At 39.9% G+C, this 57,671-nt stretch carries 43 protein-coding genes, 2 tRNA genes and 1 other RNA gene (2 of these 46 cut by a window edge); 31 read left to right on the top strand and 15 right to left on the bottom strand.

Features of this window, described 5'->3' with window-relative positions:
- The 7 genes from IPO83_18420 to IPO83_18390 all read right to left on the bottom strand — a co-directional run.
- Positions 1-598, bottom strand: the start of a protein-coding gene (locus tag IPO83_18420; GenBank protein MBK9733231.1) for an NAD(P)(+) transhydrogenase (Re/Si-specific) subunit beta. 803 nt of this gene lie to the left of the window's left edge; 598 of the gene's 1,401 nt are visible here — the first part of the coding sequence; the start codon lies at positions 596-598; the stop codon falls past the left edge of the window.
- Between the two features lie 26 nt (positions 599-624).
- Positions 625-933 carry an NAD(P) transhydrogenase subunit alpha gene (locus tag IPO83_18415; protein ID MBK9733230.1) on the bottom strand — a complete coding sequence of 103 codons (309 nt, stop codon included), beginning with the start codon at positions 931-933 and terminating at the stop codon, positions 625-627.
- Positions 934-1,018: 85 nt separating this feature from the next.
- Positions 1,019-2,143 carry a Re/Si-specific NAD(P)(+) transhydrogenase subunit alpha gene (locus IPO83_18410; protein ID MBK9733229.1) on the bottom strand — a complete coding sequence of 375 codons (1,125 nt, stop codon included), beginning with the start codon at positions 2,141-2,143 and terminating at the stop codon, positions 1,019-1,021.
- Positions 2,144-2,410: 267 nt separating this feature from the next.
- Positions 2,411-2,881 carry a pantetheine-phosphate adenylyltransferase gene (gene coaD / locus IPO83_18405; protein ID MBK9733228.1) on the bottom strand — a complete coding sequence of 157 codons (471 nt, stop codon included), beginning with the start codon at positions 2,879-2,881 and terminating at the stop codon, positions 2,411-2,413.
- Positions 2,882-2,932: 51 nt separating this feature from the next.
- Positions 2,933-3,511 carry an RsmD family RNA methyltransferase gene (locus IPO83_18400; GenBank protein MBK9733227.1) on the bottom strand — a complete coding sequence of 193 codons (579 nt, stop codon included), beginning with the start codon at positions 3,509-3,511 and terminating at the stop codon, positions 2,933-2,935.
- A 3-nt stretch (positions 3,512-3,514) separates the two neighbouring features.
- Complete coding sequence (locus tag IPO83_18395) at positions 3,515-4,378, bottom strand: DUF3822 family protein (GenBank protein MBK9733226.1); 864 nt, start codon at positions 4,376-4,378, stop codon at positions 3,515-3,517.
- A gap of 87 nt (positions 4,379-4,465) precedes the next feature.
- Positions 4,466-4,999, bottom strand: a complete 534-nt coding sequence (locus tag IPO83_18390) for a DUF255 domain-containing protein (protein MBK9733225.1) — start codon at positions 4,997-4,999, stop codon at positions 4,466-4,468.
- A gap of 558 nt (positions 5,000-5,557) precedes the next feature.
- On the opposite strand from IPO83_18390, the gene IPO83_18385 reads away from it, so the two are divergent.
- Together IPO83_18385 and IPO83_18380 are read left to right on the top strand one after the other, a co-directional pair.
- Positions 5,558-6,121: a UbiX family flavin prenyltransferase gene (locus tag IPO83_18385; protein MBK9733224.1), complete on the top strand. Its 564-nt coding sequence runs from the start codon at positions 5,558-5,560 to the stop codon at positions 6,119-6,121.
- Positions 6,122-6,293: 172 nt separating this feature from the next.
- The gene (locus IPO83_18380) at positions 6,294-7,892 is read left to right on the top strand and encodes a T9SS type A sorting domain-containing protein (GenBank protein ID MBK9733223.1); all 1,599 of its coding nucleotides are present in this window, start codon (positions 6,294-6,296) and stop codon (positions 7,890-7,892) included.
- A gap of 113 nt (positions 7,893-8,005) precedes the next feature.
- Here the strand turns inward: IPO83_18380 and IPO83_18375 are convergent, their stop codons facing one another.
- On the bottom strand, positions 8,006-9,643 hold the full coding sequence (locus IPO83_18375) for an acyl-CoA carboxylase subunit beta (protein MBK9733222.1): 1,638 nt from the start codon (positions 9,641-9,643) through the stop codon (positions 8,006-8,008).
- 169 nt (positions 9,644-9,812) lie between these two features.
- Between IPO83_18375 and IPO83_18370 the strand changes: the two genes are divergently transcribed.
- The 4 genes from IPO83_18370 to IPO83_18355 all read left to right on the top strand — a co-directional run bounded on the left by IPO83_18370 (position 9,813) and on the right by IPO83_18355 (position 13,423).
- The gene (locus IPO83_18370; GenBank protein ID MBK9733221.1) at positions 9,813-10,520 is read left to right on the top strand and encodes a YebC/PmpR family DNA-binding transcriptional regulator; all 708 of its coding nucleotides are present in this window, start codon (positions 9,813-9,815) and stop codon (positions 10,518-10,520) included.
- Between the two features lie 92 nt (positions 10,521-10,612).
- A complete protein-coding gene (locus IPO83_18365) occupies positions 10,613-11,689 on the top strand; it encodes an aromatic ring-hydroxylating dioxygenase subunit alpha (protein MBK9733220.1) in 1,077 nt (358 codons plus the stop codon).
- A 203-nt stretch (positions 11,690-11,892) separates the two neighbouring features.
- Positions 11,893-12,069 carry a PspC domain-containing protein gene (locus IPO83_18360; protein MBK9733219.1) on the top strand — a complete coding sequence of 59 codons (177 nt, stop codon included), beginning with the start codon at positions 11,893-11,895 and terminating at the stop codon, positions 12,067-12,069.
- A gap of 181 nt (positions 12,070-12,250) precedes the next feature.
- A complete protein-coding gene (locus tag IPO83_18355; protein MBK9733218.1) occupies positions 12,251-13,423 on the top strand; it encodes a lamin tail domain-containing protein in 1,173 nt (390 codons plus the stop codon).
- A gap of 41 nt (positions 13,424-13,464) precedes the next feature.
- On the opposite strand, the gene IPO83_18350 is transcribed toward IPO83_18355, so the two are convergent.
- The 3 genes from IPO83_18350 to IPO83_18340 all read right to left on the bottom strand — a co-directional run bounded on the left by IPO83_18350 (position 13,465) and on the right by IPO83_18340 (position 16,361).
- The gene (locus tag IPO83_18350) at positions 13,465-14,754 is read right to left on the bottom strand and encodes an HlyC/CorC family transporter (GenBank protein ID MBK9733217.1); all 1,290 of its coding nucleotides are present in this window, start codon (positions 14,752-14,754) and stop codon (positions 13,465-13,467) included.
- 247 nt (positions 14,755-15,001) lie between these two features.
- A complete protein-coding gene (locus IPO83_18345) occupies positions 15,002-15,808 on the bottom strand; it encodes a hypothetical protein (GenBank protein MBK9733216.1) in 807 nt (268 codons plus the stop codon).
- A gap of 4 nt (positions 15,809-15,812) precedes the next feature.
- Positions 15,813-16,361, bottom strand: coding sequence for an RNA polymerase sigma factor (locus tag IPO83_18340; GenBank protein MBK9733215.1), 549 nt, complete (start codon positions 16,359-16,361; stop codon positions 15,813-15,815).
- A 485-nt stretch (positions 16,362-16,846) separates the two neighbouring features.
- On the opposite strand from IPO83_18340, the gene IPO83_18335 reads away from it, so the two are divergent.
- Positions 16,847-17,155 (top strand): hypothetical protein, encoded by a 309-nt coding sequence (locus IPO83_18335; GenBank protein MBK9733214.1) that lies wholly within the window; start codon positions 16,847-16,849, stop codon positions 17,153-17,155.
- A gap of 54 nt (positions 17,156-17,209) precedes the next feature.
- Here IPO83_18335 and IPO83_18330 read toward each other — a convergent pair whose 3' ends face one another.
- The 3 genes from IPO83_18330 to IPO83_18320 all read right to left on the bottom strand — a co-directional run bounded on the left by IPO83_18330 (position 17,210) and on the right by IPO83_18320 (position 18,130).
- The gene (locus IPO83_18330) at positions 17,210-17,629 is read right to left on the bottom strand and encodes a hypothetical protein (GenBank protein ID MBK9733213.1); all 420 of its coding nucleotides are present in this window, start codon (positions 17,627-17,629) and stop codon (positions 17,210-17,212) included.
- A 232-nt stretch (positions 17,630-17,861) separates the two neighbouring features.
- Positions 17,862-17,947 (bottom strand) — tRNA-Leu (locus tag IPO83_18325).
- A 110-nt stretch (positions 17,948-18,057) separates the two neighbouring features.
- A tRNA-Gly gene (locus tag IPO83_18320) sits at positions 18,058-18,130 on the bottom strand.
- A gap of 395 nt (positions 18,131-18,525) precedes the next feature.
- Between IPO83_18320 and IPO83_18315 the strand changes: the two genes are divergently transcribed.
- The 4 genes from IPO83_18315 to IPO83_18300 all read left to right on the top strand — a co-directional run bounded on the left by IPO83_18315 (position 18,526) and on the right by IPO83_18300 (position 23,724).
- Entirely contained in the window at positions 18,526-20,745 is a 2,220-nt protein-coding gene (locus IPO83_18315) for a T9SS type A sorting domain-containing protein (GenBank protein ID MBK9733212.1), read from the top strand.
- A 228-nt stretch (positions 20,746-20,973) separates the two neighbouring features.
- Positions 20,974-22,170, top strand: coding sequence for a pyridoxal phosphate-dependent aminotransferase (locus IPO83_18310; protein MBK9733211.1), 1,197 nt, complete (start codon positions 20,974-20,976; stop codon positions 22,168-22,170).
- A 134-nt stretch (positions 22,171-22,304) separates the two neighbouring features.
- Positions 22,305-22,715 (top strand): large-conductance mechanosensitive channel protein MscL, encoded by a 411-nt coding sequence (mscL, locus tag IPO83_18305; protein MBK9733210.1) that lies wholly within the window; start codon positions 22,305-22,307, stop codon positions 22,713-22,715.
- A 37-nt stretch (positions 22,716-22,752) separates the two neighbouring features.
- Entirely contained in the window at positions 22,753-23,724 is a 972-nt protein-coding gene (locus IPO83_18300) for a DUF3078 domain-containing protein (protein ID MBK9733209.1), read from the top strand.
- 355 nt (positions 23,725-24,079) lie between these two features.
- Here IPO83_18300 and IPO83_18295 read toward each other — a convergent pair whose 3' ends face one another.
- Positions 24,080-25,285 (bottom strand): alanine dehydrogenase, encoded by a 1,206-nt coding sequence (locus tag IPO83_18295; GenBank protein MBK9733208.1) that lies wholly within the window; start codon positions 25,283-25,285, stop codon positions 24,080-24,082.
- 642 nt (positions 25,286-25,927) lie between these two features.
- Here IPO83_18295 and IPO83_18290 point away from each other — a divergent pair.
- The 20 genes from IPO83_18290 to IPO83_18195 form a co-directional block, all read left to right on the top strand.
- Positions 25,928-26,497 carry a DUF1579 domain-containing protein gene (locus IPO83_18290; protein ID MBK9733207.1) on the top strand — a complete coding sequence of 190 codons (570 nt, stop codon included), beginning with the start codon at positions 25,928-25,930 and terminating at the stop codon, positions 26,495-26,497.
- Between the two features lie 291 nt (positions 26,498-26,788).
- Positions 26,789-27,159, top strand: a transfer-messenger RNA (tmRNA) gene (gene ssrA, locus IPO83_18285).
- 260 nt (positions 27,160-27,419) lie between these two features.
- On the top strand, positions 27,420-28,670 hold the full coding sequence (locus tag IPO83_18280) for a site-specific integrase (protein MBK9733206.1): 1,251 nt from the start codon (positions 27,420-27,422) through the stop codon (positions 28,668-28,670).
- Positions 28,671-28,751: 81 nt separating this feature from the next.
- Positions 28,752-29,897, top strand: a complete 1,146-nt coding sequence (locus IPO83_18275) for a hypothetical protein (protein MBK9733205.1) — start codon at positions 28,752-28,754, stop codon at positions 29,895-29,897.
- Positions 29,898-30,049: 152 nt separating this feature from the next.
- Positions 30,050-30,322 carry a helix-turn-helix domain-containing protein gene (locus IPO83_18270; GenBank protein ID MBK9733204.1) on the top strand — a complete coding sequence of 91 codons (273 nt, stop codon included), beginning with the start codon at positions 30,050-30,052 and terminating at the stop codon, positions 30,320-30,322.
- Entirely contained in the window at positions 30,319-31,059 is a 741-nt protein-coding gene (locus tag IPO83_18265) for a hypothetical protein (protein MBK9733203.1), read from the top strand. Before IPO83_18270 ends, IPO83_18265 begins: the two co-directional genes overlap by 4 nt.
- A gap of 1,360 nt (positions 31,060-32,419) precedes the next feature.
- Positions 32,420-32,812 (top strand): hypothetical protein, encoded by a 393-nt coding sequence (locus tag IPO83_18260; protein MBK9733202.1) that lies wholly within the window; start codon positions 32,420-32,422, stop codon positions 32,810-32,812.
- A gap of 172 nt (positions 32,813-32,984) precedes the next feature.
- The gene (locus IPO83_18255) at positions 32,985-38,177 is read left to right on the top strand and encodes a DEAD/DEAH box helicase (protein ID MBK9733201.1); all 5,193 of its coding nucleotides are present in this window, start codon (positions 32,985-32,987) and stop codon (positions 38,175-38,177) included.
- A 5-nt stretch (positions 38,178-38,182) separates the two neighbouring features.
- Positions 38,183-41,065: a DEAD/DEAH box helicase gene (locus IPO83_18250; protein MBK9733200.1), complete on the top strand. Its 2,883-nt coding sequence runs from the start codon at positions 38,183-38,185 to the stop codon at positions 41,063-41,065.
- Between the two features lie 2 nt (positions 41,066-41,067).
- Complete coding sequence (locus tag IPO83_18245) at positions 41,068-42,084, top strand: hypothetical protein (GenBank protein ID MBK9733199.1); 1,017 nt, start codon at positions 41,068-41,070, stop codon at positions 42,082-42,084.
- Between the two features lie 8 nt (positions 42,085-42,092).
- Positions 42,093-43,226 (top strand): hypothetical protein, encoded by a 1,134-nt coding sequence (locus IPO83_18240; protein ID MBK9733198.1) that lies wholly within the window; start codon positions 42,093-42,095, stop codon positions 43,224-43,226.
- On the top strand, positions 43,213-43,944 hold the full coding sequence (locus tag IPO83_18235) for a hypothetical protein (GenBank protein MBK9733197.1): 732 nt from the start codon (positions 43,213-43,215) through the stop codon (positions 43,942-43,944). Before IPO83_18240 ends, IPO83_18235 begins: the two co-directional genes overlap by 14 nt.
- A gap of 148 nt (positions 43,945-44,092) precedes the next feature.
- Entirely contained in the window at positions 44,093-46,132 is a 2,040-nt protein-coding gene (locus IPO83_18230) for a hypothetical protein (protein MBK9733196.1), read from the top strand.
- Positions 46,133-46,245: 113 nt separating this feature from the next.
- A complete protein-coding gene (locus IPO83_18225) occupies positions 46,246-46,536 on the top strand; it encodes a hypothetical protein (protein MBK9733195.1) in 291 nt (96 codons plus the stop codon).
- A 71-nt stretch (positions 46,537-46,607) separates the two neighbouring features.
- The gene (locus tag IPO83_18220; protein ID MBK9733194.1) at positions 46,608-51,104 is read left to right on the top strand and encodes an ATP-dependent DNA helicase RecQ; all 4,497 of its coding nucleotides are present in this window, start codon (positions 46,608-46,610) and stop codon (positions 51,102-51,104) included.
- A 4-nt stretch (positions 51,105-51,108) separates the two neighbouring features.
- Positions 51,109-51,774, top strand: a complete 666-nt coding sequence (locus tag IPO83_18215) for a hypothetical protein (GenBank protein ID MBK9733193.1) — start codon at positions 51,109-51,111, stop codon at positions 51,772-51,774.
- A 243-nt stretch (positions 51,775-52,017) separates the two neighbouring features.
- The gene (locus IPO83_18210; GenBank protein ID MBK9733192.1) at positions 52,018-52,299 is read left to right on the top strand and encodes a hypothetical protein; all 282 of its coding nucleotides are present in this window, start codon (positions 52,018-52,020) and stop codon (positions 52,297-52,299) included.
- Positions 52,300-52,319: 20 nt separating this feature from the next.
- On the top strand, positions 52,320-53,414 hold the full coding sequence (locus tag IPO83_18205; protein ID MBK9733191.1) for a hypothetical protein: 1,095 nt from the start codon (positions 52,320-52,322) through the stop codon (positions 53,412-53,414).
- The gene (locus IPO83_18200) at positions 53,414-55,255 is read left to right on the top strand and encodes a hypothetical protein (protein MBK9733190.1); all 1,842 of its coding nucleotides are present in this window, start codon (positions 53,414-53,416) and stop codon (positions 55,253-55,255) included. The genes IPO83_18205 and IPO83_18200 overlap by 1 nt, the downstream gene beginning before the upstream one ends.
- Positions 55,245-57,671: the 5' portion of a DEAD/DEAH box helicase family protein gene (locus tag IPO83_18195; GenBank protein MBK9733189.1), read on the top strand. It continues 1,164 nt past the right edge of the window; 2,427 of the gene's 3,591 nt are visible here — the first part of the coding sequence; its start codon is at positions 55,245-55,247; its stop codon lies beyond the right edge, outside the window. Before IPO83_18200 ends, IPO83_18195 begins: the two co-directional genes overlap by 11 nt.

Below are 57,671 nucleotides of genomic sequence, written 5' to 3'. Positions count from 1 at the left end.
AAATCAAACACATTACAATAAGCAGGGCCAATATCATCATGTTTTGTTCACCAATCGCAGTAAGGTAGATGCCAACACCAAGAGTTGCCGCCAACAATGCCATGTTCACAAAAGATTGTCCGGGGAAAATAGTGTCTTTGATATTTCCATTCAGTTTTCCAAAAGCCATCATGCTTCCTGCAAAGGATACTCCACCAATCAATAATCCCGTAAGTGTAACGGCTACGATATTCCATTCACCACCTGCAAAATGATGGTGTTGATATTCGACGATAGAGATGATTGCTGCGCAGGCGCCTCCCATTCCATTAAATAAGGAAACCATTTGTGGCATCGCCGTCATTTTAACACGCTTTGCAGCAAGTGTTCCAACAACTGAACCGATGATAATGCCGCCAAATATCCAGATGTAGTTATGAAGTCCGGCGCCTTCATCGTTATGGTATAAAAAGATTGTTCCAAAAATGGCCAACGTCATTCCCGCTGCGGCTACAAGATTGCCGCGACGGGCTGATTCAGGTTTGCCCAGCATTTTCAATCCAAGAATAAATGTTATTGAACCGATAAGGTAAGTTATCCAAAGAATAATGTTTTCCATGAATTCTGTTTTTTGCGCGAAGGCGTTTACTTTTTCTTTTTAAACATTTCCAGCATTCTGTCCGTTACCACGAATCCTCCAACCACATTCAATGTTCCCAATATCACAGCGAGAAAGCCCAATATAAGCGCCAGGTAATTATCCGCTTCAGCATTGCCCATTACGATGATAGCACCAATGATCACCACGCCATGAATTGCATTGGCACCCGACATTAGCGGTGTGTGCAAAACAGTGGGAACGTGAGATATTATTTCAATACCTAAAAAGACGGATAAGATGATGATGAAAACCATTTCGCGGTTTTCAAATAAGAATCCAAGTAATTGCTCCATAAAAATCTCTGGTTTATTAAATGAAGATTTTTGATTTATAACAATGATCAACGCACTTACTAATAAATACTCACTACTCAACTACTCACTTCATCGCTTCTTGCACTCTCGTACTAATAATTTCCTTTTGGTGTGTGATGCAAGTTCCTTTAACAATATCATCTTCAAAGTTGAGATTGATTTGACCGTCTTTCAAAATCAGTTTCAGGAAATTCATTACATTTTTGCCAAACATTTTGCTGGCATCAGACGGCATGGTTGCGGGAAGGTTTGAATCGCCGATGATCGTAACTCCATTATCGCTTCTCACTGTTTCATTGTTTTTACATAACTCGCAGTTACCACCCGTTGACGCCGCAAGATCTATAATTACCGCCCCTGACTTCATTGCATCCACCGTACTTTTCGGAATCAGCACCGGTGCTTTCCTGCCGGGAATTTGTGCAGTGCAGATGATTACATCAGCTTTGGCGGCGGATTCAAATATTTTTTGTTTTTGCTTGTCCAGGAATTCTTTTGATTGCTCTACTGCATATCCACCGGCCGCAGCAGATTCAGCAGCTCCTTCCACTTCTATAAACTTTGCACCCAGACTTTTTACTTCTTCCTTAACAGCGCTGCGTGTGTCGAATGCTTCCACTACTGCACCTAATCTGCGCGATGTAGCAATGGCTTGCAGGCCGGCAACACCTGCGCCTAATACCAGCACTTTAGCAGGAGTGATACTTCCCGCTGCTGTCATGAACATAGGGAAAAATTTAGGCAGATACATGGCGGCTGTAAGCACAGCTTTGTAACCTGCAACAGTTGCCTGAGAAGAAAGTATATCCATTGTTTGCGCGCGGGAAGTGCGCGGCACCATGTCCATACTGAAAGAGGTAATTCCTTTTTCCAGCAGTTGCAATACCAGATCCTTGTTGATCAATGGTTGAAAAACGGCGAGCAGCATTGCCCCTTCTTTCATTTTACCTAGCTCCACATCTGAAGGACGATTGATACATAATATCAGATCAGCTTTCGAAATAATTTCATCGCGGCTTGTTGATTTTGCTCCGACCTCCTGATAGGTGGTATCAGAAGCAAAAGCGGAGATGCCTGCTCCGGTTTCTATTTGCACTTCAAAATTCATTTTTACCAGTTGACCGGCAATTTCGGGAAGGGCAACAACACGTTTCTCATCTGTTGGTTCTTTCAGAATTCCTATAATCATAGTTGTGTTGGAATTAGCAGTCTCAAAGCAAGAACGAGACCTGATGGTTTGGTTGGCAAAAGTAGGTAAATCAGTCTAAAGAAATAAATGAGACTGACATAATGATGTTCCCAATCAACAGAGTGCTGTATGCTGCTTGCATGGAAATCAACTTTAGTGGGTTTTGCCACAGGAAATCAAAAATGATGCTTTGGAAGGTGTACCCGCAAAAGTTTACCTGACTAGCAATGATTCTTCAGGTAATCAGGCAGCTGCAATGGACGAAGATCAGGTCTGCACCAGGTTTTCAATTTCTTCAGGTATGAAAGGAGACGGGTCACCACCATTAACGATAACATCGCGCACAATGGAAGAAGAAACGGAAGCCAGAGAAGGATTCGCTAAAATGAAGATGGTTTCAATATTCCGGCTGAGTACGCGGTTGGTTTGAGAAACGGCACGTTCAAACTCAAAATCACCGGAACTGCGTATGCCACGCAAAATATAATGCGCCTGGTTCAACTCACAAAAACTTACCGTGAGACCGGCATAGCTTTGTACTACAATTTTCGGCTCAAATTCAAAGATCTTCTGAAGCCAGGCAATTCTTTTTTCCAGTGGAAACAGATATTTTTTTTGAGAATTAATGCCGATACCAATAATCATTTTATCAAAAAGGGGAAGACCGCGATTAATGATATCAATATGTCCAATGGTAACCGGATCAAATGAACCGGGAAAAACTGCAATTTTTTTCATGGTTGAATTTTGGCGTGCTGAAAATACTAATTCAATTTGTTATTACGCATTCTATACCTTGATACTTTGATTATTGTCAGCAATGCCAATAGCATGCGCAGGTGAGAAAATGTGAAAATGAGTCTGCCCATAGTTTCGAACCTGCATTAATTCAGGAAAATGCGCATACTTATGCCTGGGATCTGTTTCAAGGATGAACCAGCCACCTTTCTTCAGGATGTTTTTTCCAAGCACTTTTCCCGGAAGGTCATCAATGTTTTGCAATGGATAAGGAGGACCGGCAAAGATGATATCAAACTGTTCTTTGTTATAGGATAGAAATTTGAACACATCGTTTTTTTGCAGGTCAATTGTTTTGATATTCCATTCTTCTATCATTTTTTTTATAAATGCAACGGCACCACGATCCTGGTCGATGGAAACAATTCGCGGAGCGCCTCTGGAAGCAAATTCATAACTCAGACTTCCAGTGCCGCTGAAGAGATCGAGAAAGCTGACTGTAGTGAAATCGAAGTAATTATTCAGGATGTTAAATAATCCGGTCTTTGCAAAGTCGGTAGTGGGTCGCGTAGGAAGGTTATTGGGAGGATAGAATTTTCTGCCACCCAGAGTTCCGCTGATAACTCTCATATATTACAGACAGAAGAGGTTGAAGAAAAAATTAGGCGGTAATGGATAGTCATCACTGAAAAGAAAGCCGTTATTAGGTTTTGTGAATTGAATCTTGCGAATGTATTTTACCAGCAAGTTATATAAAGTGGATTCGGGCATCACTTCGCCCATTAAAGTAAGTGATATTAGTTCCGTATCCAGTTTCAGTTGCTTACACACAAACAAAAGGTGATACATAAAATCTTCGGGTGTCTGATAGCTGAAACTGTTGCAGAAGTGCAATGATTTGTTCCTGATAAGAATAACCTGCATAGAGGCGGATTGGACGTAGACGAACAATGCTTCATTTTCTGCTTCGTCGCATGTCTTTAAAAGATAATGGATAAGGCTTGTCAATGAGTGCTCTATAGTGCTGCCGGCATAAATAGTGCTTTGCTGAACGATGTCAGGAGAGAGTGCATACAACAAGCGGAACTCTTTACCGGCATTAGCATCAGAAAAAATAATGTCGTCTTCAGCTAAGTCACAATTTGCTTTCAGCAGGGTGCCTCTTAAATTTTCGCTATCGAAAGCAACCGGAACGATTGTAAAAGAGGAAGAGAAAACACCAATTTTTCTTTTGGCAACTATTCGATTGAGCCACGGGTCGGTACCAAAAACTGAATCGATGGATTTGTGCCATTCGCCGGCAGAAGTAATCCGCGAAAATTGATAAGGCTGCAGCATGATTACTTTTTTAGAAGTGATTTCTGCCACCATGTAAACCAATTGAGAAGGAGCAATCAATATATTCACAAGGCAGTCAGCTGAAGAAATTGTTGCTGCTTCCGCTGTTATATATTTTGCGCCGGCGAGTACTTTGTTGGGCGATAAAAGGTGATTCATGAGCGTCAAAAATACTCTTTATGAGAATTCTTAAAATAAAAAAACTCAATCCGGTGAAGATTGAGTCTTTAATGAGGTTTAAGATTGCTATTGTTTAGGTGCTGTGTTCACAGAACCGAGGTAGGTGTTCCAGTCAGTGTTCAGATAATGGTTCTCACCAAAATAAGTAAGTATATTATTCATCATATCAGCTTGCATATAGCCGGGCACTATTGAAATCACCTGCAGTTTTTCATCCAGAAAAGTAGTTGTCGGATAACCACCGGAAGAACTGAGGAAATTAACCGCTACGCCATTAATCCTTTTGGCAGGATCGAAAGTAAATTCCTGGTTTTGATAAGAGATGGTTTCCTTTGATTCAGCATTGAGCTTCACTGCATAGAACTTATCATTCAGATATTGTACGATCCTGGGATCTTTGTAAGTGGTGGCATCCAGTTTCTTACACCAGCCACACCAATCCGTATAGATGTCGATCAGAATTTTCCTGGGGTGTTGGGCATTGAGCTTTTCCGCTTCGGTGATAGACATCCACTTGATCCCTTCGGGTGGAGTCTGAGCAGAAAGTTGTAGTGTAAGGCCTATGACCAATACAATTAAAAGAAGAGTGCTTTTTTTCATTCAATTATTTTTTTGGAAGGAACAGAAGAAATTAAAAATTGGCTCCAATAAATTGCGGCTAAAGATACTAAACTTTGTATTAATCAAGCCAACTACCAAGCCCGCCGGTGAACAAAAGGAGATGGAAATAATTGTTCCCGCATGCTCAGCGATTAGTAAAATATAAGGACAGGCCGGATAGGTTGCTTTTAACTAAAATTCACTAATTCGTTGATAAAATTTTTAAAGAAGGTCGCTCGCTAAGGAGGTGAGTCTGCAAAGAAAACACAGGTTTTGCCTTTACGCGATGTGCGACTTTTCGGGAAAAGACAGAATTTATGGGGTTACTTTTTCACCTATTGCAGTAGTTTCAATAATTTCGATTCATTACATCGTAAATCTTTTGAGCGAGTCTTAAAGTAATACCGGTTTGGGTACCAACTTGTAAAACAACTACATTCACCCTGGTGGCCGACATTTTTTATGAAGAGCAGTTGTGCAAGAGAAAACTAAATTTAAAGGAAGCATGAATCATAGAAAAGCATTTGTACTAACATTAAAAATCAAATGGATATTGAAATGAAAAGGAAAATTGTAGTGGCAGTTACCGGAGCCAGCGGAAGCATTTATGCGAAAGTGCTGTTCGATAAGTTGCTCCTGCTGCAGGATCAGATTGATAAGATGGGAGTCGTAATGAGTGACAATGCAAAATTTGTCTGGAAGCATGAATTGGGCGAAGTCGCACTTCCTGAAAACCCGTTTGACTTATATAAGAAGCATGAATTTACGGCTCCCTTTGCAAGCGGTTCTGCCGGATATGATGCGATGATCGTCTGCCCGTGCTCCATGGGTACTATGGGAAGAATCGCCGCCGGGATTTCTGATGACCTCATAACGCGTGCAGCCGACGTGATGCTGAAGGAACGACGCAAATTGATCTTGGTAATAAGAGATACGCCCTATAATCTTATTCATATAAATAACATGAAAATTATTACTGAAGCCGGTGGAATTATTTGTCCGGCAACCCCTTCTTTTTACTCCATGCCTAAAAATTTTGAAGAACTGGCAGCCACTGTAGTTGACCGGGCTTTGCAACTGGCAGGTTTTGAAATTCCGACTTACAAGTGGGGGATTTCCTGACAATCGCAATCCTTTATACCATTGTATCTTAATGTGTGTTGGTAGTGTTTTACCTTCTTACATTTGCATCGGAAAATGATGGGATGAATCAAAATACAGTGTGGCAATCTTCTTGTTTCTGTTATAATTAAAATGGAAGTTTTTCATTTTCATGGATTTAAAATTTTTAAGGATGCTGAAATTTATTATGATTTTATTATTACTGATTTGTGCACAATTGTGCAATGCACAGATTCCTCCAATTACCTGGCAGAAGACCTACGGTACTACGGGCAATGAAGTCTTGCACAGCATTACGCCAACTGCTGATGGTAATTACCTGGTGATGGGCATTGCAGATGTGAATGGCAGTGAAGTATCATGCAACTTAAAAGGTCAACATGACGTGTGGGTTTTTAAAATGACGCCAGGCGGCAATATCTTGTGGCAGCAATGCTTTGGTGGAAGCAAAGAAGAAGCGAATCCATATAATAAAATAATAAGTACCAGCGATGGCGGGAGCCTTCTTGTTTCTGAATCCTGGTCGAAGGATTTTGATGCAACAGGTCATCACAAACTGAGTGATGTGCTCACGATAAAACTGGATGCATCAGGAAATATACAATGGAAACATTCTTTCGGAGGAAAGAACTGGGATGTGCCACGCAGCATTCTTGAGCTTCCGGGAAAGCGATATGTTATTGTATCACGATCCACTTCCGGAGATGGTGATGTGCCCGCGAATATTGATCCGCTGAAGTTTGATGCATGGGTTTTCATCCTGAATAAAAATGGAAATATCATTTCCAATCATATTTACGGTGGAACCGGTGATGACGACCTGCATAAAGTATTACTTGCTCCGGATGGAAACCTTGTGTTGTTTGGATTTACAAACTCAACCGATGGAAACCTTGCCGGACTGAATGTGGAAGGAACAGATGCCTGGTTGCTGAAAATTGACACATTGGGAAATGTGATCAACAGCAAAGTTTACGGACAGGCGAATGGCGAAGAGTTCTATGATGCAATAAAAATGAATAATGGCTACATGGTTTTCGGCACTACAGAAGATCCATTGATGGCTGTTGACAAGGGTAACTATCATGGTGATGATGATATCTGGGCGGTGAAACTTGACAATAGTTTAAATATGCAATGGCAGGGAGTTTATGGCGGTACTGAACGTGAAACGATGATGCAGGCTGTCCCTGCTCCCGGCAACAGTGGCTTTTATCTGGCTGGCGGCACTTACTCGGATGACGGAGATGTGGTGAAACCTGCGGCAAATGGTAATGATGAATATGTATTAAAGATCGGTTCGGATGGAACATTGCTTTGGATGTTCACGCATGGTGGAACAGAAAAGGATTATGCAAATGCAATAACATCAAATGGATTGGTGGTTGGAGTTGCCTATTCAACTGATGGTGATGTGTTAGATTCAGATGGAAACGGTGATGGATGGATCTATAAATTCAAAGACACTAACATGGGTATTGCAACTCAGAAGGATGGACAAATTAATAGTTCATCAAACGATGAGATGGTTGCTGTTTATCCAAATCCTGTTTCCGATAGGCTCACGCTTCGGTTTCAGGAAACAGATCCTGCACTTAGTATTGAATTATCGGATGTAACAGGAAGAATAGTTTATCAATTAACTGAAATTGACTTGCGAGAAAATCTATCCATTGAAATTCCTACCGGGAAATTGGAGGCAGGAATTTATATCCTGAAAATTACCGGTGAAGATTTAATGCAGACTTCAGAAATAATGGTGTCGCATTGATTGGTAAAAACGCAATAAATTAGAATGGATCGAAAAAAAGAGACGCAAATGCATTGCGTCTCTACGGCAACTGAATATTTTATAATTGCTGATTCTCAATTCTTAATTCTCAATCACGTCTGAATCACCCCAACATTAAACGCCTTTGTAACAGGTGAATGATTCGCTGCTTCAATGGTCATTGAAATTACTTTGCGTGTTTCCAACGGATCAATGATTGCATCAATCCATAATCGCGCTGCTGCATAATAAGGTGAAGTCTGTTTATCGTAACGTTGTTTTATTTCATCCAGCAATTTCTTTTCATCTTCCGGAGTAATGATTTCACCTTTTGCTTTTAGTGAAGCTACTTGTATCTGCAACAATACATTCGCGGCCTGTGCGCCACCCATCACTGCGATTTTCGCGGTGGGCCAGCCGACGATAATGCGTGGATCATAAGCTTTACCACACATCGCATAATTACCGGCGCCGTAACTGTTACCAATGATGATGGTGATTTTTGGCACCACACTGTTTGCCACTGCATTCACCATTTTTGCGCCATCTTTAATTATGCCTCCCTGTTCTGATTTTGAACCTACCATAAAGCCGGTAACATCCTGCAGAAAAACCAATGGAATTTTTTTCTGGTTACAGTTCATGATAAAGCGTGTGGCTTTGTCGGCAGAATCAGAGTAGATCACGCCTCCGAATTGCATTTCACCCTTTTTGTTCTTTACCACTTTGCGTTGATTGGCCACAATGCCCACAGCCCATCCATCCACACGAGCATAGCAACAGACAATTGATTTTCCATATCCTGCTTTGTATTCATCGTATTCAGAATTATCAACTAACCGCTCGATCAGTTCATGCGTGTCATATTGTTTTCCGCTGTCGGTTGGCAGTAATCCATACAAATCTTTTTCATTTTGCATTGGAGGTTTTGAAACACTCCGATTGAATCCTGCCTTTTCATAATCTCCTAATTTATCAACGATGCTTCTGATGCGATCGAGACATTCCTGATCGTTGGCGCACTTATAATCCGTAACACCTGAAACTTCAGAATGGGTAGTTGCTCCGCCCAATGTTTCCTGGTCAACGTCTTCACCAATGGCTGCTTTTACGAGAAACGGACCTGCCAAAAAAATGGATCCTGTTTTATCAACGATCATCGCTTCATCACTCATGATCGGAAGGTAAGCGCCACCTGCCACACAACTTCCCATCACTGCAGCAATCTGTGAAATGCCCATCGAACTCATTTGAGCATTGTTGCGGAAGATTCTTCCGAAGTGCTCCTTATCAGGAAAAATTTCATCCTGCATCGGGAGAAAAACGCCGGCACTGTCAACGAGGTAAATAATGGGCAACCGGTTCTCCATGGCAATTTCCTGCGCGCGTAAATTTTTCTTTGCCGTAACCGGAAACCATGCACCGGCTTTCACGGTAGCATCATTTGCAACTACAATGCACTGTTTTCCGGATACGTAACCCACCACCACAATAACACCACCTGCAGGACAACCACCTTGTTCTTCATACATTTCATAACCTGCAAAAGCACCAATCTCCATCGATGGTGTTTCCTTGTCGAGCAGGTATGCAATGCGTTCACGCGCAACTAATTTTCCTTTCTCATGTTGCTTCTCGATATTCTTTTTTCCGCCACCTGATTTAATCTTTTCCAGCCGCGTCCGCACCTCACTTAACAGCAACAGATTTTGATCTTCGTTTTTGTTGAATTGTAAATCGGTTTTTTCCATAGAACACAAAAATAGGAAAGGAATTTTCGTTGGGGAATAAATGATTTTTAACCAGTTAGCTAAATGGAATAGGACCGTGTGTTGTTAGTTCAATTCCTGCAAATCCGAAGGAATAAAACGTTTAATCTCGTTACTTTTGCAAATTCTACGTCGTAAAATCAATTAATACATGGGAAGAATATTTGAAACACGCAAGCATAAGATTTATGCCCGTATGGACAAGATGGCAAAGGCATTTACCAAGGTGGGAAAAGAAGTGGCAATAGCTGTGAAAGAAGGTGGTGCTGATCCGAATAACAATGCACGATTGCGCCTTGCTATTCAGAATGCGAAAGGGGTGAACATGCCGAAGGAAAGGGTGGATGCTGCCATTAAACGGGCAGTATCGAAAGACGCCAGCAACTACGAAGAAGTTACTTATGAAGGATACGGTCCGCATGGTGTTGCATTGATTGTAGATTGCGCAACCGACAATACCACGCGCACGGTGGCCAATGTGCGCATGCATTTTTCGAAAGGAAATGGCAGCATGGGCAGCAATGGTTCGGTGCAGTTTCTGTTTGACCGGAAAGGAGTATTTAAAATTTCCAAAGAAGGAATTAATATGGAAGAGTTGGAACTTGACCTGATTGATTATGGCGCTGAAGATATTGAAGCAGATGAAAATGAAATTTATATCTACACACGGTTTACTGATTTCGGTTCGATGCAGAAAGGATTGGAGTCGAAAGGCATTGTTCCGATCAGCAGCGAAAAGCAATGGATTCCATTAAGTCCAAAGGAAGTAACAGAAGCTGAAGCAGATGCGGTGGCCAGGTTGATTGGGATGCTTGAAGATGATGATGATGTGTTAGCGGTGTATCATTCGATGGCGTGAGGAATAAAGTCTTTAGTCTTTAGTCTTTAGTCCTTAGTCCTTAGTCCTTAGCCTGACTTTATTTTTTTTTGATTAGTAAAAAAACCTGATTTATGCTGCATATTGAAGATGACATCACACAGGCTTCTACATTGCCATCTTCATTCTATACCAGCAGGGAATATTTTGAGTGGTCGAAGGAAAAAATATTTGCACGCAGTTGGCAGTTAGCTGGCAGTTTGGAAGATGTGAAAACTCCCGGACAGACTTTTCCGTTCACTCTTTTACCGGGTTGTCTTGATGAACCGTTGTTACTCACCCGTGATACTGACGATCAGTTGCATTGCATGTCGAATGTGTGTACGCACCGCGGAAACATTATTTGTGAGCATGGTGGCATCGAAAAAAATCTTCGCTGCCGTTATCATGGAAGAAGATTCAACCTTGATGGTAAATTTACCGGCATGCCGGAGTTTGAAAACGTAAAGGATTTTCCTTCTGAAAAAGATAACCTTAGCGCTGTAGCTTTTGAAACCTGGGGCGGATTTGTTTTTGCTTCCTTGTTTCCGGCTTTTTCATTTCAGGATGTATTCGGTGAAATGATGAAAAGGGTTCCCTGGCTTGATCCAACAGATTATCGTTTCAGCTCTCATCATTCAAAAGATTATTTGGTGAATGCCAACTGGGCTTTGTATTGTGAAAATTACCTGGAAGGATTTCATATTCCGTTTGTGCATGCTTCCTTAAACCAGGTGCTGGACTACGGCACTTATGCATATGAAATTTATCAGTATGCGAATCTGCAGATCGGTTATGCAAGAGCAGGAGAGGAGACTTTTAAGATTCCTGAAAATTCGCCTGATCATGGAAAGCACATAGCTGCTTATTATTACTGGATGTTTCCAAACATGATGTTCAATTTCTATCCGTGGGGATTATCGGTGAATATTGTGAAGCCGCTTGCTCCCGCACAAACAAAAGTTTCCTTTCTTACGTACATCGCTGACCAGGAAAAATTTGAACGTGGTGTAGCTGCCATGACGGATCGGGTGGAACGTGAAGATGAAGCCATTGTGGAAAATGTGCAACGCGGCATTCGTTCGAGGTTATACGACAGTGGAAGATATTCTCCAACGAAGGAAAAGGGAACGCATCATTTCCATCAGTTGATTGCCAGGTTTATGCAATAGTATATGAATGGGTACAGCTATAATCAGCAGAGATGAAATTTAAAAGCAGACGAGCTGGTTTTATACCCGTTAGTTTTAAAACATTCATTGATTTCAAAACAACTAAAATGCTCCGACGCTATGCTGCGAAAATTTCATGGTCAAATATTTTGACCTGGACGATCATTTTCTATATTTGTGTTGTTTCCTAAACATACTTCATCATGCAAAAGCGATTGGTAAAAGGAGAGAAAAAACTTTTTGGTGTTTGCAGCGGCGTTGCAAACTACTTTGATATTGACCCAACCATTATAAGAGTGTTGTTCGTTTTCGGATTCCTTGCATTTGGAACAGGACTGCTTTTATACCTGATTTTGGCTATTGCCATGCCTGACAAATAGCTTTCAACTTTCTGTATTAATTACTGTTGCCGTAAAGTTTCTACTTTACTGATAGCAAGAGTTTCTGTTCATTTTGATTATTTCTTTTAAGGACCAGAAATAAAATCAGTAAGAAAGAATGCTGCATTACACCTTCATTGCCATTCTTTTTTGTCAACTTTGGCAGGTCAAAAAAATAACCATGAAACAAGCTCTTACATTCCTTTTCCTGATAAGTTTAAGTTGTTCAACTGCATTTTCGCAACCTTGCTCAGATCTGTTTATATCTGAATATGTTGAAGGAGGTTCGTTTAATAAAGCGATTGAGATTTACAATCCGACAACAGGTACAGTACAATTAGATGGTTACCAATTATTGCTTTATTCAAATGGGACTACAACTGCTTCTTTCAAATTCAAGTTACATGGCCCGCTTGCCAGTCATGATGTGTTTGTTATTGTGCATCCTCAGGCTGATGCAACTTTATTGACATTGGCTGACACAACAAATATTGTATGTAACTGGAATGGAAACGACGCTATTTTGCTGGTCAATAACAATGTGGGTGATACGATTGATGGAATTGGAGTAGTTGGTGAAGATCCGGGAGATGAATGGCCGGTTTCAGGTGGGTCAACAAAGGATCATTCACTGGTGCGCACTGTGGAAACGCAGGAGGGTACAATAGACTGGGCTATTGGAAGTCAGCAGTGGTACGCATATGCTCAGAATGATTTTTCTCAATTGGGATTTCATGATGTGAATATTTGCCCGGTGGCCAATCCTGAAATAGCGATCTCAGCCGATAGCAGCTCCATACCGGAAGGCATCGGAACCTTTTCCATCAAGATAAATATTCTGAATCCGAATGCAAGTGCTACTACAGCTCAGGTAAAAGTTACCGGAGGAACAGCAACACAAGGGACTGATTATTTTTTCACTGATCAAACGGTAACTTTCCCTGCAGGCAGTGGTGATCCTGTGATCTTAACTTTGACTGTGGTAAATGACGTAATTGCAGAGTCTGATGAAACCATTGAAATTTCTTTGCAGAATGCTACCAACAATGCCACAATAGGCGCTTCGCTTGTAACGCTGAAAATTATTGACGATGAAGGTTTAGGTATTGCTGTTGCAAAAAATATTGTTCTTACAACCTATCCGAATCCGTTTGATAATTTACTTCATGTTGAATCTCCTTTCAATATAGAAGAAGTATCACTTCATAATGTATTGGGTGAAAATATGCTTCAACGTTTCTCCCCTGATTCAAAACAAATTGATCTGGAGCTTGGTCAATTGCCTGCGGGAATTTACATTCTTAAGGTGATCAGTGACCATTCGATGTTTTTAAAAAGAGTGGTGAAGAATTGAACTGATTCGGTTTTGATTTGAAAACTGTGAAATAATGACGGTCAGTTTTCAGTTTTCCGCACCAATACTTTGTCAACACGTCTACCATCCATGTCTACTATTTCAAAAATGTAATTGCGGAAGGTGAAGCTATCTGCTTCTTTGGGAATCTTTCCAAGATGGTGCATCATAAACCCGCCCAGGGTATTATAGTTACCGGCTTCTTCTTCCGTGAGGTCATGAATGTGCAGCAATTCACTCCAGTCGTGGGTCTGCATCATGCCCTCCATCAACCACGAACCGTCCGTGCGTTTGACTGCTTCATCCTGTGTTTGCTGATTAGTGACACGGATGTTTCCGAATATGGATTCCACCACATCATGCAAGGTAACGATGCCTTCAAAGGAACCATATTCATTCAGCACCAGGCTCACATGATTTCCGGTGTTGCGAAAACTTTCCAGTAATTCCAAAGCAGGCATTGACTCCGGAACATATAAAGGTTGCTTGATCAGTGTAAGCAAATTCCAGGGCTGTTGCTTGCTTATTTGTATCAGTATGTCTTTGATGGAAGCAATGCCGATAATATGATCAAGGTTTTGTTTACAAACCGGAAAATTGGTGTGTACACTTTGTTCAATCAGTTTTCGGATGTCTTCAATGGAGGCCTCACTGTCGATCCAAATAATATCGTTCCGGTGTGTCATTAAAGTGCTGACGTTGCGATCGGCTGTCCGGAATATGCTACGCATCATGTCAGATTCCTGCTGTTCCAGCACGCCGTATTGCCGGCCTTGTTCAATCAGGTGCTTCAGTTCATCTTCTGTTACAGGCGGCTCATTTGATTTTTTATTCAAACGCAGCAGCTTAAGAATAAATTTGGTGGAAATACTGAGTAACCAGATAAAAGGAGAAGCAATGTAATACAGGAATTGCATGATGGGCGCTAATGCAATCGCAATCGATTCCGGCCTTGTCATTCCGATGGTTTTGGGAACCAATTCACCCAATACTAAGGTGAGAAAGGTGGTAGTAACAATGGTTACCACGAAACCAAGGATGTTTGCGTATTCTCCGAGCCATTCGATCTGTGAAAAGTCTGAGGATAACCTGTCTGCTACTTCTGTGCCGCCATAAGCGCCTGCAATAATGCTTACCGCAGTCATCCCTATTTGAACAGTGGGAAGAAACCGATGCGGATCCTTTGCCAGGTTGTAAGCCAGTTTCGCACGCCAGTTTCCCTGCTTTGCCAGTTTCTCTAACCTGATTTTTCTGGAAGAAATAAGAGCTACTTCTGCCATGGCAAATAAGCCATTAAATATGGTCAGAAATAAAATGATGAGGTATTCCATGCGGGAATTGAAAGGTTGAGTGCGAAGTACGAATTTTTTTAGGTGGAAAGGAGCTTTGGGAGGTGAAATTTCTGCGGGTTGAGATGCCGGGGAACTGCCCTTCGACAAGCTCAGGGACCTCCTTCGACAAGCTCAGGGACCTCCTTCGGCAAGCTCAGGGACCTCCTTCTGAGTTCTTCAATTGCACTCAGAACAAGCAGCGTTGAAGTGTCATTAATACAGTAAAAATATAAATGATGAATATGATTCAGTCATCAATCACTTTCGTGAGGGTACAACTGCTGCCGCCAACACTCAGTGAAATCTGTGATTTGCTGTTTAATGTTCTCTGCGTAGTTGCTGTATAGAGTTGATTGTATTTGCCAACCATTTGTTCATCGAGTGTTACGCCATTTACCCGGAAAGAAATTAAGGTAAGGGTAAAACTGAGCCCGACAGAATCTTTAATGATATGATCGCTTATCAGTGCTTTCAGAAATGCTTTGATCCAGGCATCTTCTCCATCAAAGGTGCAATAGTTGGAAGTGTAGGTTCGAACCCTTATGGGTGTTGTATCCTGTTCTTCCTTTTCAGGTAACACCATGTTATTGATGGTCTGATCAGGAATGGAATTGGAAGATTTAGAGAGGGCCGCAGGAGGATGCATTAAAGAAGCAGTCTTCTTTACATCTGTAAATAAAACGGGCTTGCCTTGTTCCGCTGTTTTCCTGAGAGGAGCAGGTTGTATTGTTTTTTTTATGGATGGAGGTGTTTCTTTTTGAGGAATAAATTCTTCGGCAGCACTTGTCTTTTGAACTGCATGATCAATTGAAGTTGTAACGGGTGAATTGACTTCAGACCTATTAAGTGTGAGCAACCCTGTAGCCATTATAGCGGACAAAGCAACTATCAGTATTGAAACATTCGTACGGTTAAACCACTTTTTTGAATCAGTTGCGGATTTGGCAGAGGGTGCAGGTTGTTGCAAAACAAACTGTTGAATACTTTCAAAATCAACTTCCATTGGCGCTTGCCTGATGGCAGCAAAGGTGGTATCAATATCCGGGTTTCTCATAGTGTTACAGGCAGATTGAAAAAAGCACTTGTGTTTTTGAAAAGGCAGTTGACTGCGGTAATTGTTCCGTAAGCAACTCTTTCAGCTTTTGACGGGCACGGCTTAATCTTGTTTTTGTAGCACCTTCTGATGCATGTTGCATTTCACTTATTTCCCGGATACTGAAGCCGTTCACTTCAAAAAGAATAACGGCTTCTTTGTCTTTCAATGGCATTTGATTCAAAGCCTTATACAAGTAATGAATGTCCAATGCCACTTCCGGATTTCCGATACGACCTTCTAACTTCAATGCAGCCTTTTCATCAAACGTGCCTTTGAATTTCTGGCGACGCAACAGGTTTTTTACAATGTTGTTTGCTACACCAATCATGTATGAAAGTAATTTCTGCTTGTCGTTAATGCGGTTAAAGTGCTGCAAGGTGGCTAAAATGGTTTCCTGCACCAGGTCTTCCGTTTCCATCAATCCGTATGCATTGCTGCTGCAATAGCGGGTCAACCGTTCGTGCAAGGGCTTGTACAGGGTTAGAAATTCCTGATGGGTTGTTGTGGTCATGTTTGATTCGTATCCGGATACTGTGTTATAGAAACACTGCTGGAAAAAAGGTTACAACGCAGGTGGATTAATTTTCTTGCCTGTTCAAAATCTACTTGTTCAGAGCACCAGGTTACAGAAACAATGAGAAGCAACTTTCCCTTATCATTCCATCAAAAACAAGATTGTTCTTATTCTTTTAGCGCAACTGGAATAATCGGGGAGTATTAAAATTCCCCCGCTGGCTCACAGCACAAATCCACTTGCGGAGACACGGTGGCGGAGTAGATTGAAGAAATGTAGCTCGAACCGGAATAATGAAAGATATCTGCCGAATCTTACTGGATTTAATCTGATGTAAATTCCAGGCTTTAGTGTCGAAATTCCCGTGTGTTTTTATTTGGAAAAAGTACAATTCACAAAATCGAGTGCAAGATTTTCGTTTGAATGCTTGCAAAAAGGGGGTTGGCCGAAGTATCTTGGTAGCTCAAAAACAAATAAAAGTTATGAATCAAATTGTTGAAGAAGTAAAGCTCCTTGATGGAACATCGATTAAGCTAATTTTTGAATTGTCTGAAAATTCAGATCAATTTTATGCGTCCTATACGATAGGCGAGACCTTTACTGGAACTTATGTTCCGGAAATCACTCTGAAATCTCTTGATTCGATGTCGTATCACCTTTCCTTTAGCGAGGATATTTCTGGTGTTACACGTGTTTACCAACATCCAAAGCCTGAGATAACTGAAGAGATTTCCACCTTGATTAAGAAAATAATTAAAAAGAGAATTCTAATTCGGTTCGATCTCCTTTGATTTCTGAAGTTTTTGATTTGTCTCGGTGTGTGATATCCACATCGAGGCCTTGGTTCAGGATTCTTTAAATATTACATCTTCATTGGTGTTTTCTTTCCACCAGTTTTGATATTCATGAACAAATTTCAAATGTGACCAGTCACTTGTTCCAGGATTTGCTTCATATCCTTCAGTCACTCTGAAAAACCTTGCATGGTTTCCGTTAGGCATTTCTTTTAATATTTCTGCGTTTCCGATAAAAGCTCCTGTCCTCCCTAGCCATATTTCGTCTAAAGGAATTCCCTGAACATCATAAGGAATCAATGAGCTTGTGTAAACGTCAAATAATTCAGGGGGATTAATCGCACCCCATATGACCTTAAAAGTATATTTAGAAGGTTTCGTGGTTCCTGAGGGAATGATTTCTTGCAACTGGCACATTCTTCCTTGATAATTAATGTAGTTGCCTTTCTGAGGTTTGGAATAACTATGCATTTACTATTTTCAAGTAAAGTTAGCGGTATTGCAAAAAACCTCTTCAAAATTATTTGCACACCACAATTTAATTACTCTTCTTAGCAATATGGAAAGTAATTATGCCTTCAAAGCAACAGAAAACCTAAAGTTGTTTCTATTAAACGAGTTTTCAAATTCTTCACCTAGGAAATTAGCGTCATTTTGTGGTACCCAAACGAAAAATATATTTCAAATAAAACGCTCAAACATGTGCCCCAGGCGGGAATCGAACCCGCACCGCCGTTGCGGGCGACAGGATTTTAAGTCCTGCGTGTCTACCAGTTCCACCACCAGGGCAAAGGAAAAAGGTTATTGGTCATTAGTCATTGCTTACCTTTTTGTCATTCTGACGAAGGAAAGAATCTATCCTTTTCAATAATTAACCAATAAATAATTACGCTCTAATGAGCGGGAGACGAGACTCGAACTCGCGACCCCGACCTTGGCAAGGTCGTGCTCTACCAACTGAGCTACTCCCGCTTGATAAGAAGTCTTTAGTCTTTAGTAGTTAATTCCTAATTCCTAATTCCTTCAACGGAGCGCAAATATAAACAAATCAAAAAGGGAAAAGCAAATTGTGCAAGCGGCTTTTATTAAATTCATGCGGATTTTGTTTTGGAATTTATGATTTAGGGATTGTAGGTGAGACCTTCAACATACTCCGAGAGCAACTCCTCAATATACTTTGACGCCCTTCGAGACTCTTCGGAACCCTTCGACACCCTTCGACACCCTTCGACAAGCTCAGGGCAGGAGCTCAGGGCAGGAGCTTAAGACAGGAGCTTAGGACAAGAACTGAGGGAAAGGTCAATAGTCTGTCTTCTTTGAATGATGTTTAATGATCGAATGATACTTTTACGATTCAATCAATTACCATGATGAAACTTTACCGCGTTGTTCTGAATGTTATTTTACTGACAGTTATAGCAATTGGATTATCTGCACACCATGTTCGTGCGCAATGCAGTGGATTGGTTTGCAATTCAGGAAATTGCATTAACGGTGATGATTGGTATCTCATTAGTGACAGCAATGTTATTATCGATGATTTTATTACCGGGTTCCCAACTGCTGCTTTCACTTCTGCTGCAAGCACCAACCTGATTACCATTAAAAATATTCCAATGGCTGTCTATGGGCCCGATAAAATGTACAACAGTACGTCGGAAAAGACCTTCTATATTGATCTTTATTTTCCTAAAAGCTTTTACAATGAGTCGAAGAAATACCCGGTGATCATTTATCTGAATGGCGGTGGATTTCTGAATACCAATAAAGAGAAACTGACTGAAACAGCCACACGCTTTGCTGCAAAAGGATTTGTGGTTGCTGCTATGAACTATCGAACGGGCAGGTTGAATGATTCGACAAATCTGTGTGGTGGCGATGCAATCGCAACACAGGCATTGTTCAGAGCGATACAGGATTGCAGGGTCGCCATGCGAACAGTGAAAGCGATATCTTCTAAATTCACGAATGTGAATGGTGATTATCATTACGATCAGGACGGTGCTGACAAGTTTCTTTATTTGCCTTTTATTGATGCCAATAAGATCATTATTGGCGGTGAGAGTGCAGGTTCGGTTACGGTACTTACAACAGCTTATTATGATGCATGCGATATTGATGAAGCTATAAACTATGACCATGCACTTAGCCCAACGGCATTCAAGTGCGGCAGCAGTTCTGCTTATACATGTAATAGTGTGTCCTCTAATTTTGATTTTACATTTGATGAAACAGAGAATGCCAGTCCAGAGTGCAAGGTTGATTTCTTCTTTCCTTCTTCTAATAGCAATTACCTGGCGGCACCCATGAATAAAATTAAAGCAGTGATTGACGTGAAAGGAGGAGTGCCTGAGAATTACATCGGGCATTGTTCTGATCCTCATTGTCCGACGAGTGATGCGGGATGTTTCGGATGCAATTCAACACCTTCCAACCTGACCGCAAAATATGTAGCCAATACGAAGAGCGACAAGATTCCACTCATTGCATTTCATGGAATCAACGATCAGACTGTTCCTTACTATCACCGGTATCAGTCTACCTATGAGAATACTACTGATCTTATCAATTATATTGACCTTGATAATCAAGGTTGCCGTCCTTATAAATGCACTAACAACAATCCTTTTCCTGCTAAGGCATTTTTATTTGGGTCAAGAAAAATTTATCAGCGACTGTTGAATAAAGGGGTTTGCGCAGCATTATTTGGTGAACCCGGAAGCGACCATACTTTTGACGGAGATGGCATAACACGTTCTTTCATTGTTAACCAATCTACTTTATTCATAAAGAGTCTTGCTTTCTGCGGTGATAATTGTCAACCCGTTTTTGATGAAGACATAACCTGGTCAGCTGATGCAGGCTCAATCAATTTAAGCAGTTGTTCAGGAAAGAACATTGAAATACAAGTAGCTCTTACCAACCTGAATGCGGTGGGTGGTGCTATTATTTCCAGCTTTGAAGTTCAACCCGTTCTTTTTAAGGTGCAGGATCCAACGAATAACCTGATCAATTTTAAAAAGATGGATAAGGATGGACCGTATAAAATAACCGATGATGATTTCATTCAGTTTAATTTCGAAGATCAGTTGGGACAGAATTATATTAATGCGGGAAGTACAAAAACCATCACACTAAAAAAGTTAATAGCTTCTGCGAACATCAATCCTTCGGCAGATAACAACTATACAGTTAAGTTGCGGCTGCGCAATCCGAACGGATCAGATTATCACAGTTATGTTGACTGTTCTGTGAATGTTCCCAACGTTTTAGCTGACATTCAAAAGAGTGGTTTCGCTGATTGTGTGAAGCTTTCGGATATGGAAATGATTATTAAAAAGGCCGTAGTGGTTTATCCGAATCCATCCTCCGATCAGTTTATTATTACGTTGGCTGAAACACCGGTCAGCATCATTATTTTGGATATGGAGGGAAGAATTATAGAATCAATTGCTTTGAATGGAGATGAAATGATGTTTAGTCTTGGAAATAATTATCGTAGCGGGATGTATTTTTTGCGGGTGACTTTTGAGGATGGGACGTCGGTGGTGGAAAAGTTGGTTAAGGTGGGGAGTGGTGAGTGGTGAGTAGTGAGTAATGAGTAATGAGAAAGTCGTTAGTCCCTAGTCCTTAGTCCTTAGTCCCTAGTCCTTAGTCCTTAGTCCTTAGTCCTTAGTCGTTAGTGGGTTTAATTATTCATTGGACATTAGTCATTAGTTCATCGTCACATCGGCACATCAATTCTTCGGCACATCAGTTTATCGACGAGAGTCTTTACTTCTTTTTACTTTTATGGCAAACGATCTGTTTACACAATGCCATACATTTCACAAAAGGGCCGGAGCATGCCGGCATCTCCAATACGCAAACTGGTTCCGTATGCTGAAAAGGCCAAGCAGCAGGGAAGAAAAGTATATCACCTCAATATTGGTCAGCCGGATATTGAAACGCCGCCGCAGGTTTTTGAAGCGATGCGTAATATTAATTTCAAGGTGTTGGAATACAGTCATTCCGCAGGTATAGAAAGTTACCGTCGAAAACTGGCAACTTATTATAAGCGATATGATATCGACGTTGATATCGCTGATTTACTCATCACTACGGGAGGATCTGAAGCTATCACTTTTGGCATTATGTCAACGCTGGATGCAGGAGATGAAATAATTATTCCTGAACCTTTCTATGCGAATTACAATGGATTTGCAGTGGCAGCAGGTGTGGTGATAAAACCTATTACTTCTACTATTGAAAATGGTTTTGCTTTACCACCCATTTCAGCTTTTGAGAAGGTGATTACTCCAAAGACCAAAGCAATCCTGATTTGCAATCCCAACAATCCAACCGGTTACCTTTATTCACCGGAAGAGTTATTGCAACTGAAGGACCTCGTGCTGGAACATGACCTCTTCCTGTTTGTGGACGAAGTGTACCGCGACTTTTGTTATGATGGGAAAAAGCATTTCTCGGTGTTGAATATTACGGGGTTGGAAGAAAACGTGGTAGTGATTGATTCTGTGTCCAAAAGATTCAGTATGTGCGGCGCAAGGGTAGGGAACCTGATTTCGAGAAATAAGAAGGTTATTGAAACAGTATTGAAGTTTGCACAGGCAAGGTTAAGTCCGCCTACTTTCGGGCAGATTGCATCGGAAGCTGCATTGGATGTAGCACCTGAATATTTTGCAGGCGTTAAGGCGGAATACATCAGCCGGAGAAACCTGATGGTAAAAACGATGAATGACATTCCGGGTGTATTGTGTCCGAATCCGGGAGGTGCATTTTATACTATTGCCCGGCTTCCGATAGATGACAGCGATAAGTTTTGCCAGTGGCTGCTCGAATCATTTGCTCATAATAATGAAACCGTAATGCTTGCACCAGCCACCGGATTCTATGCCACCAAAGGTTTAGGGCTCGATGAGGTACGCATAGCTTATGTGTTGAATAACAATGATATGCAAAAGGCATTTGAATGCCTGAGGCAGGCACTGCTTGTTTATCCCGGCAGGAGATAATGAATTGACTGAGCAATTGTTTTTGATAATAATATAAGTAATCATAAGTGGTTTGCAGCAATCTGCATAATCCAATTATTTTTGCACCGGTTTAATTTTCATCCATTCACGTTTAAAATCAATTGACCATGGGAATGTTAAAGGAGTACAAAGAATTTATCAGCAAAGGCAATGTTATTGACCTGGCTGTGGGTGTAGTTATCGGAGGGGCTTTTGGTAAAATCGTTTCCTCGATGGTGAATGACATCATCATGCCTCCAATAGGTTATTTGCTGAACGGCATCAATTTCAGAGAGCTTAAACTGGTGCTTCGGCATTCAGTAACAGATGCAGCAGGTGTAGTAACTCCGGAGGTAGCCATCACTTATGGTAACTTCATTCAGACGGCTATTGAATTTCTGATTATTGCCTGGGTGATTTTCCTGGTGGTAAGAACCATCAATAATATGAAGAAGAAAGAGGAACCCGCCCCGATACCTGCTCCGGCAGAACTAACAACACAAGAGAAGTTGCTGATGGAAATCCGCGACTCTTTAAAGAAATAATTTATTACTCACTTTTAATCAACAGATTACTTTAATAATGAAAAAGACGCTTCTATTTTTGATTGCCCTGGTTTGCATCACCGGATACTCGTTTGGCCAGGATACCACAGCTATAGTGAAAGATACTACCTGGAGAATTGGTGGCTATGGCTCGTTGCAATTCAGCCAGGTTGCCCTGAGCAATTGGGCGGCAGGTGGTGAAAGTTCCATCTCTTTGACAGCGATAGCGAGCGGTTTTGCCAGTTACCTTGAAGGGAAGAATTACTGGAACAGCTATGGCCTTTTTTCTTATGGTGCTTACCAGGGACAATATGATCCAAAGATCCGCAAGAATGTAGATGTGATAGATATTGGCACCAGGGCAGGACATGAGCTTGGTAACAAATTTTACCTGAGTGGATTAGTTAACTTCAAAAGCCAGTTTGCAAACGGGTATAACTATCCGGATCTTGAAAATGTGGTTTCTAAGTTTATGGCGCCGGGTTATTTGCTGTTGTCTGTAGGTATTGACTGGAAGCCCGTCCCTTATTTTTCCTTATACCTTTCACCTACTACCGGTAAATTTATTTTTGTGAATGATCAGCTCATTGCTGATGCTGGTACTTATGGTAATATTGGTGCCGTGTATGACTCATCCGGTAACGTTATTACACACGGTGAAACCTTCAGAGGTGAATTCGGAGCGTTGATGATCGCTACCTTTTTGAAGGACATTGCGAAGAATGTGTCGCTGGGTTCAAAGCTTACCCTGTTTGATAACTATACTGATAAGATCAAAGCAAACCGCAGCAATATTGATGTGAACTGGGACGTGCTTTTTAATCTGAAGGTGAATTCATGGCTTACTGCGAATGTATATGCTTCGTTGATTTATGATAACGATATCATTATTACTGATCTTGATAAAGACACCGGGCTTCCTACCGGGACAAGCGGACCGAGAACGCAGTTTAAGGAAGGGATTGGAATTGGGTTGAGTTATAACTTTGGCGAGGAAATGAGGAAATAGATTTGATTTTATTCCTGGTAGAATTTGACGGCGATGGGTTCATCGCCGTTTTTGTTTGGTGGAGGGCTGTCATGGTCGTAATCCTATTTTTAATTCAACAAAATTTGATGTGTGTTTTTATTGAAATGAACGTTCCCTATCGGGACGTAAAAAAAACTCACCATCTATTGTCTACCAAAGGAAAGTCCCTAACGGGACTTGATTGTTAACTAAACGACATTGCGTTACAGAGGCGTTTGCTCTTATGACTTTCTGTGGCTCTTGTTACAGTGATAAGCTTACTATAAAAAGTATTATTGCAGAGAACAATGACCTGTCGAATGCTCACCGGACTTTTTACTACTGATTTCCAATATCAACCATTTGCATAATCTTCAAGATATTGGAACCGCTGTGTCAGGCTGCCATCTTTTGCAATGGTTGCACGGCTAATGATTTCGCTGTTTTCAAGCAGTAGTTCTTCCACCACGTATTCAATCAGCTTATCCCCGAATTCTGAAGAGGCTTCGCGGGGTAATTCATTGGGGAGGTTGCTGACCGCCATTACATCAATCACTTGTGGCTGATAAGGAGTGTCTTCTTTTTCTGTTGCAGGATTATAACCGAAGACGGGGCTTTCTATGGTGGTATCGCGAATGGTGGCGGGTACGGAGCCATTTACATCGCAGGTGACATCTGCAATCACCTTGATCCTGAAATCGCTGCGGCGCATGTCGTCCTTACTAAAAAATACAGGTGCTTTCGGATCCCAGAAAATAGCATTGATAAATATATTGGTGACATTGGTGAAGGGGAGAAAAGCAGAGGTATAATTTTCGGGATGGTGATGGAATTCATTCCTGTTAAAGGGCTTTCCGTTTTTGCTCTCATACAATTGTGCAGTGTTAAGTACAACATATACGGGTTCATCAAATTCCTTAGTGAGGTAATTCTGGATGCTGATCATCCGCAGATTTAATTTCTCCAGCAATTCGTATGCTCCTTTTGCTACGCGACCTGTTCCGGTTACGGCAATTTTCATAGCGGGAAGCCGGATGTCTTTATAGGCATCTATCAATTTATCATAATCGGAACATGCATATGCAGGCTTGAGGTCGAATAGTTTATACCGTTTGCCATAGGTAACAAATGCATTGTGTGCACCTACCACTCCTGCAAAATGACCGAAGCCGAGAATGCGTTCGCCATTTTCCCAAACGAGACATTCATAATCAATTAACTGAATGTTGTTTTTGAGCACTGTCTTCAGCAATTGTTGATTCTGGGGTTGCTTTTTAATGGTGTGGGAAAAGAAGAGGTATTTTTTTCCGGCCACTAATTTTTCTTTGGGAACTTCTTTGACGCCCATCAAAAGATCTGCTCCTGAAACGTCTTCACGAACTTCCACATCTTCGTGACGGTATTCATCATCTTTATAGCAGCGGTTTTCGCAGGGCTGTACAAATATTTCGAGTCCGGGATATTTGTTCATCAGCCACTGACACTGGACGGGACTGAATGCTACACGGGTGTCAACAGGGATCTTTTCTTCACGTAGCAGCGCAATTGTTAGTTTGGACATAGGGTTTAAGGGCGGTCGCAAAAATAGGGGTTTAAGGGGAGGATATCTGCTGGACAGCACGGATTAAACTTTTGTCATTCTGACGAAGGAAGAATCCATTTGAATAACAACAGATGCTTCGTTCTTCAGCAGGACAGCGCGGTTTTAATTGTTCGCTTTGATCGAGATCGCTTCTTCCTCATTGCGGACTCTTCAGCTACTTCGCGGGCCCTTCGGCTGCTTCGCGGGCCCTTTCGGCTACGCTCAGGGACAGTTTCTTCTGCTGCGCAAAGGGACAGTTTCTTCCTCATTGCGGACTCTTCAGCTACTTCGCGGGCCCTTCGGCTACGCTCAGGGACCGCTCCTTCGACTCCTTCGGCTTCGCTCAGGGACTGCCTCAGGGACAGTTTCTTCGGCAAGCAGAGACCTCTTCTTCCTGATTGCGGACTCTTCAGCTATGTTCATGGATTGTGGCTCCGGCTTCGCGGGCCCTTCGGCTACGCTCAGGGACCGCTCCTTCGGCTACGCTCAGGGACCGCTCCTTCGGCTACCTCAGGGAACGATTCTTCGGCTGCGCTCTTGCTGCATGAGAACCGGACAGCAGGAATTATATGCCGTTTGTTTTTTAATGCAATTTCTTTCTATCTTTAAATAAAAAATTATATGAAAAACTCAACCAAACTACTCTGTCTAATTGCCCTCTTGTTTGCAGGCAGCCATGTAATGGCTCAAACAGATGATCAAATGAAAGCCTGGATGGCTTACAGCACTCCGGGAGAGGCACAAAAAATGATGTCCAAGTCGGAAGGTGACTGGAAAGCTGAAACTACCTGGTGGATGGATCCTTCAAAGGAACCTCAGAAATCAAGTGGTACGGCGCACAATGAAATGGTGATGGGTGGTCGTTATCTTACTACAAGATTTAAAGGCGATATGATGGGCATGCCATTCGAAGGATTGGGAACTATTGCTTATGATAATGGGAAGAAGATTTACATCAGCACATGGATTGATAATATGGGAACGGGTCTAGGCTATATGGAAGGAAAAATGGGTGCCGATCGCAAAAGTATTGAGTTAAGGGGGAAGATGTATGAACCCACCATCGGCAAAGATGTAATGATGCGCGAGGTGCATACATTTGTTGACGAGAACCATCAGAAGATTGAAATGTACACGACCGGAAATGATAAGAAGGAAATGAAGACGATGGAAATCAACCTGTCGAGATAAAAAGCCAATAAGAATTGTTTGATTCCCCTGTGAACGCGTCATTCGTTTACAGGGGAATTTTATTTAGGAATTAGGAATTAAATTGGGACGTACAAGATAGGATTTTGCAATAAGACTAAAGACTACTAAGGACTAAGGACTAAGGACTTACAACGGGAAAGTGCTCAACAACCTAAACAATATAAACCCTTCAAACAATCTAAACAATATAAACCCTTCAAATACCATTCAAACAATCTAGACTATCTTTGTAAGATAATTAAATGTGTAACGCATCATTTCGTTACCACCGGGGCTGACCGGAATTGACAGCATCGTTCTTTGTAAGTAAGCATGTAGTGCATTGGGAGCCAAGCACTCAAATCTTTAACTCCCGACGCCATACTTGGCAACTCTAATTACGCAATGGCTGCCTAAACCTCAATGTAGGTTTCAGCTGTTTGTTCCCTGCGGATTGCGCCTGACAAGCTGCTCCGGAACATCATAAAGTCGGGCTGGTTCTGCTTTAGCTTCTTGAGCAGGATGAGACAACTACAGAAGATAAGATGGATGGTTGGTTTGTTCTTGACCGGCCTTCATTCGAAAATTAACAAGAAATAAACATGTAGAAAGCTTGCGATGGCTTTGTCTGGACGAGGGTTCAAATCCCTCCAGCTCCACAAATTAGAATTCAAATCAAATCATTCCCTCGTAAATCATAGTGTTTACGGGGGAATTTTGTTTTGGGGCATGTCAAAATAGACGTGAAATTTCAATGAAAAGGTTACCTATTAGGTTACCTAAACGAAAAATTGGGAATGGGTAACCTAAATGCACTGAAATTATTGACTGGTAAAGGTTTCATGAAATAAAACTTATGAAAACTACATAAGAATTGATTTATTTTACCTTACTTTGGTTACCTAAAATCAAACAAGGCCAAATGATTAAAAATCAATCGCTCGGATTACTTTTTTATCTACGGAAGGATAAACGTAATAAGGTAGGGCAGGTGCCAATCTATCTCCGCCTTACAGTTGACGGTCAGCGGGCCAACATTTCCACCAATCGTTATATTGATTTGGAAAGATGGAATGATGAGGCAGATAAAGTGCGGGGTTCAGGTGAAGAGAGTAAGAGCCTTAATCATTACCTCGATAGCCTGAAGAACAATGTATATGAGCATCACCGGATATTGCTCGAAAAAGGAAAGACGATTAGTGCGGAAACCCTTCGCAATGCTGTCTTAGGAATTGGTGAGAAAAGATACACACTCGTAGAGGCTTTTGATTACCACAATAAGCAAATGAAGGAAAAAGTTGGAATTGATTTTTCCTCGGCAACTGCTATTCGCTATGGTACCATACTTCAGCACATCCAGGAATTCATGCGTTCAAAGTACCGTGTAAGTGATATGCCGCTTGCAGATTTGAGTTACAAATTCATAACCGACCTGGAACATTATCTAAAGACCGTGCGCAAGTGCAATCATAACTCAACCTTAAAATACATCCGCAACTTCAGGAAGATCATTACTATGACTGTTGCGAACAACTGGCTGGTGAAGGATCCATTCCTCCAATATAAATCAAGACTGCAGGATACAGAATTCATTTATCTCACGGTGGAGGAATTGGAAAGGATGAAGAATAAGGAAATCAGCATTCCTCGGCTAAATCTTGTTCGTGACCTCTTTGTTTTCAGTTGTTATACTGGCTTGGCTTATGTCGATCTGGAGAAACTAACACACAATGAGATTGTAATTGGAATTGACGGAGAGAAATGGATACACACCTACCGAACTAAGACAGAAGTAAAATCCAATATTCCACTGTTACCGGAGGCACTGGCCATCATCGAAAAATACAAAGGGGATATAAAGGCGGCTTACAATGAAAGATTGTTACCTGTCATGAGCAATCAAAAACTGAATTCTTATTTGAAGGAACTAGCTGACATCTGTGAGATTAATAAAAACCTCACTTTTCATGTGGCCAGGAAGACATTTGGGACGACTGTATTGCTTAATAATGATGTGCCAATTGAATCCGTGAGTAGGATGTTGGGGCATTCTGATATCCGAACCACACAGAAAAGTTATGCTAAAGTGATGGATAAAAAGGTTAGCGATGACATGAGTTCACTTAAGGAAAAGCTTTATGGTAACAAAACTCAAAGAAGACATATTATTTAGTTGCATTTAAAGAAGTCGTATCAAATATTTTCAAGCTATAAAATAGTTCGGTAATGACAGCCAAATTATAAATAAGATGGTATGAAAAAAATGGATGAAGAGTATCCCCGACATAATAACAACCTGGAGTTCATAGATGACCTAATAAATAATCCATGGGCTTTTTCAGAGTATTTAAATAAACACAGATTTCAAGTAGAATGTGAAGATGTAATTGAATGCCGCAGAATGCGCATGGCATATTATGATCAATTACTGACTAAAATGGTCCAAGAGATAAAAAAAAATATTTTGAATGAGGCCAAGCTTTCAAATCTTAATGATTTGACTGTTTATAGTAACCAAACATTAACACACATTTTGGGCCTTGAGAAAAATAGTCTTATTCTAAACCCTCCAGACAGACTAAGAAATTTGGATGAAAATGAAGATTGCTTAAGAATACATTTATCAGTGGCGTTGAGCAAACTAATGGACATGGTAAGAGTTGTATTTAAACGAGAACTGTATCCCGAAAACAAACTCGATTTTGAACAATTTGTAAAAAAATTTCTAATTGCCGCCCAAGCTGGTGTGAATGTACATAGCATACCTGTTGTGCCAGATGGTATTCCCCATTTCAAAGAACACCTCCGATTTGCGATGCTGAACATTGAATCTAATTATGATGATTTCTTTCTCATTTGGGCTTCTAATGAATCTAAAAAAAGCAGGTCCGTGACTGAAGCGGATTTTATTTCTTATTGCAGAAAGTTGCTTCATTACAGCATTCAAGGTGATGAGATTGTTTTTGAGAATAAGAACTATCGAAGAATAGATATAGGCTTTTCTTTTAAGAAAGAATTCTTTGAGAACTATCTGAAGCCAGCAATTGAAAGATTGAAACAGTTCCTGGATCAAAAAGAAAGATTTATCCCAGGGGTAAAATCGAAAATAGTTCCAGACAACCAAATAAAAACGACTTTATCTTCTCGACAACTTGTATACTTTTTTGATCTATTAAAAAAATTTGATGTATTAAGATTCCCTACAAAAGCGGAATTAAGTCGATTTGCAAAGAGACATTTCGAAAGCGAGCGGTCAGGGAATTTTTCTGAAAGACAAGCATACAAGAAATCATATGAGTTATCAGAAAGTGAATATATTGAGCTAAATGAATTGCTCAATAATATGCGAAATGATATAAATAAACACATTCCTAATTCAGCACACAGTCATCGAAAGTAGCAACTCAGGAAATTATTTTTTGGAAAAGTTGATAGCTTGAAACCTTTATTGGGCAAAGGTTTGCGTAAGACTTATCCCCCAACTATCCCCAGTCTATCCCCCAATTTGTTAGACAGTGCAGCATAATTTTGAATCGATAAAACGATTTTGATATGCCTGCACAAGTTATAACACACGATGATCTCCTGTCTTTTAAGGAAGATCTTTTAATCGAATTAAAAGAGTTATTCGGAGGAGGTCTTAAACAAAGGAAGTGGCTCAAGTCAGAAGATGTGCGAAAGATGCTCAACATATCGCCCGGTACTCTTCAGACATTCCGAATCAAGGAAATTCTCCCTTTCACAAAGGTAGGAGGCATTATCTTCTATGACTATGACGATGTAGTAAAGGTTTTAGATGGTAACAGGACGAAATCTGAAAAATGAAAACCTTGCTGATCCCAGTGGAATTGTGTGAGTATGTTTTAAAGAATAAACTCTCGAAACCTTTCCAATTATACATTTTGCTCAAGTCTAGTTGTAATGGGAAAAGAATGATTTCGGCGGAAGATAAAATTATGATCGCTCAAAGGCTATTTCGAAAAACGGCAAAGACAATTCAGAATAATCTCAGTATACTTCTAGAGCTAAATTGGATAGGGTATAATAAGAAATCCAAATATTACTTCATCAGAGGTTTTGCGCACCTGCAAAAGGAATTGGGCCAGAAATCATTGACGGCTGCAGAATTTGAAATTGATAGAATTAATGAAATTCAAGCATTCATGGCTGCAGCAGTTATCGGTTATATGCTGAATCAACATAAGAAGAGACGGTGGATGTCCGGACTTGAAAAAGGAAGTCCTTCACAAGGCATCCACCTCTCTTCTGATTATGATAAAATTTCTCTATCTATCATATGTGAAAAGTTGGGCATTGCGCTTTCTAATGCGCACTGTTTAAAAAAGAAAGCCAAACTGGCTAAGTTCATTACCGTAATCAAACACTTTGAAAATTTAAATATTGACCCAAGGTTTGTGAACAAAATGAAGAAGACAGTACCGGAATTACGAACCCGTATTAGGGTTAATAATGGTAACATTGCCCTTCAGGAAGTTGATGAAATAATATCTCATATTCGGTTTAAAAAAAGGAAAAAAAAAGAAGCATATAAAAAGGAGTAGTATTATCTATCTTTTTTTTTCTCTTTTATTTCTCCTGATCTTATTGCTCATCCAATCTCCCTAGGATGAACCTACTGAGTCGTTTCCACTCGACTATAAAATGCAATAGCATTTCAGACCCTAACAACATATCCCAACAGATTAAAGGGTCATTTTAGGTTCAAAATCTTTGTAACATACAGATATTCACTATGAAGAATGGTTTATTGATTTTGCAATTATATACCTACGTCTATTGCTATTTGCAATTCTTCGAGCCAGAAAAAATGCATTTTCCGTAAATGGGCAATCCTCGCAGCAAGGCAGAGACTATAAAGAGTATTGCATTTTCGGAAAGGGCTAATATGATTTATTTTGATTGAGCAATTCGAAATTGGAGGGGTAGTGCGGCACAATTCAAAACAAAGGATACCTATTGGGTTACCTTTCTCAGAGTCTGATATGAAACCATTACCTGGACTGCATCTCAAAGTCAGGTTCGATTCCATCAAACTCCCAAACGGTTAAAAAAAATCAGGACGAAGTTATTTTGACTACAAGATTTTTAGTTCACGTTTTTTATGCCATTGCTTATGTTTTAAAATATGTCCTGGATGGTCGCCTGATGCACGTCGTCGCGTGATTTCTGCTTGGCAGTGTATTTATGTCCATTGCCGGAGATCTTCGTTTATAGGGCACGTTTTGAGGTGTCAATTTTCAATTCAGCAATCTGGTCAAGTTTGACCATCATCCTGGAAACAACAAAATTGTGTTGCTCGGATTTCAATCCAACCAGATGTATAAGGCAGGATAACTCGCTCGGATCTAAATCCGTGTAAGGCAAATTTATTGGGCTTGAGTAATGTGATTGTGTCATTCTGTAACCAGGACAAAGTAAATCGACATCCAAAGGCAAGGACCACCTATTAGTCATTTTGCCCGGATGTCCTGCTCGCGAGGAAACGGGAAATCGGAAAAATTTCCAACAGGAAAAAATCTGGAAATCGAAGGTGGGGGGTACACGGCAGGTGGGGGCGATCACGCGCTGCGAGGGGGTTACCCACGCTCTACGAACTAACCAGGTTTATTAAAGTTAGGTAAGTGGTATTTCAGTTTGGATTGATGTTAGCAACAAGTTTGTAAAGGGATTACATATGTCAAAGCTCATCTTCGGATGGTAAAGGGAATGTCTCAAGAAAATATTTCTAAATGCACTGACGGTTTTGTTCAATTCCATTGAATAAGAATAGAAGAGAAATCCTCTATGAAAACAGTTTACGAAAAGTAAACTGATTGTTACTTTTATTAGTATGATAGGTAGCATTTTTTGCACATTATTTGGAAACTACAATAGCTTTGTATTTGAAAAACATTTTGATGTATGAATGTAATCCAAAGTAAGCAGGTCGAAGTTGCCGGCAGTCCCTCCCAAAGCGATTATTTTAAAAGGCGCGGAGCAAGGTTTGTCAAAATATATACAGGATCCGTTGCTGACAAGCTTGCGGAAGCGGGAGGGAAGCCAACCATCCTTTTGATGCACATCATTGGAAATGATATGCTGGATTACGGAACCAACTATTTTCATTTGAACCGGCTGCGCAAAGAAGAAATCATGAAGGCTCTTGGGTTAAAGATGGGGGCAATCTATAAGAGCCTTAGAAGGCTAAAAGAAGTGGGGTTGGTAGAAATGCATGGACTCGGCAGCTATAAGGTAAACAAGGTCTATTTTGAATATGGGAAGTCAATTACTAAGTATAAGTCGAATAATTTGTAATCGCTTCATAGCAACACCATCTTTTCCTTTGGTATGAATCACCTCAATATGATTTGTTTATTATTAGGCATATCAACTTGTCCATTTTTTCTGTATTATGCAATAAATTAATAAGCTAAGTAAAGTGCACCTAACCCCGAGTGTGCTCTCTCAAGAAAAAGACTTATAAGAAATGTCTCCAACTAACATATTTGATTTACATAAGGATATCTTAAACAATTACAAGCTGTATATCGACAGCTTCATCAATATTGCAGACGCCAAAATCCTTGAAACAGTAAGAAAGGATTTCGATTCAGGGAATTTGTATCCCGAACCATTAATTCAGTTCAACCCATCTTTTGAATCTGGTGGAAAAGTAGAAGATTTGGTTAATGCCGGTATATTGGTTAGAGATTTCAATGACATATTCTATGATGAAAAGGGCGATTCGTGGTCAATATATAAACATCAGAAAGAAGCTATCATCAAGGGAAATGAAGGAACAGGATTTATAGTTACGTCCGGAACAGGTTCAGGCAAAAGCTTAACCTATATCTCAACCATTTTCAATCACCTGTTCAGAAATCCTAATAGGCCTGGAATCAAAGCGATTATTGTCTATCCGCTAAATGCTCTAATCAACTCACAGGAAGCGGCGCTCATTAGTTTCGAAGAAAATTACAGAAAAAGGACCGGCAAGGGTCTGCCATTCAGATTTGCAAAGTATTCCGGACAAGAAAAACAAGATGTTAGAGACAGCATTATTGCAAACCCACCAGATATTTTGCTTACCAACTACATGATGCTTGAACTATTGATGGTAAGAAAGACAGATGAGGTATTAAGAAGATCTTTTTTAGACAATATTGAATATCTGGTTTTTGATGAATTGCATGTTTATAAGGGGCGACAGGGTGCCGACGTTTCCTTGCTAAATAGAAGAATCAAATCCAGTGCAAAGAATAAGAATATAGTTTGCATTGGAACCTCTGCCACAATGGCCACAGGGACAATTGAAGAACAGAAAAACGAAGTTGCAAAAGTGGCTACAAGGTTTTTTGATTCTGATTTTTATCCGAAAGTTATAATTGTTGAATCACTTACTTATTCAACAAAGGAAGTTATCCCAACGAAAGAGGAGTTACGATCCTCATTAATAACAGATTTAATAGATAAATCGAAGGCAGCAATACTTGATAATTCTATTGCTATATGGCTGGAAAGAGCAATTGCAGTGAAAACAGAAGGGGAGAACAAAAGGAGGAATGTTCCCAAATCCCTGAAAGCTACAGCGACCGAATTATCGTCTGAAACAGGCGTAAGTGAAACAGAGTGTGAAAGGAAAATAATAGAAACTCTGGTTTGGGCTGAATCACTCAACATCAAAAGTACAGCTGAGAGAAAGAAAGATACCGTTCTTCCTTTCAAATTGCACCAGTTTATTTCACAGACCGGTTACGTTTATGTAACACTTGAGAGTGCAGATAAGAGGTACATAACGTTAGAACCCAATCCATTTGTAAAACTGTCTGGAAGCGAACATGAAGTACCGGTATTTCAAACTGTTTTTAGCAGGCTTAGCGGAATAGAATTTATTTGTGTTAGAAAAGATTTAAGTAAGTCTAAACTTGTTTTCAGGGATTTTAATGAGAATCAAAATCCCAGGAATGAAGACGATTTAAAAGCCAATGATGGGAACAAAGTCAAAAAGGTAAAAAGCCGACTTCAGGATGATTATAAAGATGGTTATATTCTCATTGATAGAGAATATTTATTAGATATCAATGATTTCATAGAATTATTACCCTCCGCATGGATTAGTAAATCCGGCAAGATCCATGCATCAAAGGACTTCCTGCTTCCCAAAGAAATTTATGTAACCAGGGATGGTTCGTTCTCTGACAGTAGCAATGGAGGTGAAAAAGTCTGGTTTATGCCAGCGCCCTTAATTTATGACCCAACCTGCGGCATAATCTATTTAGAATCTAAGCTTAGCGAGAAATCCAAACTCATATCCTTAGGTAACGAAGGGCGATCCACTTCTACAACACTCCTAACGCTTCAAACTTTATTATCCCTCTATAAGCATGGAAAGATATTGCAAGAGCAAAAGCTAATGAGCTTCACTGATAACAGGCAGGATGCTTCATTACAGGCCGGCCATTTTAATGATTTTATTCAAGTCGTTCATCTTCGCTCTGCCATCGAAAAAGTACTCAGAGTTAGTGATGAACCTCTGAAAATATCAGATTTGATATTCAGGGTTCAGGAAGCATTAAATTTACCGGAAAGCGATTATGCTACTAACCCTGCCCCAAATCCCAACCGACCGAATGAGGATAATCGGGAGGCTTTAAGAAATTATATTTCTTATCGGATAATACAGGATCTTAAAAGAGGTTGGCGTTACATATTGCCAAATCTAGAGCAAACAGCTTTACTGGAGATTACTTACAAAAGTATTGAAACAGATTCTACCGATGAAACACTATGGAGTGCTGTAGATTTACTTAAAGACTTGTCACCAGAAAAAAGAAAGGAATTTATTCTGCAGGTTTTGAATTACTTCAGGAATATGTATGCGGTGGATTATGACATGCTGAGGTATGAAAATAGGTTAGGAGTTGAAAGCGAATTGAACCAGCAACTTAATAAGGAAAAGCTTTGGTCTCTTGACAAGGGGGAACACCTGGATGCCCCTAACTATCTATCTCTACTAGGTGAGGACAAGGCAACAAGAGAAACTTTTATAAAGAGTATCGGTCCTTCAAGCAGATTGGCCAGATTCGTAAAACATGAGTTCAGAAAAGCTGGCAAATCGCCACTGAGCAGCAGTGAATACAATCTGTTCATGGGAACAGTGTTGGATGCTTTAACTGAAGTGCATTATTTAAAGAAGGTGAATATTAAAGCCGAAAAGGGGGAAAAGGACGCTTATCAATTAATCCTGTCAAAAGTGCTTTGGAAAAGAGGAGACAAAGTTAATGTTGCTACTGATAAGACTTCTTCTATTACACTGGATGAGGAAATTAAAATTAAGCCACATCTCTACTTTCAGTATTTGTATCAGGAAGATTTTTCGAATCTGCCAAAATCATTCATAGCTGCTGAGCATACAGGCCAGATAAAGAATGAGGACAAAATTGACAGAGAAGAGAAATTTAATAAAGCGATTGAGCTAAGTGCATTGTATTGTTCACCTACAATGGAATTGGGGATTGATATATCTTCACTGAATGTTGTTCACATGCGCAATGTTCCACCAAATCCGGCTAACTATGCACAACGCAGTGGAAGAGCTGGTCGTAATGGCCAATCAGCTTTAGTATTTACTTATGCTTCCAAAGTGTCCCCGCATGACAAACATTATTTTGCTGATCCCGTAAAAATGGTTGCCGGTGTTGTACAAGCTCCCCGGATTGATCTCACCAATGAAGAACTGATTCGTTCCCATATTAATGCTACGGTTTTATCATTCCTTAATGCAGAAGAATTTAAACCTTCACTGATCGAACTAATTGATATCTCCGGCGGCACTTACAAATTAAAGAGCGATGTAAAAGCCAGGTACCAGGATATAATTGAGTCGAGATTCAACGAAATAAAAGAGTTGGCACTACAAGTTACTGCTGATATTGATTTTAATGATGTTCGCTGGTTTAATCAAGCTTGGCTGGAAACACAAATACGAACAGTGCCAGATAAATTAGAGCATGCCTTGCTACGTTGGAGGAGAATGTATTTAGATGCCTTGCGTCAAATGAATGAGGCCCATGAGACACACATCAATCCATTAATAAAGGATGCTGAATTGAAAAAGCTTGCAAGTATTTCTTACATGCGGGCAAAGGATCGGAAAAATCTGCTGGAAAATCAATCTGATAAAGGAAGAAATTCGACATTATCTGAATTTTATACGTTTCGCTACCTCGCTTCAGAAGGCTTTTTACCTGGCTATAATTTTACCCGCCTACCCATTCGTGTTTTTCTTGGTGGCAAGGACAGGAATGAGTCTATTTCAAGACCGAGGTTTATTGGATTAAAGGAGTTTGGCCCTAATAACCTTATTTATCACAACGGTGGAAAATTTAAGGTAAACAGGATTACTCCAAACGATGTGTCATTAAACCTGATGGAAATTAAGATATCCAAAGAAACTAACTACGCATTTTTAGGTAAGGATGAAGGGAAGGGCAAAAATCAGGATCCGATCACTGGAACTCCTTTCACATCCAGCAATATTGAATTATATCAAAACCTCCTGGAATTAGAGGAAGCACAATCGGAAAACGCCGAGCGCATTTCATGTATGGAAGAAGTTCGCACTTCTGAAGGTTACGATACGAGACTTTATTTAAACACAGTGGATGGATTGCTGGATGCGACAAGAATTAAATTGACCGTAGATGGCGATGAATTGATGAAGTTATATTATGCTCCTGCTGCGAAACTTATTGTGTTGAATAAAAAATGGAAGCGAGGCACTGATGATGGATTTGATATCGGTGCCAAAACGGGTTTCTTTAAAACGAAGAAGCAAAAGGAAAAACCTAATCCGGAGGATCCCATTGAAAATGTCAAGCTCTTCACTTATGACACATCTGATGTCTTGTATGTGCAACCTATTAAAGCCTTAGGCCTTACGGAGGAAGGCGTTATTACTATGCAATATGCTTTAGAGAAAGCCATCGAACAATATTACAACATCGAACCTGTTGAGATTGATGCAAGGTTGATGGGAAGCGAAAAAAATAAGAACATCATGCTTTATGAATCATCAGAAGGCAGCATTGGAGTGCTTAAAGATATAGCACGAAACCCGGTGAGACTGAAGCAAATATTTCTCAAGACGTATGAAATATGCGGATATGATTATGAAAATAAAGAGGATCGCTTCCCAAACAGAGCTAAGGCAAGTTATGACGATTTGCTATCCTATTATAACCAAATGGATCACCTGAAAATAGATCGCCATTCGATAATTAAATCACTCGAACTGTTGATTGCTTCAAATCCTGACGATACGGTGGGCAGCAGCTACGAAGAAAAGTATGAAGAGCTGAAAAATGGCCTGCACCACCGCAGCCCGGGTGAAAAGCAATTATTGGATCACTTATTCAGTAACGGCTACCGGCTGCCTGATTATACCAATCACAACATGGAGCAATTTTATGTGCAACCTGATTTTGTGTATGAAAAGGAGAAGGCTTTAATTTTTGTTGATGGAGGTATTCATAAAAAAAATGTGAATAAAGCAGATGATGAACGGAAAAGAAAAATACTTGAGTTGGCAGGGTTTGATGTACTGGTTTGGGATTATACAACAATAGATGTTGCAGCTTTTGTAGCAAGAAGAGAAGATATTTTTAGAAAGGTACGATAAGGACGATGGTAGACAGCAAACTTAAAAAACCAGGGAAGCTGGTGAAATTCAGAGGAAGAAGATGTGTGGTTCAACCATCATCTGACAATGAAATTATATTGCTTAAACCCCTTGGTGGTTCGGATGATGAAATGATTTCAGTTTTTGAACCAGTATTGCAAGCGTTTGACAAATTGGAAGATGACCAGTTTGAATTGCCCAATAAATCTGACTTAGACAGTTTTCTAACAGCAAAATTACTCTATGATGCTGCCCGACTTTCCTTCCGACAGGTAAGCGGACCTTTTCGTTGTATGGGAAAACTTTCGTTTCGCCCACGAGCATATCAGTTGGTTCCATTGATTATGGCATTGAAGCAACCGGTTACGCGTTTATTAATTGCCGATGATGTAGGTGTTGGCAAAACCATTGAAGCCATTTTGATTTTAAGGGAGTTATTGGAACGGGGTACCATAAAATCATTTGCGGTTTTATGCCCGCCACATTTATGCGAGCAATGGCAAAAGGAACTGCTGGATAAATTGGATATCGACGCTGTAATTATCCGTTCAAGCACTGTGGCAGGTTTGGAGAGAAAAATTGTGGGTGATGATACACTGAATGTATTCAACTATTATCCTTACCAGGTAGTATCCATTGATTATGTAAAAAATGGATCTGCTAAGATGCCGGCTTTTCTAAAAGATGTGCCTGATCTGGTAATTGTGGATGAAGCACATACTTGTACCAAAAATCTTGATTTTAAAAAAACCGGTCAAAGCCAGCAACGATACGAGCTGTTGGAAAAGATTTCTAAAAACGACTTACAGCATTTGCTGCTACTTACGGCAACTCCACATAGTGGAAAGGATGGAGAATTTAAGTCGTTGTTGGGGTTAGTGAATGCTGAATTTGAAACCTACGATTTTGCCGACCTGGAGACTTCCGAAAAAAGAAAGGTAGCAGCCCATTTCATACAACGTAAGAGAAAAAATATTGAGAAATGGCTGGATGAGGAAACACCATTTCCCAAGCGGACTACTGAAGAATTACCATATACGCTTTCGGCCTCCTCTGACTACTATAAACTCTATCAGGATGTATTAAAATTTGCAAGAGGAATAAGTACCGAAGGTGTTACAGAGAACAAAGCCAGGATAAAATATTTTGCCGCATTATCATTATTGAGAGGAGTGATGAGTAGCCCGGCAGCAGGATTTGAAATGCTGCAAAAGCGAAAATCAAAACTTGTTGAGCCGGATGAAATTACAGCAGATGACGTAAAAGATAACCCTGTTTTAGAAAAATGGGATGAACAAAATGATTCAGAACAGGTTGAAATTATTGATCGTGCCGACCTAACCGAAAGCGAATGGAATACCTTACATAGGCTGGCTCAAAAGGCTCAGGATCTAACCACCATTGAGAAAGATCAAAAAGTTAAACTGGGTATTGAGCAAATCAAACTTTGGATTAATAAGGGTCAAAGCCCTATTGTGTTTTGCCGCTTTATTGCAACGGCGCAATATGTAGCAAAACTTCTAAAGGAACGTTTACCCAGCAACGTGGATGTTCGTGCCATCACCAGTGAATTGAGTGATGAAGAGCGCAGGGAGAAGATTGATGAGATGGGCAAAAGCCAAAAAAGAGTGTTGGTTGCCACGGATTGTCTAAGTGAGGGCATCAATTTGCAGGATAGCTTCAATGCCATCCTGCATTACGATTTACCATGGAATCCAAACCGCCTGGAGCAACGGGAAGGTCGTGTGGATCGCTATGGGCAACCGGGATGGATTGATAAAAGCGGCATTCATCAAAATACCATTGATGTAAAAGTGTTGTTTGGTGAAGACAATCCCATGGATGTGGTGGTGTTGAAAATCATCATTGAAAAAATACAACGTATTCAAAGCACATCAGGTGTAAGCATCGCTTTGGCAGAAGATAATCGTTCGGTGATGGATAAAGTTTTGAAAGAGGTTTTGCTCAATCCTGATAAAGCGCAAAATAAATTCTCGAAGCAAATACGAATCGATTTTGGAGCAAGTACTGAATTAGACGAATTGGATGTTGAAATTACCAACGAAATAGAATACGCCAGAGAAAAGGCAGAAAAAATCCGCTCCATATTTGCTCATGAAAGCATTATGCCGGAAGAGGTAAAGAAAGACTTGCAGGAGGTAGATGAAGCAATCGGTGACGTTGCTACTTTAGAGGCATTCGCATTAGCGGCCGCAAAACTTCTAGGGGCAGATTTTGATACCATTCAAGGTGGCTATGTTTTCAAAAAAATGAATATGGATGATTGGCTGGCTTCTGCATTGGGCCAAGGCGATAGAATTCATATTTCATTTCAATCTCCAACTCCGCAAGGGTTCCGTTACATAGGCCGCAACCATCGTTTTGTAGAGCAACTTTGCCACCGGATTATTGCTAACTCATTAGATAAAGAAAGAAAAGGGAATAAAGCAGCAAGAGCATCTGTATTCAGAACGGGTACAGTGAATACACAGACAACATTAATACAATTTCGTGTTCGCAATGTGATTTGTGAAGTAAGCAAGCAACACGAAATGGTTTCGGAAGAAATGTTTCTATGGGGTTACGAGCAAACAAAGGAGGGCATTCAAGCTTTAGATATTGACCAATGTAAAACACTTTTACACACTTCAAGTGCATTGGATATCAGCACTGAAAGGCAAGGAATTATTTTTGAAAGAGAACTGCAACATTTTCAAGAGTTGCATCCAGCCTTTATACAAGTGGTTGCGAAGCGTGCTGATGAATTAGTAAATGCACATAGTCGTTTTGCAAAATATATAGGTGCTAAACGCTTTGAGGCAGTTACTCCTGTTTTACCTCCTGACATTTTAGGGGTATATGTATTAATTCCCAACCCCAAACTATAATTATGAATAAAGCAATAGAGGATAAATATGGTCCGCAAAGCTCAGGTGATAATCTATTTACAAGAAGAACAAGATTACTTCAATCTTACTACAGGGTAGAGAAGTTAAAGGAAAAGGAGTTCGGAATAGGGCCAAATAAAAATTCAGTTCATAAAATAAAAGATGATTTGGGGGAATTAGCGGGAGAAACAAGGCCATCTTACTACGGCAATATGCTGGTTAATGGAGTTAGGACAGGAAGAAATTTTATTTATCCTGAAACATTTCAATATGCTGGAAATAGATTGGAGAAAAAAATGAAGGAAGAAACTATCGATGCATATAGGCTCTTCAATAACATGCTTTCAAGCATGCCATTAGCTTTTAATCTTTTTCATCCACTTATGATGATAAAAGAGAAGTATCCAAAAGAACTGAATAGAATGATCCAGGATGCCTTTCCGGCATTGCCTGTTTATGAGGTAATGGATATAAAAATAGAATTTGTTCCTACGCCTATTAATGATTACACAAATGACAAATCAGCAATGGATGCTGCAATAATATTTAAGGATGAGAATGAAAACAAACACTTATTGGCTATTGAGGTAAAATATACCGATTCGTTGGGAACAAACAAAGCAAGTGATAATGCTCTAAAATGTAAAACGGCTGAGGATTTAGTACAATTTACTGATGACGGGTTGGAAACTATTAAAGGAGGCTGTTCACAAATTTACCGGAATTATTTATTGGCTGAAAAGTATGCAAAGGTGCAAAAATGGATGAATGAAGACGGACAGATAAATAGTTATTCTATAATTCTTGCACCTAAGGATCATCCATCAACTCAAAGAGAAATTGATTCATTAAAGAAATTTTTGAAACCTCAATTCCAGTATAAGATTGAAAAAAGTGATCTGGAATTGTTTATTGAAACACTTAGCTTGAATTGTCCTGATGAATTTAAGGAGTGGTTAAGTGAGTTTAATGATAGGTATTTAAATTTTGGCCCTTTAGAAGACTTGTTAAAGCGATAAGTGAAGCCATGATTTTCCCATCCATCGACATACAAGGGTCAATCCTTTCTACCGACATTCTCGGTAAAATCCGCTCTGAACAAGCAACATTTCAACAGGGCAAAGATTTTAATCCTGACTATACCAATGCAAAACTAAAAGACGAAATAAGCCTGGCATGGCAGGAAGCCAAAGGGCAATGGAACATTTTTAAAAGCAAATTGTCACGATTGAAGGTGGGTGAAACCGGCACCACGGAAACCCGTAATTTTTGGATTTCTCCTCTGCTTACCAATCTCAGCTACAACCTTAGTTTCAACCGGGCTGCTGAAGAACTCAATGGCAAATTATTTCCCATTGGATACCGTGACAGCAGTTTGGATAATTTCCCTGTGTATATTGGCGGTTATCAAGAATCGCTGGACAAACGACCGGAAAACAAACAACTGCGGGTATCTCCACATGCTTTGCTGCAGGAGTATCTCAATTACAGCGAGCACCTTTATGGCATAGTGACCAATGGCCGTCAATTGCGTTTGTTGCGTGATGCCAGTCGCATTACCCGGCTAAGCTATGTAGAGTTTAACCTGGAGAAAATGATGGAAGAGGACTTGTATTCCGATTTCGTTATTCTGTACCGGGTGCTTCATGCCAGCCGGATGCCAAAAAGTGTGGGTAGTGGTGCAGAAAGCCTGATTGAGAAATATCATCAGGATGGTTTGGAAGCCGGAAGCACCATTCGGAGTAAGTTGGGGGAAGCAGTAAAAGGTGCTATTAAAAATTTGGCGAATGGATTCATTAATCATCCAAACAATACAGCGCTTCGCAAAGCTTTGGAAGAAGGGCTTGTAAACCCCGATGAATATTACCGGTACCAACTGCGAATCGTCTACCGTCTGCTTTTTCTATTTGTGATTGAAGAACGCAACCTGGTGTATGCAGACAGCAAAACACCGGAAACCAAACGTTTTAATCAAATCTATTTCAATTATTGCAGCCTGATCCGATTAAGGAAATTAGCGCGAAAGCTACTACCTCCAGAAGCTACCCGCCATTGCGATTTGTGGCAAGGCCTGGTGAGCACCTTCTCCTTATTCGAAAAAAAAGGATATTGGCGAAAAGCTGGGCATTATGAGCCTGCAAGGGGATTTGTTTGGTTATGATGCCATTGCTAACAACCGGTATGATTTGCATCAATGCTACCTAAGCAATGCTGTACTACTCAGCATCATTAAATCACTTACCTATTTTGAAAATGATAACGGGGTATTAATTGCCGTAAATTATGGTGGATTGGATGTAGAAGAATTTGGTTCTGTGTATGAAGGCTTGCTAGAACTAAAATTAGAGTTCAACAAAATTGAAGGTTCTGATAATTATTCTGTGAACTGGAAAAAGAAAGCCGGTGGCAGAGAGTTTCAATCTCACTATACACCCGAAGAATTGGTGCAGCCTTTAATCAAGCACTCTTTAGAATACCTTATTGAAGATATATTACTGCTTTACTCTCAAAAGAAAGTAAACAAGGAAAACACGATAAAGGCTTTGTTGAAATTAAAAGTATGTGATGTTGCCTGCGGCAGCGGACATATATTGTTAAGTGCAGCCCGTAGAATTGCATTGGCAGTAGCGAGGGTGCAAACCGATGAAGAACAACCAAACCCTTTGTCCATTCGTAAAGCAATGAAAGAGGTAGTGCGAAACTGTATTTATGGTGTAGATAAAAACCCATTGGCAGTAGAGCTTTGTAAAATTGCTTTATGGCTGGAAGCATACAACCCCGGAGAACCGCTTAACTTTCTAGATCACCATATAAAATGTGGCGATGCCATTGTAGGTCTGGCGCACCGCAGCGAATTAGAAAAAGGGAATTGCCGATGAAGCCTTTAAGACGCTGCCGGGTGATGATAAAGACATTGCGAAAGCATGGCGTGATAAAAACGTAAAAGAGCGCAAAGAAAGAATTGCCGATACGTTACAGCTAAAGGCGGAGTTTGAAAAAAGCACCGAAAATTCCGTGCAGGAAGCAATGGCAGAATACAAGACCTTTAACCAACTGCCCGAAACCACCCCGGATGAAATAGAACGCAAGGCAAAAGCTTACAAAAAATTTATAGATGGTAAGGGCTTTATCTTTTTAAAAGCGATGGCCGATACTCAGGTAGCTCAATTCTTTATTCCTAAAACAGAAGCCAATAAAGATTACCTGATGACCGATGCAGATTTCCGCCTGATATTAAGCGGATACAAAGGTTGGCAGGATAGAAAAGTGGCGAAGGCAACAGCAATTGCTTTAGAGCAAAGGTTCTTTCATTGGTTTATAGAGTTTCCGGAGGTATTCGATGAAGGAGGATTTGATTGTGATTTAGGTAATCCACCATTTCTGGGTGGACAAAAAATATCAACTGCCTTAGGTAATGCTACGTTGAATTGCATTCACTATGTTTATCCCCCTACGAGTGGAACTTGTGATCTAGTTGCTTATTTCTTTCGAAGGGCTTTTTCTTTGATAAAAACGCACGGCTTTATCTCTTTGATAAGTACAAAAACTATTTCTCAGGGAGACACACGCTTAGGCGGACTTGAAAAAATTCTTTTTGATGGTGGACGAATTAATCATGCTATAAGAAGTATAAAGTGGCCAGGTGAAGCTGCGGTTAAAGTATCACTTGTTACCATCTATAAAGGAATGTGGAGTAGAAGTATATTTTTGGAAGGTAAAGAAGTTCATGTAATTACCGCATATTTAGACGATGCAAAAACAAAAGGTAATCCATATGCACTAAATCAAAATGAAAATAAAAGTTTTATTGGTTCTTATGTTTTGGGTCTTGGTTATGTATTGGAGACTTCAGTTGCATTTGCGCTTATAGACAAAAATCAAAAAAATAAAATGGTGCTTTTTCCGTATTTGAATGGAGATGACCTGAATAATAATATAGACCAAAAACCAAGTAGGTGGGTAATTAATTTCTTTAGTTGGCCACTGAAACGATATGACGATGAAGAATGGGGAGCTTTGACTGCTAAAGAAAAGGAGAAGATACTGACCCGGATAAAAGAAAACAAAGTCGTTCCTTTTGCTCCTCCAAAATATGAGGGTTATGTTGCGTCTGATTTCCCTGATTGTTTAAATATTTTAGAAGAGCTTGTAAAGCCTGAGAGACAGAGATGGAAGAAAGATGCTAGAGGAATTGAAATTGAAGGTAAATATGCTTTACGTGAGCCGTTACCTGAATTCTGGTGGATTTATGGAGAGAAACGCCCAGCTCTATACAAAGCAATTGCTTCACTTGATAAAGTATCAGTTCATACAAGAGTTACAAAAACTCATGCTTTTGTTTTTGTACCAAATGGTTGGGTTTATTCTGAAGCCATTGTTGTATTCAAGGATGATCGCTTTTCATTGATGCAATCATCAATACATGAATATTGGGCTTGGAATTATTCATCGAGTATGAAAGGAGATAGAAGATACTCTGCATCCGACGCTTTCGAGACTTTCCCATTTCCACAAGATGCTTCCTCAAATCAGAATCAAAAGTTGGAGCAAATCGGAAACAAATATTATGAGTATCGACAGCAACTTATGCTGGGCATACAATTGGGTCTTACCAAAACCTATAATTTGTTTCATTGTAACGCCATCACTACTCAAAGCATTACCGATAAAGACAAATTGGTAATGGCTTTGCGAAAGCATTTAGATAAAACAACCAACACCATTTCTTTTGATGAAGCAACTAAAGGCATTCTCAAACTCCGGGAGTTGCATATTCAAATTGATTATGCTGTTTTAACTGCTTATGGTTGGAATGACATTGAACTTCGACATGATTTTTATGAGGTTGATTATTTGCCGGAGAATGATAGAGTAAGATTTACAATTCATCCGGATGCAAGAAGAGAAGTATTGAAGCGGTTGTTGGAGTTAAATCATAAAATACATGAAGAGGAAGTGAAGGCGGGGTTGTGGGATAAGAAAAGGACGTCTGGAAAGAAATCAAGGTCAGACGAAGTCAGCGAACCGGAAGTTGGATATGGTGGATTGTTCAATCAAGAAGGATGAAAGTGATGAGTAAAGAGTATGACAATATAGCTGAAGGTGATCATCGAAAGTTCCTGAATCTCCTCAGGGAGTCTCACGGGGAATCAGCTGTAGCACCATACATAAAAATGAACGTGGAGCGAATACTCATTCATTATATTGGTTGTACTTGGGGCGCATGTTACAATACTAAATTTAAAGAACTGATTCAACCTTATTTCGATGATGAAAAACTATTGGATAAAATACTCAGGACGGATATTATCAAGGAGAGATCGAACGTGCTGATTGGAGAAAGCGGAGCCAGAATATTTGATTTACTTCTGTTTGAACTTAACAATGCAACAGCCCGAGAATTCGGGATTACTTATATGAAGAGTTTCGAGGTGACATTTGATTGTAAAAGGAAGAATTATTGCAATTAGGTAGAAAATTGAAATTCTGGATCAGGTAACCTCTTAAGTTTAGCATGCGCCATTTAAATCCATTTTAACGAGTGCAATATCAGTCAGGCTACATATTAGAATCAGTAAGACAGCATCTTAAAGCTTATGCCAAGCAGCATAAGAAAGAAGCTGAGTTGAATGGTTTACTACGTTCACTCAGTACATTCAATGTTGAAACAAATTTGAATCTTGAAACACCAACTAACGTCCCATCCATCTTAGCGGTTGCAGTAAACATTCTTACGAGAGGGCTACCAACTTTGCCAAGCATTCATTTAGAGCAATATTTTGCAAATGCGTTTCAATTAACACACCGTGAAGACGAAATTGAAAGAGGGAGAATAGGGTTTCCGTTAGTGGAAAATGGGGTCACACAATCTGTCGCTGACAAATTCTATAAGGCACTCCATGTTGTAGACCCAAGTGCAAAAAATAGACTTCAATACCTGGATGTTTCCAATGTTGACAGCAGTTTTGAACGAGATTTCCTAATTAACCTGATCCCAGAACAACACAGCTACCTGGCCCAGTTACTTGAAAAGCAAAGAAGTCGTAGTTCATTTACCAGGGATAATAACCAGGGTAGGGTGGATATTAGTTTGGAGATACCTTATGATTTATCCAGGAATACGACCAACCGATTCAGAAGTCAGGTAGAAATAAAGCACCATAAGGCATATGTTATAGAAGTTGATGGAAAAAGATACCATACCGATTTAATTGATGATTTGAAAGATTTTGAGATAGCACAGCTTTCGAGATCCATCAACCACATAAAAGAAGACAGTGTTCATAGGGACGTAACTGAGTTTATTCAAAGCATTACCGCTGAGGAGTTTGTAAAGACAGTCGAACAGAATTATACCGATCAAACTTACTTAACAAATCCGCTAACAGCATTGCCTTTGGCACCTTTTGGGATAGCAAGATTACAGTGCGTTTTTCTGCAATACCTCATCGCCAATTATGAAGCACTTATTCAGGAGCAAGCTGTAAGGATTGCAGTTGTTGAGCGGGATTTCCCTTGCGCTCATGCTGCTTTTGAGGATTTGTTTGGTTTACTGAATACATTAAATGACTTAGCACAGACACAAATTGCCTTACCAAAAATTGAGATAGAAGTATTCAGCACGTCGGAGTTTGTGAATAATCCTCTTCATGGAGGTAGGCAAGTAAAACCAATCGGGGATCTTAGCCACGCTAATTTTTATTTGGTTCTTGACATTTCCTTATTGCGAAGAGAAGGAGTGTTTAGGGAAGATGGTCAAATTTCAACCAATACCATTACAATACGCAGCGCACATTATGTTCATTACAAAACTCAAACCGGTGTACTCTCAGCACCTTCCATTACTTACCGTCCACTTGTTAATCAATTGCAGAATGAGTTATTTGAGCCAATCGAAGAAACATCCGGACTGCTTAAAAAATTGTTACAAGACATTTTCCGAAAACTGGACTTTAGGGTCGGTCAATTGCCCATATTGAACAGGGCCGTACAACTTAAATCTGTCGTTGGACTTTTGCCAACAGGTGGTGGTAAATCGCTCACTTATCAAATGGCTGCCATGCTGCAGCCCGGAACTACCATTGTTATTGACCCGATCCGTTCCTTAATGATTGATCAATATAATGGTTTGAGAGAAATGGGAATTGACAAGTGTGAGTTTATAAACTCCACACTCACCACAGCCGAAAGTGTTTTCAATCAGCATAACTTGTTGGCCAAAGGTCAGCTGCAGTTTCTTTTTGTTTCGCCTGAACGTTTTGTTATCGATGAATTCCGGAAAGCTCTTGACAATGCTGCCAAAGACGGACATTGCTTTGCATATGCAGTGATTGATGAAGTACACTGTGTTTCAGAATGGGGACACGATTTCAGAACGCCCTATTTAAACCTTGGTGATAATGCACAGCAATTTTGTCTTACCTATAGTGTTAACACCATTCCCTTGTTTGGATTAACCGCAACCGCATCATTTGATGTACTGGCGGATATTGAAAGAGAATTAAACATTAGGGAAGATGATGGTAATGCGGTTGTCCGTTTTGAAAACAGCGTGAGAGATGAAATAAACTATGCTATTCGCGAAGTCCCTAATAATTATGATGGATTAAATAGCCTTACAGAAAAAACCATCCGTGAAAGCACAGGTGCAAAAAAGCAAGATGCCATTTTTGGTTTTATAGGCGATAAAGAAACCGTACTTAGCGAATTCAATAATTCACTTGCAATAAATGCCATTGTAGAGAATTCGTTCAAGAACTATTTGCCAATATCTACGCGGCAGAACCTGATAAACTATACTGGTAGCGAAGAGGAAGCTTTAAAATATTACATCGCACAACTACATGATAGACTGTATATAAATGGTAACACATTTGGTAGTAGAATCGAACTAGAAAAAAGGATATACCGGTATGGTATTATCGTGTTTATGCCTCACAGGCAGGGTTGGCTTGGCATTCGCAACGGTTACAATTCACATGGCCTTTTCGACAATCCAAAATATGTTGAAATTGTGCGGCGGAATGAGACAGTCTACCATTATTTCCAAAGCGAAACGCTTGGATACTTTATGGGAGGCGGAGATGAAGACAATTCTACCAAAGTTGATCTGGAATCCTTCTACCACCTAAAAATGTTTATGGACAATGAAGAATCGGTAATGATAGCAACTAAGGCATTTGGCATGGGTATAGACAAACCAAATGTAAGGATGACGATCCACATCAATATTCCGCAGTCAATTGAATCTTTTGTGCAGGAAGCTGGACGCGCGGGCAGGGATGGAAAATTATCAACATCCATTATTTTATTCAACAACGATCGTCCTTCCTTAAGCAGCGAGTCCAATAAATATTATCACCTCGATAAGGATGTACTGATGTACTTCCACAAAAACTCTTTCAAAGGACAAATAAAGGAGAGGGTAATGATATTTGAATTGCGAAGCTGGATTACCTACCCAAATACGAATAATCTGCAAATGATTACAAACCAATTGAATGATTTGTATGGTCAAGATGACGTGCAGTTCAGCATCAAACCCGGCAGCGGTAAGAACCAGAACCGTATTTTCATCAATACTGTTGCTAGCATTAGCATTGGTTATGTTTACTTAGATACGCAACACACGGGCATATATCCTGATTTTGGTGATAGTGCTTTCTGTAACGAATTAGTTGAATGGCTTAAGAATATTTTGCCATTTAGTCAGATTACTGGCGTGCCTCCAATGAGGGCATGGCTGGAACAACTGGTTATTGACACCAAACTACAAATTGGCTTGGAAAAAATGCTTGCTGAAATGCAGATAGGTGAAACAAAAATCCTTCCTGTACCATTTACCAATCGTTACTATTCCAAAAGGGCAAAATCAAAAATGCTCTTTATTCTCAATAGGGAGCATTTGCAAAAAGTCCTGGCAACACAAGGCATTCAGCAATTGAAAGCTTCCGATAGTTTTATTGAGGCAACGATTGGGAATCGGTTAAAGGATGCTGTATTTGATAGCTTGGATTACCCGGAGTTCATCGAATCTTTGAAGATTAATAACGAGGCATTATTACAAAAGCTTCTCACTTTGGAAGATCCCTTAGCATTAGAATTGCAAAGAGCCTATTTTATTTCTCGAAGCCAGGATGATACTGCCAAAGCCATTTATCGGTTGGTATCAATCGGTATCATAGATTCCTATACAATAGATTACCAGAATAAGCTCTATAGCATCACGTTCACAAAAAAGAAAGAAGTTGATTACTACAAACCTTTAGAAGAACTAATTGCCCGGTACACTTCTAAGAATGTGGCCAAACGTGAAATTGAAAAATTGAAAGATGAAGCAAAGAAAGAAATCCAAGAAGGATCTGCAACAGTCATCAGCAAGTGCTTGGAACACCTCACCGATTTTATTTACAGCAAAATAAAAGAAAAACGCTTACAGGCCATTGATGATATGGTTCGGCTTTGCCAAACCTCTATCAGTATTAAAGATTCATTGGAGCAGAACAAGTATATAAAAGATGAGATCTATTACTATTTTAATGCAAAGTATTCGAGACCAAATTATGTTGAAGTTTCAACTGGTGAAGAAGCATCGCTATACACTGACCATCATGATGAGCTGGGAATTATAGAGACAATAGAGAAGTATCTGCGACTGGTTAATGATAGCAGAACAGGACAGTTGATAACGAATATTAAGCACCTTCGTGGTTCAACCATGAAGATATTGAGAGCTTATGACCGGCCTCAATTTAGAATATTAAAGGCCTACTCCTTATTTGTATTAGCAGATACCATTGGCGACCTCCTTAAAGAGGCAAAAAGCGAGTTTATTGACGGATGTATAAAATGGAAAGAAGAGCCTGATACTGATTTTGATTTTTCATCCTTTGTTCTCCTGTTCAAAGAAGAATTGCAAAAGCACATCCGATACAACGCGGAGGAAGCGTTTACTGGCATTGAAGACCATTACTACGCCCTTTACTATGCTACCTGGACCAGCAATTTCAACAAGCATTTTCTAATACCACAAAATTAAACCCATGGCATCACAAGAAGTATTAGTCGCATTGGAATCACTACACGTGGAACTGGACAAGCTCCAGCCGGCAATTAGGCATATAGAGGCAGCCCAGAAGGTTGTTAGCATTGTTCAGGCTATACCCCAAAAGCACCTGGATTTGCTAGAAGAAATAATTAAGACCGATAGTGAATTTAAAAATAGTCTTAAGAAAACTTTTGATGAGGAAATAAAATACATTTCTGGTGAAACCATAAAGCTCCAAGAGACAACCACCAAGATACAGGAGCAGGTAAAAGCCGAGCAGAAGGCATTGGCAAACCTGAGAGAAACAGTGCAGTCTTTTCATGAAAGGGTGGAAAAAATCAATTTTCCCGAAAGGCTAGATAAGTTGGATGCCAATGTAGCTGGTATAATGGCTGCAGTGCAGTCTGTGCAAAGCAGATTGGACAGCGTAGAAAGAAACATAACGGACAGAATGAAAGATATCACAAGCTATTTGAAAGAAAGTGTTACCGGATTACATTCTTCGATGGAGCAAACAAAATCATCAATTAAAGAGAGTATTCATTTAGCTTCTAAAAGGAATCGGGTTCTTACATATGTTACGTGGGGAGTGATTGTGATAGTGGGTGTGATAATAATTGTGGCTGTTCAATACAAAAACATAGAAAAATTTATTAAATAAAAAGTAAGGATGATTAATTTTCTGAATTTAGAACTTGGGCTCAATTTTAAGAACGGCGCATTTACTGAGTTAGAGGAAAATTTGATGGTTGATCAAGAGTTGGGGAATATCCAAATCTGGAAAGCATTTTCTGGGTTGGCCAAGGTTCTAAGGTAAGATGAAGTGGTAATGAATTGAAAACGAATAACATTTGAATTGTTAGAATTTAGAATTAAGTTGGTAAGAGTTTAAGGACCAGGAATCATGATTGAAAATTCATTATCAAATATTTTTACAGAACCTGATGGTTCTATTTTCAGCGATGGCTCTATTGACCCAATGGGGCTTCGTATTATATGGACTTCAATGGGGAATAGAATATTCGGCAACAGATTAAATACCATCAGCACCGACATTCGTTTTTTCACGTTAAATCTTTTCAACATTCCATTATTGCCACCTGCGAAAAAGAATTTGCAGAACAAATTACGGCTCTTGTTGGCACAACTCCCTATAACAACCCTTCCGATCTACAAGACGGGTTAGTTATTTTTCTCGAGTGTTTAATGACGCACTCACTTTTAGAAACGCGCCAGAAGATGCGCGACGAGCAAATAGGAATGATTCCAGGGATGTCAAAACTGCAGACCAAAATAACTGGACATTCACCAGATAAAATGGTAACCGAAATTGAGGTTAATAGAAGCAAAGGAATACTGATACGCCATCATTTGCTTGGTATCCACGGTAGACATAAAAATCCTTTCCGTGAGATGAAAATATTCGGAACTGTCAACTATTATCAGAATAGGGAAATATGGAAAGAAGCAGAACAAATATTTTCAGTTCAACCTTGGCGTGCTCTTCGAGATAAGTTGATTGAGCTAATGGGGACGCGAGTTCTTTCCGCAAGACCCAATAGCACATCTTATCTCAAAATGAAGGTAAATGAACCTGAGTTTAAAGAGCTAATCAGGGAATTACAGCCACTATATTTTGCTTGTTTGCAGCCGAGCGTTTTCAGAACACAACCATTAGTGAGGTTTTGGGAAGCACGGTTGGGTTTGTTGGAAGGGACTGCATATCTTCTTTATTCTGAGCTAAAGAAAAATGTGAGTAAGCTAAATGATAATGAATGGCCTGATTATACGTCAATCATAAAGAGTGCAGAACAAAAAGAAACGAATAAAGAAGGAACTCAACTTAAAGCTATTTGTGCCATTGAGCCTTTGCTTGCATGTTTTGAAAAAGTATCCAACCGTTTATTGGCACGAAGAACTGCTACTGTTAATGAACTGATTTCTTTTATTGATAACTGGCGAACGTCTAGCACAATTTCGGTCAATATTATCCAACCTTTCTTGCGAGAAGATTTTATGAATGAAAGTGCTTTGCAACGATTAAAAGAGCTTTTGCATATTTTTTCATCTTCAAGCAACTCCAGAGACTTTATTTTAAAGATAATTGACTATCATAAAAAAATAATGAATGAACGTGGGGTATTACCTTGGATTAGTATTTCAAATGATGGTGAGATAAAGCATCACCGGCCATATTATTTCACGACTGACCAATTGGCGAGGCTTGCGTTTGAGGAATGGGTGAACGCATATTACTTACCCACTGTCTTCCGTCTTTACAAAGGACTTTACACGAACTAATGAAACTATACGACCAATACAGAAAAGCAGTTGAAGAATTGGGCACCATTAACATTGCCTGGTTTACCACATTCAACTTTGACCCTGAATTGTTGGAAAGATTTCTCCTTCCGGCTCTCATTGACAAACCATCTTCTGAACTCAAAACTGCCGAAGATTATGAGGCATTGAATCTAGAGTTACAAGAAAAGAACATAAAGGTATGGTATGATTATCGTGCTTTAAATCTTAGCAGTAGAAAGCAAACTACCACTCCCGTAGTTCCTTTTAATCCGGCAGAATATTATCAGGCATTAACTACGGAAGCAATTTTTCACCCAAAGGTTATCTTTTTAAAAGGCGAGAATGGAGCATGCATCATAAGTGGCTCAGCCAACCTTAGCATTACAGCTTGGAGCAGCAATTGCGAATCGGTATTGTTTCGAAAAATAGAAACCATTGAAAACGCGAAACAAGTACTTGATTTTTTTGAATACCTACGTGCTGATGTTAGTCATTTAAGAAAATGGGCCGGTCGTTTAAGCAGAGAAAAATCAAAATGGAATTTTGTCTTTACCAATCCCAAAACTAATTTGTTGGATGAACTAAATACCGGTAGTAGTAAACTAACCGTGTGGTCACCATATTTCTCTAAAGATTTAATGAAATTGGCGAAGCTATTTCGTGATGCCGGATTTAAGAATCTATCGCTCGTGCCAGATAAAAGTAACGGAAAAGTTAGAATTACACCGGAGCAAATTAGTGAAGTAGCAAAATCAAAATTTGTTGAGTTGAATCTCATACCTTCCAACGAAACCGAAGAACAGTTTCGTCATGCTAAGGTTTGGCTTACAGATAAGGTTATTGGAGTAGGGTCCTGGAATTTTTCTAACAGAGCCACCGGAGTGGGCGTAGCTATCAACGAGCGTAATATTGAAGCGGGCATCATTGAAAATATTTCAACTAAAGAAGAGGAAAGACTAACGGCAAATCTGATACCGTATAAATTACCACTTGGAACTACAAAAGATGAGTTAGATGAGGAGTGGGAAGGTGCGCTTAGTAATTATACTTTCAGTTGTATCATTTATGCTGACTGGCAAACCTTCCGCTATAAGATTGACGAACAGTTTCAACTGAGTGAATACAAGGTAGAGTTACCAGATAGCCCTTCTGAAAGAATTGCTCTTAATCGGCTAAATGACTACTCTTTCTTAGATAGGATGAGGCGAGTATTGAAGGATAAATCTTTCAGTATTTACAAAGGAGAAGAATTGGTGTTTGAAGGGTATCTCCAGGAAATAAATTGTTCAAAACGCCAACCATACGGCTATATCAGTTTACAAGATGCACTGCTAGCGCTTATTGAGAATCCCCATAAAGCCTCTACACAAAAGCGGGTGCTTTATAGTCTTAACAATAAGGACGATTTATTTGGAGAAGATGTGCCATCGGAAATGTTTGAGTATCGGAATACAGATTCATACTATACAATGTTTGTTGCGATGCAAAAACTTAATGGATTAGTGGAAGAAGCGAAAGACCTAGAAGATTTAGGCTATAGAAAACCGGGTTCTTTGCAAAATATAAAAACGCTGGTGCAGGAATCACTGCAGGCCTGTTTTAAGAAATTCGATAAAGAAAAGATAGATGATGAACTACTGTATCACTGGTTTCTTGTAAACGAGCTCAACTCTTGCGTGAAGTTGTTTAATTCCAAAGCAGAAGAAAATATGAAGTTTGTTCAGCCTATCGCAGGATTAGAAAAAGAGTTAGTAGAAATAAAACAGAAATTGAAGTATGAAACGGGAGATGAAAAATTTATGCAACTGTTAGAAAAAGAGCATTACGATGTTTCATGAAATCACACCGGCATCACTTTGTCAGTATGTCAACTTCTTTTTAGAGAAAGAAGATTGGCAGTACGACCCCAATGACCATCCTACCATGCAGAAGTTGCAAGCGGAAGGTGCGGCCAAAGCATGGAATTTACTCTGTAAACAAGGATTGGCGCTAATCAGCGATGAAGTAGGAATGGGAAAAACATTACAGGCTCTTGCGGTAATGGTTACGCTCTGGAAACAAAAACCTAATGCCAAGGTATTGCTTTACGCTCCCAACAGAAACGTAGCGCTGAAATGGGAGAAAGAATATGAGAACTTCATTCGTTATCATTTTCGCGAGCCGGATGATGTGGTGTGCTCGTCTATCAATCATAAACCATTACGAAGCGCTTTCTTATGTGAAAACCATGTGATGTTAATGGAGACGGTGAATAAACGCTGGCCATCTTTTCTAATCAATAGAATTTCTTCTCTCAGTCATTTTGGTTCACCTAAAATTGACCAAGCTGCTTTAGATAATATGGGAATTGATATTAAGCGGTCTTTTCCTAAAGATGAAAGTGTGATACAGCAAGAGGCCTTCATGGTAAAGTTAGCCGTAAAGAGTAACCAACGCATACGTGAAATGCTGAGTAGTGAGGAACCGGTACCAATAGATTTGCTGATTATTGATGAAGCTCATTATTTGAGAAATGCAGATGGTGAATCAAACCGGAGCAAAATAGCACATGGTTTATTTTCAGGTCGAAATTTAAACGGACAGGGCAAACTTGATTTTATTCCACTTGCTGAAAAAGTGTTGCTGCTTACAGCTACTCCTAATCACTCAACCTCAAGAGACATATCCAACATCATTAGTTTTTTTAAGCCTGAATGGAAAAACAAAAAAGAAGATGACTTGCTGCGGGAAATTTGCATTCGCAGGTTCAGACGGTTGAACGGCAAAACAAAACATGAATACCGGAACGAAATTCCTGAACGGGTAGAAATGAAGACCCTTACAGAAAAATTATTTTTTGCTGCCTATCAAAAAAGTTTGGTTGTTGAGCAATCAAAAAAGCCGGCAGATGATAAACGCATGAATCCATATCGTATCATGACCGGATATTTAGAGGGGTTTGAATTTTTGCCAAAGGAAGAAGACAAACATGAAGACAAGAAAATGCAGGAAGACTTTCATAGAGCAGATGATACAAAGGTGATTATTGAATTATCAAAAAAATACCGGCAAAGTTACGGAAGAAACAAATCACCGAAACACCCTAAATATGACAAACTCGCGCGGCACTTAAGCCCCGAAGGTAAAGACATTGCAGAAAAAATGCGCAAGAGGTTGGTTTTTGTAAGACGAATTCCATCGGTGAAAGAAATAGCTGAGCGCATTATTGCTGATTATGATAAATGGCTTCTGCAACTGCTCAAGCCCCCTAAATACAAGAAACAAAATTTCAATTATGCCACACTAAGAAGAACATACTGGAAAAAAATTGATGCAAATAAAGAAGCTGATGAAGACGAGACGAATTTAAGCAACATTAAAACGGACGAAGATGAAATGGATGGCATACCGTATTCAAAAGTGCTTGACCTTTTCGTTGTAAAGAAAGATGCTGGTAGGAAATATAAAAGCACGGATTGCTCCAACTTTCGTTTACGTTTCGGTAGAGATGTGCAGATTTTTTCTGTATTTTTTGAACCGGCAGTTGATTATGAAAGTAGCCCTTACCGAATTAAAAGAATCCCAAAGTCTGATGACGGGAAAAAATTCTATTACCTGGATGCTGTTAGGGGTGCACGACTTAAAAAATTGACTGATAGTCCAGAGAAGGCAGACTTGCAAGATTCCTTTGATATAGATGTCCCAAACAATTACGGGGATGTAAATCTCGAACTACAAACTCTTATCGGAATTTTTCTCAAAAAGAATATTGTCAATGCTGCAACGGAAAGGACAGCAAAAGCCGTAGAGGAATACAAACAATGGTCAGTTTACGAACGAGAAGCATTCAGCACATATCTTAATAAGGGAGTTCTGTTGGCTTCACCTTTTGTTGTGCATTTATATTGTTGGTATAAAGAAGCGCAGAAAAATAGTTCACGAGGCGAGGATTTGTATAAGAATTTTTGTGGTCGCGTTGGGAAGGAATTGCAAGCGTCTGGCCTTGAATATTTGATAGTTGAAGCTATCGTTAGTTTCCGTTTATTCTACAAAAAGGAGTTAGCGAAAACCGGAAAAGAGTTATTGCGCTATTCATTTACTTTCCTGCAAAACGTTCCACCTGTATATCCTTATTTTGGAGGTAGTAAACGTCCTTCTATTCTTACCGCATTTAATTCACCATTCTTCCCAAATGCGTTAGTGGCAACCTCGGTATTACAAGAAGGCGTTGACCTGCATTATCAATGTTCAGAGGTGATACACTATGGAATAGCC

The organism is Chitinophagaceae bacterium (genome assembly GCA_016717285.1).
Taxonomy (GTDB): Bacteria; Bacteroidota; Bacteroidia; order Chitinophagales; family UBA10324; genus JACCZZ01.
This window is presented reverse-complemented; position numbering and strand designations above follow the sequence as displayed.

Coding starts and splice junctions, on each gene's coding strand:
- IPO83_18330 (MBK9733213.1), bottom strand. CDS start 17,629: ATGCATAGTTATTCCAAACCTCAGAAAGGCAACTACATTAATTATCAA.
- IPO83_18300 (MBK9733209.1), top strand. CDS start 22,753: ATGAAAAAGACGCTTCTATTTTTGATTGCCCTGGTTTGCATCACCGGA.
- IPO83_18205 (MBK9733191.1), top strand. CDS start 52,320: ATGACGCACTCACTTTTAGAAACGCGCCAGAAGATGCGCGACGAGCAA.
- coaD (MBK9733228.1), bottom strand. CDS start 2,881: ATGAAAAAAATTGCAGTTTTTCCCGGTTCATTTGATCCGGTTACCATT.
- IPO83_18290 (MBK9733207.1), top strand. CDS start 25,928: ATGAAAAACTCAACCAAACTACTCTGTCTAATTGCCCTCTTGTTTGCA.
- IPO83_18240 (MBK9733198.1), top strand. CDS start 42,093: ATGATTTTCCCATCCATCGACATACAAGGGTCAATCCTTTCTACCGAC.
- IPO83_18255 (MBK9733201.1), top strand. CDS start 32,985: ATGTCTCCAACTAACATATTTGATTTACATAAGGATATCTTAAACAAT.
- IPO83_18345 (MBK9733216.1), bottom strand. CDS start 15,808: ATGAGAAACCCGGATATTGATACCACCTTTGCTGCCATCAGGCAAGCG.
- IPO83_18415 (MBK9733230.1), bottom strand. CDS start 933: ATGGAGCAATTACTTGGATTCTTATTTGAAAACCGCGAAATGGTTTTC.
- IPO83_18370 (MBK9733221.1), top strand. CDS start 9,813: ATGGGAAGAATATTTGAAACACGCAAGCATAAGATTTATGCCCGTATG.
- IPO83_18365 (MBK9733220.1), top strand. CDS start 10,613: ATGCTGCATATTGAAGATGACATCACACAGGCTTCTACATTGCCATCT.
- IPO83_18410 (MBK9733229.1), bottom strand. CDS start 2,143: ATGATTATAGGAATTCTGAAAGAACCAACAGATGAGAAACGTGTTGTT.
- IPO83_18230 (MBK9733196.1), top strand. CDS start 44,093: ATGGCAGAATACAAGACCTTTAACCAACTGCCCGAAACCACCCCGGAT.
- IPO83_18215 (MBK9733193.1), top strand. CDS start 51,109: ATGGCATCACAAGAAGTATTAGTCGCATTGGAATCACTACACGTGGAA.
- IPO83_18375 (MBK9733222.1), bottom strand. CDS start 9,643: ATGGAAAAAACCGATTTACAATTCAACAAAAACGAAGATCAAAATCTG.
- IPO83_18245 (MBK9733199.1), top strand. CDS start 41,068: ATGAATAAAGCAATAGAGGATAAATATGGTCCGCAAAGCTCAGGTGAT.
- IPO83_18270 (MBK9733204.1), top strand. CDS start 30,050: ATGCCTGCACAAGTTATAACACACGATGATCTCCTGTCTTTTAAGGAA.
- IPO83_18310 (MBK9733211.1), top strand. CDS start 20,974: ATGCCATACATTTCACAAAAGGGCCGGAGCATGCCGGCATCTCCAATA.
- IPO83_18395 (MBK9733226.1), bottom strand. CDS start 4,378: ATGAATCACCTTTTATCGCCCAACAAAGTACTCGCCGGCGCAAAATAT.
- IPO83_18210 (MBK9733192.1), top strand. CDS start 52,018: ATGATTGAAAATTCATTATCAAATATTTTTACAGAACCTGATGGTTCT.
- mscL (MBK9733210.1), top strand. CDS start 22,305: ATGTTAAAGGAGTACAAAGAATTTATCAGCAAAGGCAATGTTATTGAC.
- IPO83_18280 (MBK9733206.1), top strand. CDS start 27,420: ATGATTAAAAATCAATCGCTCGGATTACTTTTTTATCTACGGAAGGAT.
- IPO83_18390 (MBK9733225.1), bottom strand. CDS start 4,999: ATGAAAAAAAGCACTCTTCTTTTAATTGTATTGGTCATAGGCCTTACA.
- IPO83_18355 (MBK9733218.1), top strand. CDS start 12,251: ATGAAACAAGCTCTTACATTCCTTTTCCTGATAAGTTTAAGTTGTTCA.
- IPO83_18360 (MBK9733219.1), top strand. CDS start 11,893: ATGCAAAAGCGATTGGTAAAAGGAGAGAAAAAACTTTTTGGTGTTTGC.
- IPO83_18260 (MBK9733202.1), top strand. CDS start 32,420: ATGAATGTAATCCAAAGTAAGCAGGTCGAAGTTGCCGGCAGTCCCTCC.
- IPO83_18250 (MBK9733200.1), top strand. CDS start 38,183: ATGGTAGACAGCAAACTTAAAAAACCAGGGAAGCTGGTGAAATTCAGA.
- IPO83_18335 (MBK9733214.1), top strand. CDS start 16,847: ATGAATCAAATTGTTGAAGAAGTAAAGCTCCTTGATGGAACATCGATT.
- IPO83_18340 (MBK9733215.1), bottom strand. CDS start 16,361: ATGACCACAACAACCCATCAGGAATTTCTAACCCTGTACAAGCCCTTG.
- IPO83_18350 (MBK9733217.1), bottom strand. CDS start 14,754: ATGGAATACCTCATCATTTTATTTCTGACCATATTTAATGGCTTATTT.
- IPO83_18265 (MBK9733203.1), top strand. CDS start 30,319: ATGAAAACCTTGCTGATCCCAGTGGAATTGTGTGAGTATGTTTTAAAG.
- IPO83_18385 (MBK9733224.1), top strand. CDS start 5,558: ATGAAAAGGAAAATTGTAGTGGCAGTTACCGGAGCCAGCGGAAGCATT.
- IPO83_18295 (MBK9733208.1), bottom strand. CDS start 25,285: ATGTCCAAACTAACAATTGCGCTGCTACGTGAAGAAAAGATCCCTGTT.
- IPO83_18200 (MBK9733190.1), top strand. CDS start 53,414: ATGAAACTATACGACCAATACAGAAAAGCAGTTGAAGAATTGGGCACC.
- IPO83_18380 (MBK9733223.1), top strand. CDS start 6,294: ATGCTGAAATTTATTATGATTTTATTATTACTGATTTGTGCACAATTG.
- IPO83_18315 (MBK9733212.1), top strand. CDS start 18,526: ATGATGAAACTTTACCGCGTTGTTCTGAATGTTATTTTACTGACAGTT.
- IPO83_18275 (MBK9733205.1), top strand. CDS start 28,752: ATGAAAAAAATGGATGAAGAGTATCCCCGACATAATAACAACCTGGAG.
- IPO83_18400 (MBK9733227.1), bottom strand. CDS start 3,511: ATGAGAGTTATCAGCGGAACTCTGGGTGGCAGAAAATTCTATCCTCCC.